The organism is Phycicoccus sp. CSK15P-2 (assembly GCF_016888005.1).
GTDB lineage: Bacteria > Actinomycetota > Actinomycetes > Actinomycetales > Dermatophilaceae > Phycicoccus.
In genome coordinates this window covers 1-55386 of record NZ_JAFDVE010000029.1, presented here as the reverse complement: position 1 = coordinate 55386, position 55386 = coordinate 1, and the positions used below count along the sequence as shown (strand labels likewise).

Annotated in this window: 57 protein-coding genes and 1 riboswitch (1 of these 58 only partly in view); of the genes, 34 read left to right on the top strand and 23 right to left on the bottom strand. The window is 72.3% G+C overall.

Annotation, left to right across the window (positions count from 1 at the left end):
- The 7 genes from JQN72_RS16270 to JQN72_RS16240 all read left to right on the top strand — a co-directional run.
- Positions 1-850 carry the 3' portion of a YafY family protein gene (locus tag JQN72_RS16270; RefSeq protein ID WP_204136184.1) on the top strand. It extends 137 nt beyond the left edge of the window, so 850 of the gene's 987 nt are visible here — the last part of the coding sequence; its start codon lies off the left edge, out of view; its stop codon occupies positions 848-850.
- Positions 851-853: 3 nt separating this feature from the next.
- Positions 854-1171 (top strand): hypothetical protein, encoded by a 318-nt coding sequence (locus JQN72_RS16265; protein WP_204136183.1) that lies wholly within the window; start codon positions 854-856, stop codon positions 1169-1171.
- 35 nt (positions 1172-1206) lie between these two features.
- Entirely contained in the window at positions 1207-1512 is a 306-nt protein-coding gene (gene tatA / locus JQN72_RS16260; RefSeq protein WP_204136182.1) for a Sec-independent protein translocase subunit TatA, read from the top strand.
- Between the two features lie 61 nt (positions 1513-1573).
- Positions 1574-2344, top strand: coding sequence for a twin-arginine translocase subunit TatC (tatC, locus tag JQN72_RS16255; RefSeq protein ID WP_204136181.1), 771 nt, complete (start codon positions 1574-1576; stop codon positions 2342-2344).
- Positions 2341-3228 (top strand): YegS/Rv2252/BmrU family lipid kinase, encoded by an 888-nt coding sequence (locus tag JQN72_RS16250; protein ID WP_204136180.1) that lies wholly within the window; start codon positions 2341-2343, stop codon positions 3226-3228. Before tatC ends, JQN72_RS16250 begins: the two co-directional genes overlap by 4 nt.
- Positions 3229-3249: 21 nt before the next feature.
- A complete protein-coding gene (locus tag JQN72_RS16245; protein ID WP_204136179.1) occupies positions 3250-6063 on the top strand; it encodes an RNA helicase in 2814 nt (937 codons plus the stop codon).
- A gap of 8 nt (positions 6064-6071) precedes the next feature.
- The gene (locus tag JQN72_RS16240) at positions 6072-6614 is read left to right on the top strand and encodes a hypothetical protein (protein WP_204136178.1); all 543 of its coding nucleotides are present in this window, start codon (positions 6072-6074) and stop codon (positions 6612-6614) included.
- A gap of 148 nt (positions 6615-6762) precedes the next feature.
- On the opposite strand, the gene JQN72_RS16235 is transcribed toward JQN72_RS16240, so the two are convergent.
- Complete coding sequence (locus JQN72_RS16235; RefSeq protein WP_204136177.1) at positions 6763-7707, bottom strand: 5'-3' exonuclease; 945 nt, start codon at positions 7705-7707, stop codon at positions 6763-6765.
- A 96-nt stretch (positions 7708-7803) separates the two neighbouring features.
- On the opposite strand from JQN72_RS16235, the gene JQN72_RS16230 reads away from it, so the two are divergent.
- The 3 genes from JQN72_RS16230 (at position 7804) to JQN72_RS16220 (ending at position 9667) form a co-directional block, all read left to right on the top strand.
- A complete protein-coding gene (locus JQN72_RS16230) occupies positions 7804-8559 on the top strand; it encodes a class I SAM-dependent methyltransferase (protein ID WP_204136176.1) in 756 nt (251 codons plus the stop codon).
- A 113-nt stretch (positions 8560-8672) separates the two neighbouring features.
- Positions 8673-9095 carry an Lrp/AsnC family transcriptional regulator gene (locus tag JQN72_RS16225; protein ID WP_204136175.1) on the top strand — a complete coding sequence of 141 codons (423 nt, stop codon included), beginning with the start codon at positions 8673-8675 and terminating at the stop codon, positions 9093-9095.
- Positions 9086-9667 (top strand): DinB family protein, encoded by a 582-nt coding sequence (locus tag JQN72_RS16220; RefSeq protein ID WP_307812766.1) that lies wholly within the window; start codon positions 9086-9088, stop codon positions 9665-9667. Before JQN72_RS16225 ends, JQN72_RS16220 begins: the two co-directional genes overlap by 10 nt.
- 4 nt (positions 9668-9671) lie before the next feature.
- On the opposite strand, the gene JQN72_RS16215 is transcribed toward JQN72_RS16220, so the two are convergent.
- Positions 9672-10637, bottom strand: a complete 966-nt coding sequence (locus JQN72_RS16215) for an NAD(P)/FAD-dependent oxidoreductase (RefSeq protein WP_204136174.1) — start codon at positions 10635-10637, stop codon at positions 9672-9674.
- A gap of 51 nt (positions 10638-10688) precedes the next feature.
- Between JQN72_RS16215 and JQN72_RS16210 the strand changes: the two genes are divergently transcribed.
- Positions 10689-11261, top strand: a complete 573-nt coding sequence (locus JQN72_RS16210) for a helix-turn-helix domain-containing protein (RefSeq protein WP_204136173.1) — start codon at positions 10689-10691, stop codon at positions 11259-11261.
- A 20-nt stretch (positions 11262-11281) separates the two neighbouring features.
- Here JQN72_RS16210 and ybaK read toward each other — a convergent pair whose 3' ends face one another.
- Both ybaK and JQN72_RS16200 read right to left on the bottom strand, forming a co-directional pair.
- Positions 11282-11767 (bottom strand): Cys-tRNA(Pro) deacylase, encoded by a 486-nt coding sequence (ybaK, locus tag JQN72_RS16205; RefSeq protein ID WP_204136172.1) that lies wholly within the window; start codon positions 11765-11767, stop codon positions 11282-11284.
- Positions 11768-11800: 33 nt separating this feature from the next.
- On the bottom strand, positions 11801-13246 hold the full coding sequence (locus JQN72_RS16200; protein WP_204136171.1) for a KamA family radical SAM protein: 1446 nt from the start codon (positions 13244-13246) through the stop codon (positions 11801-11803).
- An 87-nt stretch (positions 13247-13333) separates the two neighbouring features.
- On the opposite strand from JQN72_RS16200, the gene JQN72_RS16195 reads away from it, so the two are divergent.
- The 4 genes from JQN72_RS16195 (at position 13334) to JQN72_RS16180 (ending at position 17093) form a co-directional block, all read left to right on the top strand.
- Positions 13334-14389 carry an L-erythro-3,5-diaminohexanoate dehydrogenase gene (locus JQN72_RS16195; protein ID WP_307812764.1) on the top strand — a complete coding sequence of 352 codons (1056 nt, stop codon included), beginning with the start codon at positions 13334-13336 and terminating at the stop codon, positions 14387-14389.
- 26 nt (positions 14390-14415) lie between these two features.
- The gene (locus tag JQN72_RS16190; protein ID WP_204136170.1) at positions 14416-15966 is read left to right on the top strand and encodes an amidohydrolase; all 1551 of its coding nucleotides are present in this window, start codon (positions 14416-14418) and stop codon (positions 15964-15966) included.
- Positions 15863-16438: a GNAT family N-acetyltransferase gene (locus tag JQN72_RS19090; RefSeq protein WP_239100764.1), complete on the top strand. Its 576-nt coding sequence runs from the start codon at positions 15863-15865 to the stop codon at positions 16436-16438. Before JQN72_RS16190 ends, JQN72_RS19090 begins: the two co-directional genes overlap by 104 nt.
- A 109-nt stretch (positions 16439-16547) precedes the next feature.
- A complete protein-coding gene (locus tag JQN72_RS16180) occupies positions 16548-17093 on the top strand; it encodes a hypothetical protein (RefSeq protein WP_204136168.1) in 546 nt (181 codons plus the stop codon).
- Here the strand turns inward: JQN72_RS16180 and JQN72_RS16175 are convergent.
- Positions 17090-17656 carry a GNAT family protein gene (locus tag JQN72_RS16175; protein ID WP_307812762.1) on the bottom strand — a complete coding sequence of 189 codons (567 nt, stop codon included), beginning with the start codon at positions 17654-17656 and terminating at the stop codon, positions 17090-17092. The two genes, JQN72_RS16180 and JQN72_RS16175, sit on opposite strands and share 4 nt — an antisense overlap.
- Before the next feature lie 142 nt (positions 17657-17798).
- Here JQN72_RS16175 and JQN72_RS16170 point away from each other — a divergent pair, with 142 nt between their 5' ends.
- The 6 genes from JQN72_RS16170 to JQN72_RS16145 are packed head-to-tail and all read left to right on the top strand — an operon-like array spanning position 17799 to position 23444.
- The gene (locus JQN72_RS16170) at positions 17799-19397 is read left to right on the top strand and encodes a lysine 5,6-aminomutase subunit alpha (protein WP_204136167.1); all 1599 of its coding nucleotides are present in this window, start codon (positions 17799-17801) and stop codon (positions 19395-19397) included.
- On the top strand, positions 19394-20197 hold the full coding sequence (locus JQN72_RS16165; RefSeq protein WP_204136166.1) for an OAM dimerization domain-containing protein: 804 nt from the start codon (positions 19394-19396) through the stop codon (positions 20195-20197). The genes JQN72_RS16170 and JQN72_RS16165 overlap by 4 nt, the downstream gene beginning before the upstream one ends.
- Complete coding sequence (locus tag JQN72_RS16160; RefSeq protein WP_204136165.1) at positions 20194-20586, top strand: hotdog domain-containing protein; 393 nt, start codon at positions 20194-20196, stop codon at positions 20584-20586. The genes JQN72_RS16165 and JQN72_RS16160 overlap by 4 nt, the downstream gene beginning before the upstream one ends.
- Before the next feature lie 14 nt (positions 20587-20600).
- Positions 20601-22169 carry an apolipoprotein N-acyltransferase gene (lnt, locus tag JQN72_RS16155; protein WP_307812760.1) on the top strand — a complete coding sequence of 523 codons (1569 nt, stop codon included), beginning with the start codon at positions 20601-20603 and terminating at the stop codon, positions 22167-22169.
- On the top strand, positions 22162-22941 hold the full coding sequence (locus JQN72_RS16150) for a polyprenol monophosphomannose synthase (protein WP_204136163.1): 780 nt from the start codon (positions 22162-22164) through the stop codon (positions 22939-22941). The genes lnt and JQN72_RS16150 overlap by 8 nt, the downstream gene beginning before the upstream one ends.
- A gap of 47 nt (positions 22942-22988) precedes the next feature.
- Positions 22989-23444 carry an FxsA family protein gene (locus tag JQN72_RS16145; RefSeq protein ID WP_307812759.1) on the top strand — a complete coding sequence of 152 codons (456 nt, stop codon included), beginning with the start codon at positions 22989-22991 and terminating at the stop codon, positions 23442-23444.
- 98 nt (positions 23445-23542) lie between these two features.
- Here the strand turns inward: JQN72_RS16145 and JQN72_RS16140 are convergent, their stop codons facing one another.
- Positions 23543-23902 carry an RNA polymerase-binding protein RbpA gene (locus JQN72_RS16140; RefSeq protein ID WP_204136162.1) on the bottom strand — a complete coding sequence of 120 codons (360 nt, stop codon included), beginning with the start codon at positions 23900-23902 and terminating at the stop codon, positions 23543-23545.
- 221 nt (positions 23903-24123) lie between these two features.
- Here JQN72_RS16140 and JQN72_RS16135 point away from each other — a divergent pair, with 221 nt between their 5' ends.
- On the top strand, positions 24124-25479 hold the full coding sequence (locus JQN72_RS16135; RefSeq protein WP_307812758.1) for an MFS transporter: 1356 nt from the start codon (positions 24124-24126) through the stop codon (positions 25477-25479).
- A gap of 44 nt (positions 25480-25523) precedes the next feature.
- Here the strand turns inward: JQN72_RS16135 and JQN72_RS18985 are convergent, their stop codons facing one another.
- On the bottom strand, positions 25524-26948 hold the full coding sequence (locus JQN72_RS18985) for a M15 family metallopeptidase (RefSeq protein WP_204136161.1): 1425 nt from the start codon (positions 26946-26948) through the stop codon (positions 25524-25526).
- 295 nt (positions 26949-27243) lie between these two features.
- Between JQN72_RS18985 and JQN72_RS16125 the strand changes: the two genes are divergently transcribed.
- The gene (locus JQN72_RS16125; protein ID WP_204136160.1) at positions 27244-27585 is read left to right on the top strand and encodes a single-stranded DNA-binding protein; all 342 of its coding nucleotides are present in this window, start codon (positions 27244-27246) and stop codon (positions 27583-27585) included.
- Positions 27586-27775: 190 nt separating this feature from the next.
- On the opposite strand, the gene JQN72_RS16120 is transcribed toward JQN72_RS16125, so the two are convergent.
- Complete coding sequence (locus tag JQN72_RS16120) at positions 27776-28687, bottom strand: alpha/beta hydrolase (protein ID WP_204136159.1); 912 nt, start codon at positions 28685-28687, stop codon at positions 27776-27778.
- A gap of 109 nt (positions 28688-28796) precedes the next feature.
- Between JQN72_RS16120 and JQN72_RS16115 the strand changes: the two genes are divergently transcribed.
- The 8 genes from JQN72_RS16115 to JQN72_RS16080 all read left to right on the top strand — a co-directional run bounded on the left by JQN72_RS16115 (position 28797) and on the right by JQN72_RS16080 (position 36030).
- A complete protein-coding gene (locus tag JQN72_RS16115; protein WP_204136158.1) occupies positions 28797-30014 on the top strand; it encodes an FAD-dependent monooxygenase in 1218 nt (405 codons plus the stop codon).
- Positions 30015-30066: 52 nt separating this feature from the next.
- The gene (locus JQN72_RS16110; protein WP_204136157.1) at positions 30067-30540 is read left to right on the top strand and encodes a MarR family winged helix-turn-helix transcriptional regulator; all 474 of its coding nucleotides are present in this window, start codon (positions 30067-30069) and stop codon (positions 30538-30540) included.
- A 386-nt stretch (positions 30541-30926) separates the two neighbouring features.
- Complete coding sequence (locus JQN72_RS16105; RefSeq protein WP_204136156.1) at positions 30927-31457, top strand: HAD domain-containing protein; 531 nt, start codon at positions 30927-30929, stop codon at positions 31455-31457.
- Between the two features lie 183 nt (positions 31458-31640).
- Entirely contained in the window at positions 31641-32120 is a 480-nt protein-coding gene (locus tag JQN72_RS16100) for a hypothetical protein (protein WP_204136155.1), read from the top strand.
- A gap of 137 nt (positions 32121-32257) precedes the next feature.
- On the top strand, positions 32258-32440 hold the full coding sequence (locus tag JQN72_RS16095; RefSeq protein WP_204136154.1) for a hypothetical protein: 183 nt from the start codon (positions 32258-32260) through the stop codon (positions 32438-32440).
- A gap of 327 nt (positions 32441-32767) precedes the next feature.
- Entirely contained in the window at positions 32768-34039 is a 1272-nt protein-coding gene (locus JQN72_RS16090; protein WP_204136153.1) for a competence/damage-inducible protein A, read from the top strand.
- Between the two features lie 9 nt (positions 34040-34048).
- A complete protein-coding gene (locus JQN72_RS16085; protein WP_204136152.1) occupies positions 34049-34780 on the top strand; it encodes an SGNH/GDSL hydrolase family protein in 732 nt (243 codons plus the stop codon).
- Positions 34781-34908: 128 nt separating this feature from the next.
- A complete protein-coding gene (locus JQN72_RS16080; protein ID WP_204136151.1) occupies positions 34909-36030 on the top strand; it encodes a methyltransferase domain-containing protein in 1122 nt (373 codons plus the stop codon).
- 324 nt (positions 36031-36354) lie between these two features.
- On the opposite strand, the gene JQN72_RS16075 is transcribed toward JQN72_RS16080, so the two are convergent.
- The 4 genes from JQN72_RS16075 to JQN72_RS16060 are packed head-to-tail and all read right to left on the bottom strand — an operon-like array spanning position 36355 to position 39531.
- Entirely contained in the window at positions 36355-36975 is a 621-nt protein-coding gene (locus tag JQN72_RS16075) for an L-threonylcarbamoyladenylate synthase (protein ID WP_204136150.1), read from the bottom strand.
- A gap of 40 nt (positions 36976-37015) precedes the next feature.
- The gene (locus JQN72_RS16070) at positions 37016-37471 is read right to left on the bottom strand and encodes an OsmC family protein (protein WP_204136149.1); all 456 of its coding nucleotides are present in this window, start codon (positions 37469-37471) and stop codon (positions 37016-37018) included.
- Entirely contained in the window at positions 37468-38013 is a 546-nt protein-coding gene (locus JQN72_RS16065) for a DUF1697 domain-containing protein (RefSeq protein ID WP_204136148.1), read from the bottom strand. Before JQN72_RS16065 ends, JQN72_RS16070 begins: the two co-directional genes overlap by 4 nt.
- Before the next feature lie 36 nt (positions 38014-38049).
- Positions 38050-39531 carry a glutamate--cysteine ligase gene (locus JQN72_RS16060; protein ID WP_204136147.1) on the bottom strand — a complete coding sequence of 494 codons (1482 nt, stop codon included), beginning with the start codon at positions 39529-39531 and terminating at the stop codon, positions 38050-38052.
- Positions 39532-39624: 93 nt separating this feature from the next.
- Between JQN72_RS16060 and JQN72_RS16055 the strand changes: the two genes are divergently transcribed.
- Together JQN72_RS16055 and JQN72_RS18980 are read left to right on the top strand one after the other, a co-directional pair.
- Positions 39625-40803, top strand: a complete 1179-nt coding sequence (locus JQN72_RS16055; protein WP_204136146.1) for an exonuclease SbcCD subunit D — start codon at positions 39625-39627, stop codon at positions 40801-40803.
- Entirely contained in the window at positions 40800-43817 is a 3018-nt protein-coding gene (locus tag JQN72_RS18980) for an AAA family ATPase (RefSeq protein WP_204136145.1), read from the top strand. The genes JQN72_RS16055 and JQN72_RS18980 overlap by 4 nt, the downstream gene beginning before the upstream one ends.
- A gap of 7 nt (positions 43818-43824) precedes the next feature.
- Here JQN72_RS18980 and gcvP read toward each other — a convergent pair whose 3' ends face one another.
- From gcvP to JQN72_RS16000, 10 genes are all read right to left on the bottom strand, one after another.
- Positions 43825-46749: an aminomethyl-transferring glycine dehydrogenase gene (gcvP, locus tag JQN72_RS16045; RefSeq protein WP_204136144.1), complete on the bottom strand. Its 2925-nt coding sequence runs from the start codon at positions 46747-46749 to the stop codon at positions 43825-43827.
- A gap of 18 nt (positions 46750-46767) precedes the next feature.
- Positions 46768-46862, bottom strand: a riboswitch (glycine riboswitch).
- Positions 46863-46943: 81 nt separating this feature from the next.
- Complete coding sequence (locus JQN72_RS16040) at positions 46944-47549, bottom strand: MerR family transcriptional regulator (RefSeq protein WP_204136143.1); 606 nt, start codon at positions 47547-47549, stop codon at positions 46944-46946.
- Between the two features lie 140 nt (positions 47550-47689).
- Positions 47690-48181, bottom strand: a complete 492-nt coding sequence (locus JQN72_RS16035; protein ID WP_204136142.1) for a bifunctional nuclease family protein — start codon at positions 48179-48181, stop codon at positions 47690-47692.
- Positions 48182-48243: 62 nt separating this feature from the next.
- Entirely contained in the window at positions 48244-48930 is a 687-nt protein-coding gene (locus tag JQN72_RS16030; RefSeq protein WP_204136141.1) for a MerR family transcriptional regulator, read from the bottom strand.
- A 10-nt stretch (positions 48931-48940) separates the two neighbouring features.
- On the bottom strand, positions 48941-49396 hold the full coding sequence (locus JQN72_RS16025) for an FHA domain-containing protein (RefSeq protein WP_204136140.1): 456 nt from the start codon (positions 49394-49396) through the stop codon (positions 48941-48943).
- A gap of 100 nt (positions 49397-49496) precedes the next feature.
- On the bottom strand, positions 49497-49883 hold the full coding sequence (gcvH, locus tag JQN72_RS16020) for a glycine cleavage system protein GcvH (RefSeq protein WP_204136139.1): 387 nt from the start codon (positions 49881-49883) through the stop codon (positions 49497-49499).
- A gap of 30 nt (positions 49884-49913) precedes the next feature.
- Positions 49914-50675: a DUF881 domain-containing protein gene (locus tag JQN72_RS16015; RefSeq protein WP_204136138.1), complete on the bottom strand. Its 762-nt coding sequence runs from the start codon at positions 50673-50675 to the stop codon at positions 49914-49916.
- Entirely contained in the window at positions 50672-51004 is a 333-nt protein-coding gene (locus JQN72_RS16010) for a small basic family protein (RefSeq protein ID WP_204136137.1), read from the bottom strand. The genes JQN72_RS16015 and JQN72_RS16010 overlap by 4 nt, the downstream gene beginning before the upstream one ends.
- Positions 51001-51936, bottom strand: coding sequence for a DUF881 domain-containing protein (locus JQN72_RS16005; protein ID WP_204136136.1), 936 nt, complete (start codon positions 51934-51936; stop codon positions 51001-51003). The genes JQN72_RS16010 and JQN72_RS16005 overlap by 4 nt, the downstream gene beginning before the upstream one ends.
- The gene (locus tag JQN72_RS16000; RefSeq protein WP_204136135.1) at positions 51933-52529 is read right to left on the bottom strand and encodes a CDP-alcohol phosphatidyltransferase family protein; all 597 of its coding nucleotides are present in this window, start codon (positions 52527-52529) and stop codon (positions 51933-51935) included. Before JQN72_RS16000 ends, JQN72_RS16005 begins: the two co-directional genes overlap by 4 nt.
- 90 nt (positions 52530-52619) lie before the next feature.
- Between JQN72_RS16000 and JQN72_RS15995 the strand changes: the two genes are divergently transcribed.
- A complete protein-coding gene (locus tag JQN72_RS15995; protein ID WP_204136134.1) occupies positions 52620-53771 on the top strand; it encodes a MalY/PatB family protein in 1152 nt (383 codons plus the stop codon).
- A 91-nt stretch (positions 53772-53862) separates the two neighbouring features.
- Here JQN72_RS15995 and JQN72_RS15990 read toward each other — a convergent pair whose 3' ends face one another.
- Entirely contained in the window at positions 53863-54786 is a 924-nt protein-coding gene (locus JQN72_RS15990) for an NAD-dependent epimerase/dehydratase family protein (RefSeq protein WP_204136133.1), read from the bottom strand.
- Positions 54787-55386: the final 600 nt, after the last annotated feature.

Genomic DNA, 55386 nt, shown 5'->3' with positions numbered 1-55386 from the left:
GGCCGACCTTCGCCTGCTCTTCCTCTGCGGCTACGGGCAGATGCCCGACGAGCTCATCGAGGCCGACTGGGAGGGCGGGCGCGTCTTCGTCGGCAACGCCGACTCCATCGCGAGGCCGCTCCGTCTCGGGGTCGACGAGGCGGTCACCCTCGTCGTTGGGCTGCGGGCGCTGCGGGAGGTCCCCGGGCTCGACGAGCGCGACGCGGTCGACCGCGCGCTGGCCAAGCTCGAGGCCGCCGCCGGAGACGCCGCGGGACCGGCCGGTCGGGTCCGGGCCGAGGTGGCCCAGGGCGGTGACGCAGAGCTGCTGGCCCGGGCCCGACGGGCCGTCGCGGACCGTCGCCGGGTCCACCTGCGCTACGTGGTCCCGGCCCGTGACGAGGCGACCGAGCGCGACGTCGACCCGATGCGCGTCATCGGCATCGACGGCCAGTGGTACCTCGAGGGGTGGTGTCACCGCGCCGAGGACACCCGGCTGTTCCGCCTCGACCGGGTCGAGTCCCTGGACGTCCTCGACGTCGACGGCACCCCGCCGCCACAGGCCACCGAGCGTGACCTGGCCGAGGGCACCTTCCGGCCGGCCCCGGACGACGTCGTCGTCACGCTGCGCCTCCTTCCCGGTGCGACCTGGGTGTCGGACTACTACGCGGTCGACTCCATACGGGAGGTCACCGCCGCGGACGGTGGGGGAGAGGTCGTCACGCTCCGCACCGCCGACACCGCCTGGCTGCGCCGCCTGCTCTGGCGGCTGGGTGGTCGTGGGTGGGTGCTCGAGCCCGCCGACGTCGTCGCCGAGGTCCGCGAGGGCGCTGCCGACGCGCTGGCCGCCTATCCCGTCCCGGGGGACTGACCCGTGCTGCCGTGGTGGGTCTGGCTGCTGCTCTGGGCCGTTCTCCTCACCGGAGGCGCGGCCCTGGTGTGGTGGCGGTCACGCGCCCTGTGGGGCTCCGTGCGGTCCCTCGGCCGGGAGGTCGGCCGCGCCGAGCAAGCCCTCGCCGAGCTCTCCGCCGCCGTGGACCGGCAGGACACCACGGAGGACACCCCGCCCACAGCCGTCACGCAGGACCCGCACAGACTGAGGGCGGACCATGAACGGCGACGGGCGGCACAGCGCGCCGAACGCTCCGAGCGCAGGGCGCGCCGGATGCCCGCCTGGGCCCGCGTAGACTGACGACGACCGGACTTCTTCGAAGGGGATGGACCCACATGGGCAGGATCGGACCCACCGAGATCATCATCATCGCGGTGCTGATCATTCTCATCTTCGGCTGGAAGCGGCTGCCGGACGCCGCGCGCAGCCTCGGGCGCTCGGCCCGCGTGTTCAAGTCCGAGGTCGACGAGATGAAGAAGGAGCACGAGGCGGGCAAGTCCACGGCCTCCTCCGAGACCGTGAAGGGCGACACGATCAGCTCGGACCGCTCGGTCGACAACGTCGTGACCCCGGACGAGTCCGGCAACGCGGTCCGCGAGAAGTCACCGCGCACGGACAACCAGTCCGGCCCGGTGGCCTGACCGCTCGCTGACCGGCTGGATGGCTCGCGCTCGACGGAGCCCTCGGGACCCCGAGGGCCGGATGACGCTGACGGAACACCTCAAGGAGTTCCGTCGGCGTCTCTTCGTGTCGGCTGCGGCCGTCGTCACCGGCGCCATCGTCGCCGGGTTCTTCTACGACAGGATCTTCCAGTTCCTCAAGGCCCCCTTCCAGACCTACGCGGACCTGCATCCCGAGAACGACATCAGCCTGAACTTCGCGGAGGCGACGTCCGCACTCTCCAACTTGATCAGCCTGTCGATCTTCGTCGGCGTCATCGCGTCGAGCCCGGTCTGGCTGTACCAGGTGTGGGCGTTCGTCCTGCCGGGGCTCACCCGCAAGGAGAAGCGCATCTCCCTGGCCTTCTTCGTCGCGACCGTTCCGCTGTTCCTCACCGGCGTGCTGCTCGCGTACCTGATCCTCCCGCAGAGCCTGTCGATCCTCTACGGGCTCTCGCCGGAGGGGACCTCGAACATCCAGCAGGTCTCGATGTACCTGTCGTTCGTCACGCGGTTCATCCTCGTCTTCGGTCTGGGCTTCCTCTTCCCGGTCTTCCTCGTCGGGCTCAACGTCATCGGGGCGATGCCTGCGAGCCGGCTCATCAAGGGCTGGCGGGTGGCCGTCGTCCTGATCTTCGTGTTCGCGGCGGTCGCGACCCCCACCGCCGACCCCTTCACGATGTTCGTCTTCGCCCTCCCGCTGACGCTGCTCTACTTCGGCGCCTGGTTCGTGTGCCGGATCCTCGACAGGCGGCGGGCTGCGAACCGTCCCGACTGGCTCGACGTCGACGACACCGAGGCCTCCGAGCTGTGACCCGCCTCGGGGTGCTGGTCAACCCCACCTCGGGTCGCAACACCGGCAGGCGCGTCGGGCTCGAGGCCCTCACGCTTCTTCGGGCGGCGGGGGCCGACGTCGTCGACCTCTCGGCCGCGGACGCGCGGGGAGCGCTCGAGCACGGGCGGGCGGCCGTCGCCGACCGGTCGGTGGACGCCCTCGTCGTCGTGGGTGGCGACGGGATGGTCCATCTCGGTGCCAACCTCGTCGCGGGGACCGACGTCCCGCTGGGGATCGTCGCGGCCGGCACCGGCAACGACATCGCGCGCGAGCTCGGCCTGCCGGTGCAGGACGCCGCCGAGGCGGTCGAGCGAGTCCTCGAGGGGCGCACCCGCCGGGTCGATGCGGCTCGGCACGTCGCGCCCTCGGGGGAGCAGCGCTGGTTCGTCGGGGTTCTCGCCGGGGGGTTCGACGCTGTCGTCAACGAACGGGCCAACGGCTGGAGCTGGCCCAAGGGCGCCATGCGGTACAACCTCGCGATCCTGCGGGAGCTCCCGGTCTTCCGGCCGATCCCGTACGTCCTCGACCTCGACGGTGACCGGGTGGAGACCGACGCGATGCTCGTCGCGGTCGGGAACGGCCCGTCCTACGGCGGGGGGATGCGGGTGACTCCGGGCGCCCGCTTCGACGACGGGCTCCTCGACGTCCTCGTCCTGCACCGCATCCCGGTGCCGGAGTTCCTCCGGGTCTTCCCGTCGGTGTTCCGGGGGGAGCACGTGACCCATCCGGCCGTCGAGGTACGGCGGGCCGCGCGCGTCCGGCTCGAGGCCACGGGCATCGTGTCGTACGCCGACGGCGAGCGGTACGCGCCCCTCCCGGTCTCGCTCGAGGCCGTGCCGGGTGTGCTCACCGTCCTGGCCTGAGCGCTGACGTAGCCTGAGGCCATGCCCAGTCCCGCCGAGCGGTACGCCGCGGCCAAGGCCCGGAACCGCAGGGAGCACTCGGAGCTCGGCCGCTTCGTCGCGGGTCTCGACTTCCCGCTCGACGACTTCCAGGTGGACGCCTGCGAGGCGGTGGAGGCCGGGCAGGGTGTGCTCGTCGCCGCCCCCACCGGGGCGGGCAAGACGATCGTCGGCGAGTTCGCGGTGCACCTCGCCCTCGCAACCGGCCGCAAGGCGTTCTACACGACCCCCATCAAGGCGCTGTCGAACCAGAAGTACCACGACCTCGTGCGCCGCCACGGTGCCGAGAACGTCGGGCTGCTCACCGGCGACTCGTCGGTCAACGGCGAGGCGCCGGTCGTCGTCATGACGACCGAGGTGCTGCGCAACATGATGTACGCGGGCTCCTCGACCCTGACCGGGCTCGGGTTCGTCGTCATGGACGAGGTGCACTACCTCGCCGACCGGTTCCGCGGCGCGGTGTGGGAGGAGGTCATCATCCACCTGCCCGAGTCAGTGCAGGTCGTGTCGCTCTCGGCGACGGTGAGCAACGCCGAGGAGTTCGGCGACTGGCTGGCCGAGGTCCGGGGCAACCACGCGGTCGTGGTGTCCGAGCACCGGCCCGTCCCGCTGTTCCAGCACATGATGGTCGGCACGACGATGTTCGACCTCTTCGCCGGCAACCGGGTGAACCCCGACCTCCTGCACGCCATCCGCGGTGCCGAGCAGCGTGGCCGGTACGTCGAGGACGCGCGGCGCCTCGGCGGCCGGGACCGGATGGGCAAGCGTGCCGGCAAGGGCAAGCGCGACCACACCCCGCCGCGGGGCCCCGGGGGCGGCCCGGGTGGACGAGGTTTCGCCCGGGGCGGCCGTCCGGGCGGCGGCGCCACCCGTGCCGAGGTCGTGGAGGACCTCGACCGCGAGGGCCTGCTGCCCGCCATCACGTTCATCTTCAGCCGGGTGGGCTGCGAGGCCGCCGTGGGGCAGCTCCTCTCCGCCGGCACCCGGCTCGTGCCGGAGCGCGACGCCGACCGCATCCGCCGGTACGTCGAGGACCGCGTCGAGTCCCTCGCGGACGAGGACCTGGGCGTCCTGGGCTACTGGGACTTCGTCGAGGGCCTGACCCGCGGCTTCGCCGCGCACCACGCGGGGATGCTGCCGCTGTTCCGCGAGATCGTCGAGGCGCTCTTCACCGAGGGGCGGATCCGGGCCGTTTTCGCCACCGAGACGCTGGCACTGGGCATCAACATGCCGGCCCGCACGGTCGTCCTCGAGAAGCTCGTCAAGTACAACGGCGAGGCACACGTCGACATCACGCCCGCCGAGTACACCCAGCTGACCGGCCGCGCGGGGCGGCGGGGCATCGACGTCGAGGGGCACGCGGTGGTCCAGTGGACCCGCGGCATGGACCCCATGGCCGTCGGCGGTCTCGCCTCGACCCGTACCTACCCGCTGAGGTCCAGCTTCCGTCCGACCTACAACATGGCGGTCAACCTCGTGTCCCAGGTGGGACGCGAGGTCGCGCGCGAGGTGCTCGAGACCTCGTTCGCGCAGTTCCAGGCCGACCGCGCCGTCGTCGGCATCGCGACCCAGCTGCGCAAGAACGAGGAGGGTCTCGCCGGGTACGCCGAGGCGATGCACTGCGACCACGGCGACTTCCGCGAGTACGCCCGGATCCGCCGTGAGCTCGCCGACGCCGAGAAGGACGGCCGCAAGGCCCGCGCCGCGTCCCGTCGCGCCGAGGCCGCGGTCTCGATGGAGAGGCTGCGCGTCGGCGACGTCATCAAGATCCCCGCCGGCCGTCGCGCGGGGTGGGCCGTGGTCGTGCAGCCGGCCCGGACGGCCAAGGGAGCGCCGACGGGTCCCGGTGTCGTCACGGAGGACAAGCAGTTCCGGCGGCTGACCCTCGTCGACGTCCCGGAGCCGGTGGAGGCGATGGCGACCGTGAAGGTGCCCTCGCACTTCAACCCCAAGTCCCCGAAGGCACGGCGCGACCTCGCGACGTCGCTGCGGATCGCCACACCCCGGGGGATCGAGGACGCGCCGTCGCGCCGCCGTCGTGACGCCGGGTCCGGCGCCGACACCGACCTGGTGACGCACCTGCGCCATCAGCTGCGCGAGCATCCCTGCCACGAGTGTCCGGAGCGCGAGGACCACGCCCGCTGGGCTGAGCGCTGGTGGCGCCTGAAGCGCGAGACCACCGGCCTGCAGCGCCGTGTCGAGGGGCGCACGAACACCGTCGCCCGTACCTTCGACCGGATCTGCGACGCCCTCGAGTCGCTGGGCTACCTCGAGGATCGCGGCGCGGTCGTCACCGAACGGGGCGAGCGGCTCCGGCGGCTGTACACGGAGAAGGACCTGCTGGCCGCCGAGTGCCTGCGACACGACGTGTGGAAGCGCCTCGACGCACCGGGGCTCGCGGCGGCCGTCTCGGCCCTGGTGCACGAGCCGCGCCACGAGGAGGCGGACGTGTCGCCGCGGATGCCGACGGACGACGTCGCCGACGCGGTGCGGGAGATGGACCGGCTGTGGTCGCACATCGAGGACCTCGAGACCGAGCACGACCTCCCGACCACCTCGATGCCGGACGGCGGGATGGCCTGGATGGTGCACCGCTGGGCGTCCGGTGGCCGGCTCGACGACGTGCTGCGCGGCCAGGACATGGCGGCGGGCGACTTCGTCCGGCGGTGCAAACAGCTCGTCGACCTGCTGGACCAGGTGGGCGACGCCGCGAGCGACCCCGTGCTGCGACGGACGGCCCGGACGGCGGTCGACGCGGTCATGCGTGGTGTCGTCGCGGCCGACCGGCTGGACTGACTCGCGTCGTGGCCGGCCACGGTGCCCGGGGCCTGGCGGCGGCGGCCGTCGTGTGCGTCCTCCCCGGATGCACGGACCTCCCGGGCCCGGAGCGCCCGCAGCGGCCCGAGACCTGGCCACCGACTAACGCCACCGAGTGCCTCCGCACCAGACCTGCGCCGGACCCCGCCCTGGCCTGGGACGCCGCGCTGGCCGTCCGTGACCGGAAGCGGCTCGTGCACGACGGACGGGTCGAGGCCGTCCTGTGCGTCCGGGCCGTCCCGGACGTCCCTGCCGACGCCGAGCCGGTGCTCGTCAGCGTCACGGGCCGCGGCGGGGTGGAGGTGCCGCGCGGAACCGGCATCCGGTGGTGGCGAAGTACCGACCTCGTCGCGCCCGTCACCGCGCGGGCCACCACGGCCGGAAGCCTGGACGTCGTCCTCGCCAGCCCGGAGACCGACGCGTCAGGGCGCCCCGAGGCCCTGGGGACGCTGTCCGTCCAGGTCGTCGAGGGGCCGGACGGCCTGGTCGTCACCGAGTGCCCGGACCCGGCCGACTGCGACCGGGGCTGACGCACGCCGGGCGGGCGGTGGAGTCGACGGGCGGGATACATCGAGCCGAGCCCTGGCCTCCCTGACGTGCCTGGCCCGGGTGCCGGCTGTGGGCTCGGTGTCTCCCGCTCGTCACGGCTCTGCCGCCCTGCGCGGTCCGCCGGTCAGGTCACGCCAGACCGAGGGCCGTGAGCAGGCGACCGACGGGGTTCTCGACCCCGAGGCGCGCCGCGAGCTCGTCGAGTGCCAGCCGGTCGGCGACCTCCTCGGGGAGCGCGAGACCGACGTCCGCGACGGGCGCGTCCCGCACCACCCGGACCACCTGTGGCGCGACGTCGAGGTAGTCGGACGCCGCCTCGAGGTTGGTCCGCCGGGCGCCCTTGATGGCTGGGTCGCCGGCCGCCAGCGCCTCGCGCAGGCCTGTGAGCGAGCCGTACTCGGCGACCAGGGCCGCCGCCGTCTTGTCGCCGATGCCCTTGACGCCCGGCAGGCCGTCGCTCGTGTCGCCACGCAGGACGGACATGTCGAGGTAGGCGTCGCCGCTCGGCACGCCGTACCTCTCCCGGAGCGCCGCGGCGGTGAAGACGTCCGGCTCGCGCACCCCGCCCTTGCCCGTGTAGAGCACCCGGACGTGGTGGTCGTCGTCGACGAGCTGGAGGAGGTCGCGGTCGCCGGTCACGATATCGACGGGCATGACACCGTGGTGGCGCGTGGCGAGGGTGCCGATGACGTCGTCCGCCTCGCACTCCGGCACCCCGAGACGGGCGATGCCGACGGCGGCGAGGGCGTCGCGGATGAGCGGCACCTGGGGGGTGAGGTCGTCCGGGCTCTCCTCGGCGGTCTCGGAGCCCTGAGTGAGCCGGTGTGTCTTGTACGTCGGGACGAGCTCGACCCGCCACCGGGGCCGCCAGTCGTCGTCCCAGCAGGCCACGAGGTGGCTGGGGGAGTACCGGCCGACGAGCGTGGCGACCATGTCGAGGAAGCCACGCAGCGCGTTGGTCGGCGTCTCGGAGGTGTCCTTGCGCTGGTCCGGCACTCCGTAGAACGCCCGGAAGTACAGCGAGGCGGAGTCGAGGAGGAGCAGCTTCGGTGGTCGACCCGGGTCCAACGGCATGGGTCGAGCGTAGGCGTGAGGGAGCCCGCCGCTCACCGAAGTGGCGTCCAGCGCCGCAGGTGTGGTTGGCTCGTTCTTCGATCACCGGAGGGAACAGTGGACTTCGCGACCATCGACAAGGCCTTGGCCGGCACGCGCTTCATGACGACCGGCCAGGCGAAGGTCATGTACGACTTCGTCCTGCGCAAGCGGCTCTCCCGGGTGCTGGAGCTGGGCTTCGCCCACGGCAAGTCGTCCTGCTACCTCGCGGCAGCGGTAGAGGAGGTCGACCCGAAGAACGGCCACGTCCTGACGATCGACCGCACCGACGCCGAGCGCCGCGATCCCAATATCTGGGAGCTGGGACGCCGCACCGGGATGGGGGACCGGATCACGCCGGTCATGGCCCACACGAGCTTCACATGGGAGATGATGAAGCTCATCCGGGACGACCCCACACCGCGGTTCGACCTCGTGTACATCGACGGCGGCCACACGTGGGACACGACTGGGTTCGCCTTCCACCTCGCCGACCGCCTCCTCGTCCCCGGGGGCTGGGTGGTTTTCGACGACCTGGACTGGACCCTCGGGGGCAGCGCCTCGATGCGGGACAAGCCCTGGGTCAAGCGGCTGAGCCCGGAGGAGCGAGACACTGGGCAGGTACGTCTGGTCTTCCGGCTGCTCGCCGAGGGCGGCGGCTACGAGGAGTGCCACGAGGTGCGTACCTGGGGTTTCGCCCGCAAGCCGGTGTCGCCGAGTGGATCGGCTCCGGGTGCGATGCGCGGCCTCGTCCGGCGTACGGTGCCCGTCGGCGTACGGCGTTCGGTCCTCCGGGCCGCCCGGGGGGCCCGAGCCCGGAACGGCTCCCACTGACCACTGCTCGGGTCGTCGTGTGGGGCGACGGCAGGGTGGTCGGTCACACACCAGCGGCCCGCGTCGTGGGCCCGCCGCCCCTCGGTGTGGCCCCTGCGCACTAGGGTGACGGCGTGGAAGACCTCGACCGGCGCATCGTCGACCTCCTCGCCGAGGACGGGCGGATGAGCTACACCGACCTCGGCCGCACCCTCGGTATGTCGACCTCGGCCGTCCACCAGCGCGTCCGACGCCTCGAGGAGCGCGGGGTCGTCACGGGGTACACCGTCAAGGTGGACCATCGAGCCCTCGGCCAGGAGCTCACGGCCTTCATGTCGGTGACCCCGCTCGACCCGGCTGCTCCCGACGACGTGCCGCAGCGTCTCCGCGACATCCCGCAGATCGAGGAGTGCCACTCCGTCGCGGGGGACGAGCACTACATCCTCAAGATCAGGGTCTCGAACCCCACCGAGCTCGAGGAGCTCATCGCCCGGATCCGGGGCGCGGCCCACGTCTCCACCCGCACGACCGTCGTCCTGTCCACCCCGTGGGAGTGACCCCGCCCGCGGGCCTGACCGCTGACCTGCAGCGCTATCTCCAGGACGGCCGGGACGCGATGCTGCGCGCCCTCGACGGCCTCTCCGAGTACGACGCACGCCGCCCGATGACCCCTACGGGGACGAACGTGCTCGGGCTGGTCAAGCACCTCGCGGGAGTCGAGGTCGGGTACCTGTCCGCCGCGGTCGGGCGCCCCGCACCGACCCTGCCGTGGGACGAGGACGGCTCGATCTGGGAGGGCGGCGACATGTACGCGCGCGCCGACGAGTCCCGCGAGTGGGTCGTCGGCCTGTACCGCGAGGCCTGGTCGCTGTCCGACGCCAGCCTCGCCGAGCTGCCGCTCGACCATCCGGCCGAGCCGGTCTGGTGGCCCGAGGACCGGGGCAGGACGACCTTCGGGCACCTCGTGGTCCGTGTCACCTGCGAGACCGCGCAGCACGCGGGGCACGCCGAGATCCTGCGCGAGCTCGTCGACGGCCGGGCGGGTCGCGACCACGACGCCGTCGGCGACGCCGAGCACTGGCAGCGGTTCCACGCCGCGGTCCAGGCGGCGGCCGACGCCCACCGCTGAGACGTCACGCCGGGCGGGCGAGCCGTGCCTCCTCGTCCTCCGCCACGAGGTCGGCGTTGACCACCGCCCCGGTCATCGTCCCCGCGGCTGCCGCGGCGACGACCTGGGTCATCGCCTGTGCGACGTTGCCGGCCACCCACACCCGCGGCACGTCGGTGCGGCCCGTGGGGTCGGCCGGCACCTGTCGTGCGACCACCGTCCCGCCCGCCTCGACGTCCACCGGCTCCAGCCCGAGGTCCTCGAGGAGAGCGGACTGCGGCTCGACGAAGCTCTGCACCGCGACGGCGTCCGCCTGCACGACCCCCCGGGCGGTCTCGATGCCGCTGAGGACACCGTCACACTCGACGACACCGGTCGCCGGCCCGTCGACGACCTCGACACCCAACCGCTCCAGCCGGTCGCGCGCCGCTCCGTCGAGGAGGGCGGGGTCGTGGGCGAGGACCGTCAGCCGGTCGGTGAGGTTGCCGAAGAGGCTCGTCTGGTGCAGGGCCATCGGCGTCGTGGCGAGGACGACGACACGGGAGTCCCGCACCTCCCATCCGTGGCAGTAGGGGCAGTGGACGACCGTGCGCCCCCAGTGGCGGTGCAGGCCCGGGACGTCGGGCAGCCGGTCGACCGCACCTGACGCGAGGACCACGTGTCGGGCGGCCCACTCGGTCCCCGTCCCGTCGCGCACGACGACCCGGTCCTCGGTGCGTCGGGCGCCCCGAGCCGCACCGGGGACGACCCGCCCACCGTACGACTCCAGCTCTGCCCGGCCGCGTGCCAGGAGCTCCGTGGGCGGCACCCCGTCGTGGCCGAGGAACGCGTGTACCCCGTCGGCGGGGGCGTTGCGCGGGCTGCCGGAGTCGAGGACGACGACGTCGCGGCAGGACCGGGCGAGGAGCGTCGCGGCGGACAGACCTGCGGCGCCGCCGCCGACGACGAGGACGTCCACGGACGTGGGGGAGTGGGCTGTGTCTGGGCTCATGGCGAAGAGCGTGCCCCCGACCCGCTCGGGACGCCAAGGTAGATTGCCGACATGGCAAACCTCGACCCGGTGACGGTCGGCGCCCGGCTGCGGTCGGTGCGTACGAGCCGCCGGCTCACCCTGGCCGACGTCTCTTCGGACACCGGCGTCTCGGTGAGCACGCTGTCGCGGCTCGAGTCGGGGTCACGCCGGGCCACCCTCGAGCTCCTCGTGTCCCTCGCGCGCACCTACCGGGTCACCCTCGACGAGCTCGTCGACGCCCCGCCGACCGGAGACCCGCGCGTGCATCTGAAGCCGGTCGAGCACCCGCACGGGCCGGTCATCTCGTTGACGAACCGGGTCGGCGGCCCGCGCGCGTTCAAGATGGTGATGCGTCCCGACGGACGGGAGCCCGACCCGCGCTCCCACGAGGGCCACGACTGGATCTACGTGCTCGACGGCCGGCTCCGGCTCGTGCTCGGGGAGCACGACCTCGTCCTCGGCGTCGGGGAGGTCGCCGAGTTCGACACCCGGACCCCGCACTGGTTCGGCTGTGCGGACGACCGTCCGGTCGAGCTGCTCAGCATCATGGGTCCGCAGGGTGAGCGGATGCACGTCCGGGCACGGTCCAAGCCCCGGGGCTGAGCCTCGCGAGCGACGCCGGCTCAGCGGGCGATGTCGGCGATGGTCGCGCCGGTGAGCCGGACGAGGTCGGCCGGCGAGACGCCGAGGTCCAGGCCACGACGACCACCCGAGACGAAGACGACGTCGAAGAGCTCGGCGGACTCGTCGACGACCGTGGGGAGCGTGCGTTTCTGGCCGACCGGGGAGATCCCGCCCACGACGTAGCCGGTCACCCGCTCCGCGGCGGCGGGGTCCGCCATCGCCACCTTCTTCACCCCCAGTGCCGCGGCCGTGGCCTTGAGGTCGAGGGAGCCGGACACCGGGACGACCGCGACGGCGAGACCGGTGCCGGTGTCGACGAGGAGGGTCTTGAAAACCTGCTCGGGCGGTTGTCCGAGGACCTCGGCGGCCTCCAGACCGTAGGACGGCGCCGTCGGGTCGTGCTCGTACGGGTGCTGGGTGAACTCCACCCCGGCGCTCGTCAGCGCGATGGTCGCCGGTGTCCCGGACGGTGCACGACGAGCCATGCCGCCGACCCTATGCGGCGGGTGCCGGTGGTGTCAGACGAGGTCGGCGGCCGAGGCTGCGCGGCTGGCGCCCGCTCCCGCGAGGGCGGCCGTATGGGCGGACCCGACATCGGTGTTGCGCCGCCACCACGCCTGCCCCTCCTCGGAGAGGGTGTCGACCGGGTCGTAGTAGACGTACTCGCGCGAGAGTGCCTCGGCGTCGTCACCCTCGATCGAGGTCCGGTAGTTCTTCCGCCAGAACGACATCCCGGTCGTCGTGTCGTAGGTGTCGACCTGGTGCACCCACCGCTTGCCGACGTAGGGGACGTCGCAGACGATCCTCGGGGTGGCGAACCCCGGCAGGTACCCCATGATGTCGTGCTGCAGCTCCTGCGCCCGGCGCAGCGGCAGCCGCCAGTGCTCCGAGAACGGGACCATGTCGCACATGTAGAAGTAGTAGGGCGTGACACCGGCCTCGTCCTGCAGCGCGAAGCACAGGTCCAGGAGGCCCGCCGAGGAGTCGTTGACCCCGCGCATGAGAACACCCTGGTTGCGCACGTCCCGCACGCCGGCGTCGAGCAGCGTGCGCGCGGCGCGGGCGACGAGCGGGGTCACCGAGGACACGGTGTTCACGTGCGTGTGGACCGCGAGCGACACACCCCGGGACCGCGCCTTGGCCGCGACCCGCGCGACGCCCTCGACGACGTCGGGTTGCAGCCAGTGCTGCGGGAGCCCCATGAGCGCCTTGGTCGCGAGGCGGACGTCGCGCACGGACTCGACGTCGAGCAGGCGCTCCAGGAATGCCTCGAGGTTCTTCCACGGCATGTTCGCGACATCGCCACCGGAGACGACGACGTCCCGGACCCCGGGGGTCCGCTGCAGGTAGCCGAGCATCGCCTCGTACCGGTCCATCGGCTTGCCGGCGAGCCTGAGCTTGAGGACCTGCGGCGTCGAGGTGCCGACGAGGTCCATCCGGGTGCAGTGCCCGCAGTACTGCGGGCAGGTGGGGAGCAGCTCGGCCAGCACCTTCGTCGGGTACCGGTGGGTGAGCCCCTCGACGGCCCACATGGCGTGCTCGTGGAGGCTGTCACGCGTGGCGAACGGGTGGCTGGGCCAGTCGGCACGCCGGTCGCTGAACACCGGGAGCATGTAGCGGCGCACCGGGTCGGCGTAGAAGGCCTCCGTGTACGCGGGCCCCCGCGACGGCACGGTGCCGCTCGTCGAGGGGACCATGGTGTTGAGCATCTGGGGCGGGACGAGCATCGCCATCGTCGCCCGCTCGGCCTGGTCCCGCTCGAGGTCGACGTAGAAGCGCTCGTCGAGCAGGTCGCCCATGACGGCACGCAGCTGTGTCGTGTTCTTCACGCAGTGCGACCGCTGCCACTGGGCGCTCTCCCACTCCTCGCGCGTGACGTGGCGCCATCCGGGGAAACGGGTCCAGTCCGGCTCGACGAGCTCTGTGCGCCGGTAGGCGTACGGCTGCTCGATGATCGTCGTCATGCGTGGCACCATACGGGACAGATAGCGACATTTCGGCTATCTGACAGTCGTTCTTTCGGGCCCGCCCCGACGCGCAAGGAGATTCTCGTGCGAGAGACCGCCAGCTCCCCGGTCGGTATCCACCGTGTCCTCGACCCCGAGGGAGCCACGCTGCCGCAGGCGGCCCGGGTCCTGGACGCCTCGCCGGAGCTGTGGCCGGACGAGGTCCGGGTGGACGTCGAGACCCTGAACCTCGACGCCGCGTCCTTCCGCCAGCTGCGCGAGAAACATGGCGGTGACGGGCCGGCGGTCCGGGCGGAGGTGCTCGCGATCGTGGGCGAGCGGGGCAAGATGCAGAACCCGGTCACGGGGTCGGGGGGCATGCTCATCGGCACGGTCGCCGAGGTCGGCCCCGAGTCAGCGCTCGGCCTCTCGGTGGGGGACCGCGTGGCGACCCTCGTCTCGCTCTCCCTGACCCCGCTCGTCCTCACCGACGGCCTCGCGCGGTGGGACGGCTGCTCGGAGCGGGTCCCTGCCCGGGGTACGGCCGTCCTGTTCGGCCGCTCGGTCGCCGCACCGCTGCCGGAGGACCTCCCGGCCGAGCTCGCCCTCATGGTGATGGACGTCTGCGGCGCGCCCGCCCTGGTGGCACGGGTCGTCCGGGAACGCGTGCAGCGCGGCGAGGCGCCGAGCGTGGCCGTCCTCGGCGGGGCCGGCAAGTCCGGGTCCCTGGCCCTGGCCGCGGCCAGAGACGCGGGGGCCGGACACCGGATCGGTGTGGTGCCCACCGAGGCGGAGGCGGCAACCCTGCGCGGCACGGACCTCGCCGACGCGGTGGTCGTCGCGGACGCCCGCTCCCCGCTCGGGCTGTCCGAGGCGGTCGCCTCGGCAGGCGGTCCGGCGAACGTCACCGTGGTGTGCGTCGACGTCCCCGGCTGCGAGCAGCCCGCGGTCCTCGCCACCGCTCAGGGTGGGACGGTCGTGTACTTCTCGATGGCGACGAGCTTCACCGCGGCCGCGCTCGGCGCCGAGGGCCTCGCCGCAGACGTGACGATGCTCGTCGGCAACGGCTTCCTCCCCGGGCACGCCGACTACGCGCTCGGCCTGGTCCGCGCCGACCCCGACGTCCGGGCCCTCTTCGAGGCCCGCCTCTCGCCCGCCTGAGGGGACGGCGCCCGTAGGGTGGCGCCGTGCCGAGCACCCTCTATCGCCGCGGGCGGGTCCGTAGCCCCGAGCATCCCGCGGCGACGGCGCTCCTCGTGGTGGACGGCAGGGTCTCCTGGCTCGGCGCCGAGGACGCCGCCGCGAGGTTCCTCGAGGACGTCGACACGGTGGTCGACCTGGAGGGCGACCTCGTCCTCCCGGGGTTCGTCGACGCGCACGCCCACCTCTCGCACACGGGTCTCGGGATGCAGGGCGTCGACCTCGCGGGGACCCGCACGGTCACCGAGGCGCTCGATCTCGTGGCTGCCGGAGCACGGAGGAGCCCCGGCCGGCCGGTGTTCGCCCATGGCTGGCAGGAGCAGGACTGGACGCGTGAGCGCGCGATGACCTCCGCCGAGCTCGACCGGGCGGCCGGAGGAGCGCTCGTCTACGCCTCCCGGATCGACGGTCACTCCGCGGTCGTCTCCAGCGCCCTCGCGGCACTCTCGGGTGCGGACGGCCTCGACGGGTGGTCGCCCTCCGGCTTCGTCGTCCGGGACGCCAAGAACGCCGCTCGGGCGGCCTACGACGCCTCGCGCAGCGCGTCGGAGCGGCGGGCCGACATCGAGACCGCGCTGCGGGCCGCGGCGGCTCAGGGCGTCGTCGCGGTGCACGAGTGCGGCGGGCCGCTGCTCACGTCGGCCGAGGACTTCGCCGACGTCCTCGACCTCGGCCGACGTCCGGACCTTCCCGAGACCGTCGGGTACTGGGCCGAGGCGGTCACCGACCCCGAGCAGGCCCGAGCCCTCGTGGCGCTGCACGGTGCTCGCGGGCTCGGGGGCGATCTCAACATCGACGGCTCCATCGGTTCGCACACGGCGCTGCTGCGGGAGGACTACACCGACCGGGCGGGGTGTCGCGGAACCGCCTACCGCGACTCGACGGCCGTGCGCGACCACGTCGCGGCGTGCGCGGCGGCGGGGGTGCAGAGCGGCTTCCACGTCATCGGTGACGCGGCCATGGACCTCGTCCTCGAGGGGTACGTCCGCGCGGCCGAGATCGTGGGCGTCGACGCGGTGCACCGGTCCCGCCCGCGCCTCGAGCACGCCGAGATGGTCGATGCCGCGGGGATCGCCACGATGGCGCGGCTCGGGCTCGGCGCGAGCGTGCAGCCGGCGTTCGACGCCTACTGGGGCGGACGCGAGGGCCTCTACGCCGAGCGGCTCGGCGCCGAGCGGGGAGTCGCGACCAACCTCCTCGCGGCCTTCTCGGCGGCGGGAGTGCGCCTCGGGCTCGGCTCGGACTCACCCGTGACACCGTTCGCGCCGTGGGCCGCGGTCCGCGCCGCGGTCGAGCATCGCGAGCCGCCCCAGCGCATCGACGCCCGCACCGCGCTGCACGCCCACACGGTCGGCGGCCAGGAGCTTTCCGGTACCGGCGGCGGGGCCCTCGAGGTCGACTCCACGGCCACCTTCGCGGTGTGGCGGGTGGAGGATGTCGGGCCCGACGGCCTGCCTGTCCTCGGCGGGGGAGCGCCGCTGCCCGAGTGCCGGCTCACCGTGCGCGCGGGGGAGGTCCTCCATCGGCGCCCGGCCTGAGCGTCCTCGGCCGGCGTTCCGCCCTGCGGGCGCCGCGGACGTCGGGGCGCTCACCGACGTCGAACGTGCTGCGTCCATCGCCGCGCTCGGGCACGTCTTCCCGCCGTCCGAGTACCCGTATCCCACGGACACGGTGCGGCAGCGCTGGGTCGAGGCCCTCGCCGACCCGGAGGTCGCCGTCGAGGTCCTGGACGACGAGGAGCACCCGGGCCTGGTGGTGGCGTTCGTCGCTTTCGACGAGGCGGAGGTCCGCCACCTGGGTGTGCACCCCCGGTACTGGCGCCGCGGCCACGCGCGGAAGGCCCTCGGCGTGGCGACCTCGCGGATGGTCGACCCCCGACTCTGGGTGCTCGAGCGGAACCACCGCGCGCGGAGCATGTACGAGCACCTCGGGTGGGCGCCGACCGGCCGCTCACGACCTGCCGAGTTCCCCCCGTTCCCGGTCGAGGTCGAGCTGGCGTACCGCCGCTGAAGCGCCCGACCTTCCGGACCAACCGACCTCTCGTGCAGGGCGGTCGGAGACCCGGCGCAATGTCCTCAATGCTGCACGACGGGCCCGACCTCTGTGCCAGACTCGCGCCGTGACGCGGCAGGGGCGGTCCTCAGGGTGGTCGGGATGGCGGGGCTACGTCCGCCGGAAGGACTGGGGGCCCGAGCGCTGGAGACCGGAGCAGACAGCCCTGTACGTCGGGTACGCGAGCATCCAGATGGGGCTGGCCCTCCTGTACGTCGGCTACCTGCTCGGATCGCTGGTCCTCACCGGGGGCCAGGTCACGCCCGACGGCTCGCCGTTGTGGCAGGAGGTCTACGACTACCCCGTCTTCACCCCGGGGACGGCCCTGCTCGTCGTGCCCGCTGCCGCCGGTGCCGGGCTCGCGGTGCCCATCGCCCTGTCGGCTCAGGCGGAGGACACCGTGGCGCTCGGGGGACTCTGGGGCCCGACGGCGGCAGCGGCCTTCTGCTCGTTGACCTTCCTCGTCACGACCTCGCCCGACGACGGCGGACCGCACGCGGGGGTGTCGCTCGGCTTCACCCTCGCGGGTCTCGTCGTGCTCGTGGTCGCCACGCTGCGGCACCTGGGCGAGAACGGACGCCTGCGCCAGGACGGCCTGCTCCCGTTCGACTAGCGGGCGGCCCGCCACTCCGAGCGGAGCATGGCGTACGTGTACCCGTCGACCCAGCCGAGCTGCGCGTGCCAGGAGTCCTGGACGCCGTGCTGCTCGCGGCGCATCCCGGCCTTCTCCATGACGCGCCACGACGCGACGTTGTCGGCGAAGCACCCGGCCGTGACGCGGTGCAGGCGCAGCTCGCCGAACGCGACATCCAGCAGAGCCCGCGCGACGCGCGTGCCGATGCCGCGGCCCCAGTGGGAGGGGGAGACGTTCCAGCCCAGGAGCGCCTCGGCCCGGGCATGCTCCGTCTCGCCGTCCTGGCCCATGCCGTCCCTGACGTGGAGGTAGCCGGCCCCGACCACCGCGTCGCCAAGCAGCGCGACGAACGAGTGGTCGTCCGGGTCCGCCGGCCCGCGGAGCGACTCGCGCATCGCGTCCTCGTCGGCATGCGTCCGGAGGAGCCAGCGCGAGACCTCGGGGCGGTTGCGCCAGGCGAGCAAGGGCCCGACGTCGGCCTCCGTGGGCGGACGGTACGTGAGGTCCTGGTCGGTCTTCGGCCAGATGGGTCCTGCATCCACGTCGCAACCCAACCATCGGCGGTGGACCACGACCAGTGGATTTCCCCTCGCGGCTTCGGCCTTCATCGCACCCGGGCCAAGGATCTCCGGCTCACGGCTCATCATGCGGCAATACCTGCGGCAGCATTGCTAGGTTGACGCCGTGTCTTCACGCCCGCAGAAGCTCCTGGAGCTCGACCCCACCGTCGTCCGCCGGGCCCGTAGCCTCGCCCGCGCGGCGGGCAAGCCGGTCGTGGACCTCGCCCGGGCCCACACGACGGTGTCCGTCGAGCGCGCCACGCTGCGGCTGGCCGGCCTGACCGGCGCCGACCACGAGGGCACCCCGTGGGTCAACCACCTCGTCGACGCCGTCCGTGCCGAGGTCGGCCTCGAGCACGGCGTGACGACACCCGTCTGGGACGCCCTGCACCGGTCCGAGGCGCTCGACCTGCTCACCCTGGCGCAGAAGGCGAGCGCCGGGGGAGTGGGGTTCCGACTCCCCGACGGCCGCGACGCCGGCCCGGCCCGTCGCAGCGCCCGCTCCGCCGTCGCCGCCGGGGTCCGGGCGATGGACCGCCAGCGGACGGCCCGGGAGCGGATCATCGCGAAGGTCGGGGACGCGCCGCGCACCCCCTGGGTCTACCTCATCGTGGCCACGGGGGACATCCACGAGGACATCCCGCAGGCCCAGGCCGCCGCGCGGGCCGGCGCCGACGTCATCGCCGTCATCCGGTCCACGGGCCAGTCGCTGCTCGACTTCGTGCCCGAGGGCGCCACCCGGGAAGGCTACGCGGGGACCTACGCCACGCAGGAGAACTTCCGTCTCATGCGAGCCGCCCTCGACGCCACCAGCCGCGAGCTCGGCCGCTACGTACGGCTCACGAACTACGCCTCCGGGCTGTGCATGCCCGAGATCGCCGTCCTCGCCGGGCTCGAGCGGCTCGACATGATGCTCAACGACTCGATGTACGGGATCCTCTTCCGCGACATCAACCCCGTGCGCACCTTCGTGGACCAGCGGTTCAGCCGCCAGGTGCACGCGCGCGCCGGCATCATCATCAACACCGGCGAGGACAACTACCTCACGACCGCGGACGCCGTCGAGGCAGCCCACACCGTCACCGTCTCCCAGCTGCTCAACGAGTACTTCGCCAAGGAGGCCGGCCTCGAGGACTGGCAGCTGGGCCTCGGCCACGCCTTCGAGATCGACCCCGCGGTACCGGACAGCTTCCGGATGGAGCTCGCCCACGCACTCCTCGCCCGGCAGCTGTTCCCGAAGGCGCCCCTGAAGTGGATGCCGCCGACCAAGCACATGACCGGCGACGTCTTCCGCGGCTACCTCCTCGACGGCTTCTTCAACCTCGCGGGGGCGCTGACCGGCCAGGGCATCCTCCTCGTCGGGATGATGACCGAGGCGGTCGTCACCCCGTGGCTCTCCGACCGCGACCTGGCTCTCCAGAACGTCCGCTACGTCATGGACGCCGCGTCGGGGCTGACCGAGGACTTCCACCCGCCCCGCGACGGCTTCGTCCAGAACCGGGCACGTCAGGTGCTCTCGGAGGCGGTCGAGCTGCTCGAGCAGATCGTCGCCGACCGCGACGCCGGTGGACATCCGCCACTGCTCGCCGCCATCGCGGACGGCACCTTCGGGGCGATGCGCCGCCCGCCCGAGGCGGGGAAGGGGCGGGGCGGCGTCGTCGTCAAGGCCGACGGGTACGACAACCCCGCGACCGCCCTCCTCGAGGAAGGGACCGCCCGATGAGCACCCCACCCGACGTCGCGACGGGAAGGGGGACCCTCGGACCCCTGGTCCGCCCCTACGGCGACACGACCGGTGACGGGATGGTCCAGGTGTCCTTCACACTCCCGCTACCGCACGACAAGCGCGCCGAGGGCGCCGCGCTGCAGCTGGCGTCGAAGATGGGCCTGGCACCCGCCCTGCTGGTCCACGCCAAGGCGATGGGGCCGGACTTCACGTTCTTCGTCGTCTACGGCTCGGTCTCCCACCTCGTCGACCTCCGGGAGGTCCGCGTCGTCGAGCGCGAGTACCCGCTCCTCACGCCCGCCGAGGCCAACCAGGCGATCCGCCGGAGGCTGGGACGCAAGCTCGTCGTCGTCGGGGCGTGCATCGGCACCGACGCGCACACCGTCGGCATCGACGCGATCCTCGACATCAAGGGCTTCGCGGGGGAGAAGGGGCTGGAGTACTACCGGGAGATGAAAGTCGTGAACCTCGGCGCCCAGGTGCTCGTCCCCGAGCTCGTCGCGTCGGCGCGCGAGGTGGGTGCCGACGCCGTGCTCGTCTCCCAGGTCGTGACCCAGAAGGACGCCCACCTCCACAACACGACGACGATGTCCGCGGCGTTCCGCGAGGCGTTCCCGGCGGGACAGGTCCCGTTGCTCGTCGTCGGGGGCCCACGCTTCGAGGAAGGCACCGCGGCCGCGCTCGGGGTCGATCGCGTCTTCGGGCGCGGCACGACACCCGGCGAGGTCGCCTCCTACCTCGTCCACGAGCTCGTGACCTCCCGCACGACGCGCGACGCCCGAGGAGAGCAGCGATGACCCGCGCAGAGGTCGGTCTGACCGTCACCCACCGCCGGTACGTCCCGTACAGCCACGCGCACTACGCGGGGAACCTCGTCGACGGTGCCTACAGCCTGGCGGCGTTCGGGGACGTGGCGACCGAGATGTGCATCCGCACCGACGGCGACGAGGGCCTGTTCGCCTCGTACTCCGACGTCCAGTTCGTCGCGCCGGTCCGCGCGGGGGACGTCATCGAGGTGGAGGCCCGGATGGTGCGGGTCGGGACCCGGTCGCGTGAGATGGACTTCACCGTCCGGGTCGTCGGACGCGGGGCACGGGAGCGCGGGGAGTCGGCCGCCGACGCCCTCGACCCACCGCTCGTCGCGACGACGGCCCGAGGGGTCGTCGTCGTCCCTCCAGCGGGGTGACCTACCGTGAGCGCGTGCCTTCCGCGCTCCGGTTCCCGCTCCAGCTCGCCGCGGCGGCCCTCTCCGGAGTGCTGCTCTGGGCCGCGTTCCCCGACCAGGACCTCTGGTGGCTCGCCCCGGTGGCCGTCGCACTCCTCGGCGGCGTGACCCTGCGCTCCGGAGGCCCGCGGGGTCTCCTCCTCGGCCTCGTCTGCGGCCTCGCCTTCTTCGTCCCGACCCTGTCGTGGTCGGGCATCTACGTCGGCAGGCTCCCGTGGTTCGCCCTCGCGACGCTCCAGGCGCTGTACGTCGCCGCACAAGGGGCGGTCACCGGGTTCGCGGGGCGCCGGCTGACCTCGGCGGGACACGCCCGGGCGGCGTACGCCCTCGTGCCACTCGGCTGGGTGGCCCAGGAGTGGGCGCGCTCCACCACGCCGTACGGCGGCTTCCCGTGGGCACGGCTCGCGTTCAGCCAGGCCGACAGCCCCCTGGCCCACCTCGCCCGGTGGCTCGGCGCCCCCGGCGTCACCTTCGCCGTCGGTCTCGTCGGGACGCTGCTGCTCCTCGCGGCCACCGTCGTCGTGCGCGGCCCACGCCGGCTCGCCGTGGTCCCGGTCGCCCTCGCGGCCGTCGCGACGCTCGCTCCGCTCGCGATCCCGCTCCCGACGGACGGCCGCACCGCAGCCGTGGGGCTCGTCCAGGGCAACGTGCCGGAGCCGGGCCTGGAGTTCAACGCCGAGCGCCGTGCCGTCCTCGACAACCACGTGTCCGGTACCGAGACACTGGCCGAGACCGCTCCCGACGACCTCACGCTCGTCGTGTGGCCGGAGAACTCCTCGGACATCGACCCGCTGCGCAACGCCGACGCCGCGGAACAGGTGCAGCGCGCCCAACGGGCCGTCGGGGTGCCGCTCGTGGTCGGAGCCGTGCTCGCCGAGCCGGTGGACGCGTCGTCCAACGTCTCGCTGCTGTACACCGGTGGCACGGCTCCGGCCGACCGGTACACCAAGATCCACCCGGTGCCGTTCGCCGAGTACATCCCGCACCGGGAGTTCTTCCGGATGTTCACCTCGGCCGCCGACCTCGCCGGCAACTTCGTCGCCGGGCACGACATCGGCGTGTTCCGCGTCCCGGCCCCGGGTGGCGGGTACGCGGCACTGCCGACGATCTGCTTCGAGGTCGCGTACGACGGCCTGATGCGGGACAGCGTCGCCGCCGCCGGCTCCACCGACGCGCTCGTCCTCGTGCAGACCAACAACGCCACGTTCGGGTACAGCGCCGAGTCCGAGCAGCAGTTCGCGATCAGCCGCATCCGCGCCATCGAGCACGGCCGGAGCATCGTGCACGTCTCGACGGTCGGGGTCTCCGGCGTCGTCGCCCCGGACGGCTCGGTCACCGAAAAGACCACGCTGTTCACCCCTGCGCAGGCGGTGGCCCGGCCTGTGCTGCGCCACGAGCGGACCCCCGCCGACCTGCTCGGGGCAGCCCCCCAGGCTCTCGCGGTGGCCTGCCTCGTCCTTCTCGTGGTCGCCGCCGTCCGCGACGGCCGCCGCGTTAGGGTGGCGCGGACCGACCGCTCATCCGAGGACCACGCCGTTGCCTGACACCACCCGGCCGCCACTGGCGCGCGTCGCCGTGCTCATCCCCACCTACAACGAGCGCGAGAACCTGCCCGTCGCCGTGCATGGGGTGCGCGAGCACGTGCCGCAGGCCGACGTCGTCGTGCTGGACGACGCGTCCCCCGACGGCACCGGCGAGGTCGCGGACGCCCTCGCCGCGCAGGACCCGCAGGTCCACGTCATCCACCGCAAGGGCAAGGAGGGGCTCGGCGCCGCCTATCTCGCCGGCTTCGAGTGGGCGCTCGAGCGTGGCTACGACGCGATCGTCGAGATGGATGCCGACGGCTCGCACCGCCCCGAGCACCTGCCCGCCCTGCTCGAGGCGGCCGCCGGCGCCGACCTCGTCATCGGCTCGCGGTGGGTCAGCGGGGGCAAGGTCGTCAACTGGCCCGTCCACCGCAAGGCCCTCTCGGTCGGGGGCAACCTCTATGTCAAGGTGCTCCTCGGGATGCCGGTCAACGACGCGACGGCCGGCTTCCGCGTGTACCGCGCCGCGGCGCTGCGGGCGATGGGCCTGCAGGACGTCGCCTCGCACGGCTACTGCTTCCAGACCGACCTCACGTGGCGCGCCGTGCGCGCCGGACTGCTGGTGGTCGAGGTCCCCATCACGTTCGTCGAGCGCGAGATCGGGACCTCGAAGATGGACGGCGACGTCGTCACCGAGTCGCTGCGCCGGATCACCGGCTGGGGACTACGTCACCGGGCCCGCCAGGTCCGCGACCTGGCACGGCGACCGGAGCGGTGGCACGAGCTGTGACCCCCACCGGGTCGACCCCACACGTCTCCCGCTGGAGGCGCGGCCGGGTGCTGCGCTGGGTCTTCCTCGCGCTGCTCCTCGTCCCCATGCTCGAGATCGCGGTCGTCATCGCGGTCGGGCGGGCCATCGGTGGCTGGCCGACCTTCGTCCTGTTGCTTGCCGAGTCCCTCCTGGGCGCGGTGATCGTCCGGCGCGAGGGTGGCCGGGCCTGGACCGCGCTGCGCGAGGCGCTGCGTAGCGGGCGGATGCCCAGCCGGCAGCTGGCCGACGCCGCGCTGGTGCTCGTCGGCGGCACGCTGCTGCTGACCCCGGGCTTCATCACCGACGCCGTGGGCTTCTTCGTCATCCTCCCGATGACCCGGCCGGTCACGCGTCGGTGGCTGGAGGCACTCGTCGCCCGGCGGCTCCTCGGCCCGTTCGGCGACTGGCCAGGCCCGGGTGGGGGAGCGGGGCGTGGACCGGACGGCCCGCCGGACGTCATCCAGGGAGAGGTCGTCGACTGACCGGAGCCACCGCGGGTCCCGGCTGGTGCACACGGCTGGTGCACACAGCAACGCGCCGGCCACCCCTCGGGGTGACCGGCGCGCCGGTGAGCCTCTGGTCAGGCCGTCTTCTTCTTCGTCTTCTCACCGCGCATCTCGCGCAGCAGTGCCAGCCGCTCCTCGAGGAGCTCCTCGAGCTCCGGGATCGAGCGCCGCTCCAGGAGCATGTCCCAGTGGGTGCGCTGCGGCTTGGTGGGCTTGGCCTCCGGCTCGGGGCCCCCGCCCTGGAGCTTGGCCTCGGCGCCGCACCGGCACTCCCAGACCGGAGGCACCTCCGCCTCGACGGAGAAGGGAAGCTCGATGACGTGCCCGTTGGGACACAGGTAGGTGGTGATCTGACGCTCGGAGGGAACGACGTTCTCGTCGGTCTCCATGCTCGAGGCGCCGAGTCGGCTGCCGCGCAGGCTGCGTTCTGCCATGGGTGTCTCCCGAAGTCGTGGCTGTCCCGGACCGGGGTCCTCGCGGTCGGGTCACTGGAAGGGGAACGTGCGTCCGTGGTTCGTTGTTCCACGGGTTACCGATTGGTACGGTTTGGTGTGATCCATCTCACATCGGCCGCTTTCGGCCCCCGGACGGAACGGCCTCGGCGCATCAGCGCGTTGCCCTTCGCGGACCCCATGGTATCGCTACCGTCGGCCCTGTGAGCACACCCTCTGCGGTTCCGGCCGACATCAGCGGGCCGTCGGCCCTGGACACGGCGCCTCCGACCGCCAAGCGCCGCGTTCTCGCGTGGGGGATGTGGGACTGGGGGACCCAGCCCTTCAACACGGTCATCACGACGTTCGTCTTCTCGGTGTACCTCGTCAGCGAGTCCTTCGGGACGACGAACCAGACGTCGACGGCGCTGTCGGTGTCCACCGCGCTCGCGGGGCTCAGCGTCGCGCTGCTCGCACCCGTCCTCGGGCAGAACTCGGACCGTTCGGGGCGCACGGTGCACCACCTCCGGACCCAGACGTGGCTGCTCGCGGCCCTGTCGGCGTCGCTGTTCGTCGTGCGTCCGGAACCGGGGTTCCTCTGGGTGGGGCTCGGCCTGCTCGCGGTCGGCTCGGTGGTCTCCGAGATCGCCGGGGTCAACTACAACTCGACGATCGACCAGGTCGCCACCCAGCGGACGGTCGGTCGGGTGTCCGGCTTCGGGTGGGGGATGGGCTACCTGGGCGGCATCATCGTCCTCCTCCTCATCTACTTCCTGTTCATCCAGCCCGACGTCGGCCTGTTCGGGGTGACGGGGGAGGACGGGCTGGACATCCGGGTCTCGATGGTCGTGTGCGGGCTGTGGACGCTCGTGTTCACCGTCCCGACCTTCCTGGTCCTGAAGGACCGGCCGCGCGAACGCGCGCCGCGGGTCGGGGTCGTGCAGTCCTACCGGCTCGTGTGGCGCTCCATCCACGGCCTGTGGGTCGTGTCGAGGCACACGGTGTACTTCCTGCTCGCCTCGGCCCTGTTCCGGGACGGCCTCGCGGGGGTGTTCGCGTTCGGCGCGGTCCTCGCGGCCGGGACGTTCGGCCTCTCGGCAGGGGACGTCATCGTCTTCGGCGCCGCCGCGAACGTCATCGCGGGGGTCGCGACGATGCTCTTCGGCATGCTCGACGACCGCCTCGGGCCGAAGCGGGTCATCCTCGTCTCGCTCGGGGCGCTGGTCGTCCTCGGGATCCTCATCTTCGTGCTGCACGACGCCGGCACGGGGACGTTCTGGGTGCTCGGGCTGCTCATGACGGTGTTCGTGGGCCCCGCCCAGGCGGCGAGCCGCAGCTTCCTCGCCCGTCTCGTGCCCGAGGGCAAGGGCGGCGAGATCTTCGGGCTCTACGCCACGACGGGACGGGTGGTGTCGTTCCTGTCCCCGATGTTCTTCGGCGCCTTCATCTGGATCGGGGCCGCGGTGACGGGCGCCGACAACACCCAGTACTGGGGGATCCTCGGGATCGTGCTGGTCCTCGTCGCAGGGCTGGCGGTCATGCTGCCGGTCAAGGAGCACACCGAGCACACGGTGTCCTGAGCGCGCCGACAGGCGCGTCATCCGGTCGCGGTGCGGCGCAGGGGTCAGCCGGCGTACTCGAAGTGCCAGGGCTCGGGGAGCGCCCCGCCGGCCCCCGCCCACGCCGGGTGGAACCATCCGTAGAGCGGGGCGTTCTGGCGCATCCAGAGGTGGGCCGGGGAGCCGAAGCTCTCGACGCCCCCGCACAGGTCGACCGCGCGGCCCAGACCGTGCCGTGACGTACCCGGCGTGGCCGCGAGGCGCCCGTGGCTCTCCTTGACGGCGAACTGCTCGACGAGCGGCCGGTATGAGTCCGTGACGCAGAGCGGCTCGCCGGTCTGCGCCGCGTAGGCCTTGCTCAGCGCGCTGAAAGCCGCAGCGGCGCCCGGGGCGAGACGCTCACCCGGTGCACCCCACACCGGGCAGAGGGCACTCTCGGGGAAGAGGCCGTTCCCGTGGTCCCCGCTGTCGTCGCTGCACGGCTCGCCGATGTCCGCGACCTCCGCCGCCGCGCTGCTCAGCGCGGCCCGGAGGCGCTCGGCCGCGGCCTTCGCCTCGGGGCTGCGAGCACCGACGAGCGCACTCGCGACCGGCCCGGCCTTCTCGACCTCGGCCATCTGCAGGGTGCGCAGCGCGCCGACCTTCTCGCGCTGGGCGTTCATCAGGGTGTCGAGCTCGTCGCGGTCCTTCTCGATCTGCCGGCGGGCCTTCTCGGCCGAGGCCTCGGCCTGCTCGGCGGTCTCGGTGAGCCGCGACTGACGAGCCGTGAGCATCCGGACCTCGCGGAGCGCACGCGTTCGTTGGTCGGTGAGGTAGACCAGGTCGCCGAGCGGGTTGCCGGCGGACCCGTCATCGGCGAGGAGGGCGTCGAGCATCCCCGCCACGTCGGCGTCGCTGCCACCTCCGCTGTAGACGTCGAAGACCCACTCGCGGACGAGGGCGCGGGCCGTCGCGAGCCGGCTCTCGAGCCGGTTGAGGTCGCTTCGTGCCGTGGCCGCCTCGCTGCGTGCGCTGCGCTCGGTGTCCTGGGCGTCCGCGAGCGACTCCAGGACGGCGTTCGAGCGGTCCGAGAGCTCGTCCATCCGGCGCATCGCGACCGCGACCTCGGACGACGAGCCCTCCAGCAGCGCCGCGAGCTCCTCGGCAGCCGCGATCTGGGCCTCGAGGTCGGCAGCCGAGAGCGGAGGGACGTGGTCGGGCTCGGCGTGGCCGGTGTCGGGCTTCGGCAGGGCGGGGCGGCCGGTGGACGGGGACTGGGACGGGGTGCCCGTGGGGCTCGGTGACCGCGTGACGCTGGGAGACGGCGACGCGCTCGGCGATGCACCGGCGCTCGGCTCGGTGGTCCGCACCGAGTGCAGGTCCTTGGTGACGTCCGGCTCGGGGTCGGCCGCCGCAGCGGGTGCGACGAGGAACGTCACGGCCCCCGCGATCGCGAGGACAACACCGACCGCCCCACGGGCCGCCGCTCCAGCACCGAGCGAACGCACCACGACTCGCTTCCCATCGACGACGGGCCCGAGGGCCCCCTAGGCACGCCCTGCCCCGTGCCACAGGCACCACCATAGGCACACGTCGAGCATTGGGCATCCGGAGACACCCGTGACTTCCGTCCCGCTGGTTCCACCTGTCACATGAGTCGCACCTATCCCATCGGCCGCACCCGTGCACGTGTGTCCCCAGGTCTGACACCCCGCGGCGTCATCCACAGGGAGCCGCCGGCGTCTCGTGTGGGTGGCACCAGGGCAGGTGCGATGGGAGGCACTTACTCCGACGAGAGGCAGACCGATGGACACCGAGGACGAGAACGTCGTGCAGCTCACCGGCCGGGTGACGGGGGAGGGGGAGCCGGTGACGCTCCCGAGCGGGGACATCGTGCACACCGTGCGGGTCACGGTTCGCCGTCCCGCACGGCGCGCCGCCCGCCGGGTCACCGTGGACGCCGTCGACGTGGCGTGCTGGACGAGCGCGACCCGTCGCGTGGCCGGACGCCTGCGGACGGGCGACCGGGTCGAGGTCGAGGGTTCGCTGCGCCGCCGCTTCTTCCGGTCCGGGTCCGGTGCACCCGCGAGCCGCTACGAGGTGGAGGCGACTGCCGTCCGCAAGGTCACGCAGGCCACGGAGGTGTAGGGGCGCGGCGCACGCACGTCGGCACCGTTGCCCTCGCGTCTCATCGATGATGCCGAAGCCCGTCGAGGACGGGACGGGCCTGCGCCTCGGAACGGATCGGGTGTGCGGACCATCCGAGGGGCCGAAGGGGTCGTGCCAGAGCCGACTGTTCCCGCGCGCAGCGTTGTGTCCGGGGTGCCGAGGCGAGTGGTCAGGGCTGACCGTCGCGGACTCGACTGCTGAAGAAGTCGACGACGTCGTCGAGCATCGTCCGGACCCGGTCTGCTGGTTTGCTGCTGTAGTACCCGTGGTCGGAGTCGGGACGCTCGGTGAAGGCGGTGGTGACTCCGGCCGCGCTGAGCGTCTCTGCGAGTTCGCGTCCTTCGGGTGCGAGTGTGTCGAGAGCGGCGGTCTGGATGATGGTGGGGGGCATGGCGGCGGCGAGGTGGGTGTCGTTCCTCGGCGCAGCCAGGGGTTCGGCACGCCGTTCTTCGTCGGGGAAGTACGCCCAGGCGACGAGTCGTTGCACGAAAGGGTTGATGGCGGGCCGCGCCGCTGGAGACGTGCGGTCGGTGCGGGTCATGTGTGTCACCGGGACGATGAGTGAGGCCGCCGTCGGCGGTCGGCCGCCGTGGTCGCGGATCTGTTGGCAGATGTTGATGGCGAGCTTGGCCCCGGCGCTGATTCCTGAGAGGAACAGCCGCGTGCCGCCCCAGCCGTGCTCCACACCGGAGTCCTGGACCCAGGTCGCCGCGTCGTACATCTGCTCCTCCGCCAGCGGATAGCGCACGGCGGGTGCGGTGGAGTAGTCGGGCAGCACCATGACCGCGCGCAGCTGCGCACAGAGGTACCGAGCGAGGTGGATGTCCTGTTCCGGATAGCGGTTGAGGAACCCTCCGCCGTGGAGGTGCACCACGACCGGTGGGGCAGCTCGGACGGGGTCGATGCGTGGAGGGCGCACCACGACCGCCCGCACGTGCCCGCGCCGCGTCGGGATCTGGATCACCGACTCGTCGAACAGCTCGCCCTGGGTCAGGCGCCTGGCGATCGGTGGGGTGTAGCGGATCCGCGAACCCAGCTGTGCCAGTGCCCAGTAGTGAGGCCTGAAGGTCCGTCTACTCATGTCGCCCTTTCCACGATCGTGGATTGGAGAGATTACGCTACTGTGAAGTTACTTCACAGCAGCGCATCATGGCCTCGGGTCGATCGGGGCCGGACCGAAAGGGGTCACCATGGCCGTACCGTCGAACAGGTCTCGTCGAGCGCTCGTCACGGGCGCGAGCGTCGCCGGGCCCGCGCTGGCCTGGGGGCTGGCGCGCACCGGTTGGCAGGTGACGCTGCTGGAGCGCTCGGACCGACCGCGCAGCGCCGGGCAGAACATCGACGTCCGCGGGATCGGTCGAGAGGTCCTCCGGCGGATGGGTGTCCACGATCGCGTGATGGAGAATCTGACCGGCGAGGAAGGCACCAGGTATGTCGATGAGCGCGGGGCCGCCTACGCGACCTTTCCGCGTCGAGAGGGCCAGGACGGCCCCACCGCGGAGGTGGAGATCCTTCGTGGACGTTTCGCAGAGATCCTGGCGGAGGCCCTTCCTTCCGATGTCGAGCAACGCTTCGGTGACTTCGTGCGCGACGTCGACCAGGACGAGGACGGGATCGACGTGCGCTTCGAGACCGGCGATCAGGAGAGATTCGACCTGCTCTTCGTGGCCGAGGGCCGTTCCTCCCGCACGCGCCGCCTGCTCATGGCCGCGGAGACCCAGCTTCGCGACTTCGGAGTGAGTATCGCCTACGGCACGATCGAGCGAGGGCCGGAGGACGTCGACACGTGGGACTGGTACACCGCGCGACGTGGCCGGGTCGCCTCGATCCGACCCGACAACCAGGGCACGATGCGGGCGAGCCTGTCGTTCGAGTCGGAGCCATCGGGTTTCGAGAGCCTCGACGTCGAGGCCCAGCTGCATGTCCTGCGTGCGCGCTTCGCGGGGGCAGGGTGGCAGACCGAACGCGTCCTCGCCGGCTTCACGTCGCGGCCCGAAGAGTTCTACACCCAACGGATGGAGCAGGTCGTCGTGTCGTCGTGGAGCAAGGGCCGCGTCGTGCTGGTCGGTGATGCGGCGTGGGGATCGGGTCCCACCGGAATGGGTACCACGCTGGCTCTCGTCGGTGCCCATGTCGTCGCCGGCGAGCTCGCCGCCACGCCCGAGGACCATCAGCGCGCCTTCGCACGCTACGAAGAGCTGATGCGCGGGTACGCCGACTCCGCCCAAAGACTCCCACGCGGCGGCGCTCGGCTGCTCCACCCCACCACCGCGAGTGGACTGCGAGCCCTTCGCGCGGCCCACCGTCTTGCGGCGTCCAGACCGTTCCGCAGCCTGTACGTGTCCCGCCTGCTCACCAGCGAGAGACACGTCCCGGACCTGCCCGACTATCCTCGGCTCCGAACCTGAGCCACACCTCGCCGTGCGCCCACGAGCCACAGCTTTCGCGAAGGGTCGATCCGTGACACCGGCAGACTGGGCCGCACTCGAAGCGCTACGCCGATTCGTGGGCGCTTACCACGACTCCACCCTCGACTTGGCGAGGTGGATGGACCTGCCCCGCACCGACGGAACGGCACTGGGGGAGATCGTCTGGGCCGAGCGCGAGCACACGCCTCTCTCGCCCGCGCGGCTGTCCGAGCGTCTGGGGCTCACCTCGGGCGCAACCAACGCCGTGGTGAACCGCCTCGAAGGCCTCGGCCTCGTGTGCCGCAGCCGAGAGAGTGACGACCGCCGCATCGTCACCCTCCGAGCCACACCCACGGCCCAGCGGCGCCTCGAGCCCTTCCTCGAACAGGCCAGGGACCGGCTACCTCGGGTCCTCGCCGCATACACCCCCGAAGAAGCGGAACTCCTCGCGCGATTCCTGACCGACCTCGTCACCGCGTTGCCAAGCATCGATGACGCGAGCACGAGCCGGTCGTCACGGAGCTGAACATCAGCTCGCCGACCGCTTGAGCTCAGCCGCTCGACGATGCGCGCTGACGCGCAGATGAACATAACGCCGATAATCCACATTATGTCATTTCCAGGCCTGCATACTGCATTAGATGAATCGAGGTCGCCGCCGCCGCATCTACGTCGTCGACGGATGAGCCCTGCTGAGGTACGTGCCCGGCGTCTCTCCGGTGGCGCGGCGGAATGCGGCGATGAAGGCGCTGGGTCTCCTGTAACCGACTGCACAAGGGACTCGACTGACGCGAACCAGAAGGGTCACAGGATCGCCCTCCTGCACACAGAACAGAAGCGGCCGAGCCATTGGCCAGGTATGCCGGACGTCGGCAGTCGCGACCCTGCCTCCGTCCGCCTACCGTCTTGCCCGTGTACGGACGTCCAGGACGCCCACTGCTCTTTCTCGATGTGGACGGGACCCTGATCCCGACCGCCGGCGTCCGAATGCCGTCACGTCTCGGCGACTGGAACACGAGCTGGCAGACCCCGTCGAATCCTCACCTCACAGGGATCGCGGCTTCCCATGGCGCACGGCTGCTCCAGATGGACTGCGAGATCGTGTGGGCAAGCGCTTGGATGCACGATGCGGACAAGGTCATCGCTCCGATCCTCGGGCTCCCCCAGCTTCCCGTCGCAGAACTCGGCGACCTTCCCCCAGCCGACGGCCCAACCTGGACCGAGGAGGACCCTTCCGCCGGGCTGAACTGGAAGACGAGGGCCCTCGTCCGTCTTGCCGCGGACCGTCCCTTTGCCTGGGTCGACGACGAGCTGACCGACGTCGATCGCGCATGGGTGTCGGCGAACCACTCGGCACCTGCACTGCTGCGCCGTGTTGACTCACGCTGCGGGCTCACGGCGACTGACATGGCCGCGCTCGAGGATTGGCTGAGCTCTCTCTGACGCGACTGCCCGGTCTCCTCACCCCGACCCGTGGAGAAGACCCCTTGCCGGTTCATCGACCTCGGGTGAGGCAGCGAGCGGCAGGGTTGACCTCAACTGCGCTTGAGGTCCTACGGTGCTGAAGCAACGCCGCCCACTTGTGTCGGGCTCCCTTGACAGCGCACCAGGAGACGATGACCGACGATGACCATCGACAACCAACGGCTGGCCACCGAGCCCCCTGCGTACTGGACCCGGCTGGCCTACGAGGCGGTCATCGGCTTCATTCGTCGAGAACAGGAGCGGCGTGGGTTCAGTCAGCCCCAGTTCTGGATCCTCAGGCACCTCTCCCCCGACGACCTCTCCAGCGACGGGCGAGCAATGACACCCGCGGAGCTGCGGTCTGCGATGGCCGAGTACATCCGGCCCGAGGACGATCTGGAGGCCGAAGCGAGCACCTTGGCCTCTCGCGGGCTGCTCGCTCGCGATGACTCCGGTGCGTTCGCCCTCACCGAGGAAGGCGAGGCGACGCGCCTGTGCTGGAAGGACTTCGGCCCCGAGATCCGAGCGATGATCCACGCGGGCATTGACGACGCCGACTACATCACGACCGTCAAGGTCCTTCAGCGACTCATCTCCAACACCAGCTCGGGCAGCGGGTTGAGCCGGCCCGACGGTGGGTGAAGAGCGCGAGCGCAGCCAGTGGCGCAGGCGTCGGCGGGAGCGTTGGACACCAGTGGCGGGCGGAGCACGTGCCCGTCGTCGGGGATCCCGTGCGAACCTGGAACGGCGAATGTCGGTCGTGGATATGTGGAGGTCGAATGGGACACGAGCATGCCGCCGACCCGCACATCCACGTGGAGCGGCAGGTGGTGACACGCGCCGAGGGTGAGTACCGCAACGTGCTCGCCTCGATGTTGGGCCTCGCCGCCGATGCGCCGACCGTTGTGGTGACCGGATGCGGAGTCCGCGTGCCCTACGGCCATGACATCCACGACGCCTGAAAAGGTGACGTGCTTGTCGTGCCGGGAGTTCGCGCGGCGGCAACATCTGGACTTCGCCGACCAGTTCGAGCGCCTGAGCCGGATGCCGGGCTCCACGATCACCCCCCAACAAGGAGTAGCGGCTGCCAATCGGCTCCGTCTGCTTGCTGGTCGGTTCGCCGACTGACCACGAGCGATCATGGCGCTCCCCGCTGGTACCCGCGCGGACCACGGCCGCCGTTGCGACCGCACCCGGTCCTCCTGACGCGCCCACCGGGCGGCGTCCTGCCAGCGCCTGCGTCACGTCAGTCGTACACACCCTCTCGCCCGGCTCCTAGGATCGACCTCGTGGGAGCGCGTGCGTCCGTCGTCGTCACCGGCACCGAGGTCCTCACCGGCCGGGTGCTCGACCGCAACGGCCCGTGGCTGGCCGAGGCGCTGCGCCGGCACGGTGTCGACATCGGCGAGGTCGTCGTCGTGGGCGACCGTCCCGACGACCTCACCACCGCGTTGCACCACCTCCTCGACGCAACCAACGACCTCGTCATCACGACCGGCGGGCTCGGTCCCACAGCCGACGACCTCACCGCCCAGGTCGTCGCCGACGTCCAGCGACGGACCATGCACCTCGACCAAGACCTGGAGCAGCGCATCGCCGCCGTCATCGCCCGGCTCGTCGCCGCCCACGGGTGGAGCGTCGACGCCGCCGACCTGGCCGCCGCGACCCGCAAGCAGGCCATGGTGCCCGAGGGCGCCGCCGTCCTCGAGCCGGTCGGCACCGCACCCGGGCTCGTCGTCACGGCGCCGGACGGCGCGACCACTCCCCCGGTGCTCGTGCTCCCCGGGCCCCCGCGCGAGCTGCAGGGGATGTGGGACGCTGCCCTCGCCACCGAGCCGGTCCGTCATGCCCTGGCCGGCCGCACCGAGCTGCACGAGCACACGATGCGACTCTGGGGCACTGCGGAGTCCGAGCTCGCGGCGTCGCTGCGGAGGCATGCCGCGGTCGCCGACCTGCTCGAGGTCACCACCTGCCTGCGCGACGGCGAGCTCGAGGTCGTCGTCCGATCCTCCCCTGCCGAGTCCCCCACGGTCGACGCCCTGCGCGACGCCCTGATCACCGACTTCGGCGCCGCGATGTACTCACCGCACGGCGCGACCATCGACGCTGTCGTCGCCGAGCTCCTTCTCTCGCAGGGGTCAACGATCGCCACCGCCGAGTCGTGCACCGCCGGGCTCGTCGCCGGACGGCTCGCCGACCGGCCCGGATCGTCCGGGTATCTCCTCGGTGGCTGCGTCACCTACTCCAACGAGGCGAAGGCGAGCCTCCTGGGGGTGTCTGCCGGGCTCGTCGAGCGGATGGGTGCCGTGAGCGAGGAGGTCGCGCGGGCGATGGCGGACGGCGTCCGTGCCCGGACGGGGGCCGATATCGGCGTCTCGGTGACCGGTGTGGCCGGGCCCACCGGCGGGACGCCCGAGAAGCCGGTGGGCCTCGTCCACCTCTGTGCCACAGGGCCTGCCGGCTCGAAGCACCGGCGGGTCGTCATCGGCGGCGGCCGCAACACCGTTCGCCGCCGGTCCGTCGTCGAGGCGCTGCACCTCGTCCGTGCGCTGCTCGGCTGAGACCCGCCGATGACCCCCGCCGCGGCCGTCGCCGCCCTGCGCGACTACGGGAACCGGACCGGGCGGCCGGCGGGTCGCACCCTGCGCGCGCTCGGCGTGCTCCTGCCGGGCGTCCGCCGTGTCCAGGCGCAGGCCGACCCCTACGCCGACGCGTGGACCCGCCACAACGCCGAGTCGGTCGCGGCCCCGGGGCGCCGCTGGGTCGTGCTCGGGGACTCGATGTCGCAGTCCCTCGGTGCGTCGGCGTGGGACACCGGCTGGGTCGGCCGGCTCGCGCGCGACCTCCACGATGCCGGACATCCGCTGACCGTCGTCAACCTCAGCGCCACCGGTGCGCGTGTCCGCGACGTCCTCGACCGGCAGCTCCCCCTCGCGCTGGATCTGCCGGCCACGGGCAGCGCTCCCGACCTGGTCACCGTGCTCATCGGGTCCAACGACCTCTTCGCCGGTGGTGCGGCCCGCAGGGGGCTGCCGGACGCCTTCGGCGAGCTCGTCGCCGCACTCCCCCGCCGCGCAGTCATGGCCACCCTCCCCCAGCCGCGGACCGCCGCCCGTCGCGCCAACGTTCACCTCGTGCGCGCCGGGGAACAAGGGCACCTTGAGGTCGTCGACATGGCACGGGACGGGCCCCGCTCCTGGCACGGCCGCCTCGCCGCGGACCGCTTCCACCCGAACGACCGCGGGTACGCGGCCATCGCCGGCGCCTTCCAGCCGGCCGTCCTCGGGGCCCTCGAGGGCTGACCCAGAACCCGGCGCAGGCTGCTCCCGGCCGGTCGGCACGGCCGACCGCCACCGCCCGCCGGACGGGCGCGGACTCCTCGTAGGAGACGCACGCGAGCAGCATGGCACCGGCCGTACGCTGAGCGGCGATGCAGTGCGACGACTACGACCTCGGCCGGTGCCGCTCGTGCACCCTCATGGGGACGTCGTACTCCACCCAGCTCGCGAACAAGGAGCGCGCGGTCGCCGCAGCCCTGGGGACGCATGCTGCGGGCGCCCGCTGGCTGCCCGCCATCACCTCCCCCGAGTCGCACTTCCGGAACAAGGCCAAGCTCGTCGTCGGCGGTCGCGCGGGGGCGCCGACGCTCGGCATCCTCGACGCGCAGGGCCGCGGCGTCGACCTCCGTGGCTGCGGCCTCTACGAACCTGGGCTGTCCGCAGCCTTCGACCCTCTCCACCGCGTTCTCGTGAACATTGGCATCGAGCCGTACGACGTCCCCGCCCGGCGCGGTGAGCTCAAGTACGTGATCGTCACCCACTCCCCCGACGGCGAGCACCTCCTCCGCTTCGTCGTCCGCTCCCGGGACGGGCTGCACCGCATCCGGAGCGCGCTCCCCCGCCTCCAGGACGCCATCCCCTCGGCCCGAGTGGTGACGGTGAACCTGCACCCGGAGCACAAGGCCGTCCTGGAGGGCGACACCGAGGTGCCGCTGACCGCACGACGACGACTGCCGATGCGGCTTCCCGGCGCCACGCTCCTGCTCGGACCACGCGCGTTCTTCCAGACCAACACGGGAGTCGCGACGGCCCTGTACGCGCAGGCCGCCCGGTGGGCCGACCACCTCTCCCCCGCCGTCGTCCACGACCTGTACTGCGGCGTCGGTGGGTTCGCTCTCCACCTGGCGGCTCCCGGACGCCGGACGGTCGGTGTGGAGACCTCCACGGAGGCCGTCTCGGCTGCCACGGAGTCGGCGCGGCTCGTTGAGGCCGAGGTCGTCGTCGTCGAGGGCGACGCCACGAGCGACGCCCCACCCGGCCCGCCGGCCGACCTCGTCGTCGTCAACCCACCGCGTCGGGGCATCGGCCCCGGCCTGGCCTCTACCTTGGAGGCGTCGGGTGCCGGTCACGTCGTCTACTCCAGCTGCAACGTCGACACGCTCTCGCGGGACCTCACCGCCATGCCGTCGCTGCGCGTCTCCGAGGTCCGTGTGGCGGACATGTTCCCGCAGACCCGGCACGTGGAGACCATCGTTCTCCTGGAACGACACTGACCCCTCCGGCGCCGCGTGACCGGGCCGTCCTCCGCGCTCTTCAGCGGAGCCCGCGAACCACTGACCGAACCCTTACCGAGTCCTGACGTCCCACAGGTAACGTGCGTACACAGAGGCCCCTAGCGTTGGATGCAGTAGCCCCCGGCCCACCGCCGGCCCGTGGCCGACACCCTGACACCGGTGTCGCCTGTCCTCCCCCTCCGGCGCCGAGCGTGGCAACGCGGGCTACCGGAGGTGCCTCGGCGGTGGTCGGCTCACCGGCGCCGGGGCACCTCTTCAGGTCGGTCCCCGGTCTGCCTTCTGCAGAGGCGGGAGGTCGAGCCGTCAGCGCGCCGACCAGCGCCCCGCGCCGTCCCGCACGACCTCGCCGGCCGGGTCGGCGGTGAAGTCGACGACGGTGGTCGGGTCGGTGCCGCACTCCCCCGAGTCGAGCACGATGTCGACGACGTGGTCGAGCGCCTCCTTGACCACCCACCCGTCGGTCATCGGCTCGGTCTCGTCCGGGAGGATGAGGGTCGAGGAGAGCAGCGGCTCCCCCAGAGCGGCGAGCAGCTCACGGACCACGGGATGCTCGGGGATCCGGACGCCGACGGTGCGCTTCTTCGGGTGGAGCAGTCTGCGGGGCACGTCCGAGGTGGCCGGGAGGATGAACGTGTACGGCCCGGGTGTCGCGGCCTTGACCGCGCGGAAGACGTGGTTGTCGACGTGGACGAGCTGCCCCAGCTGCGCGAAGTCCCGGCACACCAGTGTGTAGTGGTGCTTGTCGTCGAGGCGGCGGATCGTGCGGATGCGGTCCTTGGCCTCCTGGTCCCCCATGAGTGCGCCGAGCGCGTACCCGGAGTCGGTGGGATACGCGGCGAGCCCGCCGTCCCGCAGGACGGCGACCGTCTGCGCGATCGCCCGGGGCTGGGGGTCGACGGGGTGCACGTCGAGGTAGCGGGCCACGTGACCCAGCCTAGGCCGCAGGCGGGACACCGCGCGTCGGTCAGCCCTCGCGCATGGAGACGGGTGCGCCGCGCTGGACCGTCCGCGAGACCGTGCAGAGCCGGTCGTGGCTCTGGGCCATCGCCCGCGGCAGCCGGTCGCGCGCCCGGTCACCGTCGGGGCCGTCCGGGAAGCGCACCCGGAACGTGACCTCGATCTCGTCGAGGTGGTTCCCGGCGTCGTCCTTCGCCTTCAGGCCCGAGGCCTGGACCTCGTAGGTCTCCGGCTCGGCGATCCGGCTCGTGATGAAGTCGACGTCGGTGGCGCTGCACCCGGCCATCGCCGCGAGGAAGATCTCGACCGGTGTGAAGTCGGGCGTGTCCCCTCCACCGCCGAGCCGCATCGTGCCGCCGCGGTCGTTGCGCACCTCGTACAGCCCCTTCTCGAGCCGCGTCATCGTGATGCTGCGGCGGCCGAGCCCGGTGCCTCCGGTGTCGGGACGGGTCTGGTCGGTCATCGCTCACTCCACTTCTCGGCGACGGTACGCACGACCTCCAAGGCGCGCCACGTCGTCGTCAGGCCGGTGATCTTCTCGATCCGGGCGTTGGTCAGGGTGCTCTCGTGGAAGTCCCTGCCGAGCTCCGCGAGCACGGCGTCCGTGAGGGCGACGGCACGCTCGCCACTGGTGGTCCAGGCGGCGAAGGTGGCAGCAGCCTGCTGCGGCACCGGCCCGTCGGCGACCGCCAGGTAGCGCTTCACCGGCCCCGGGAACATCGGTGCCACGGCGTCCGCCTCCCTCACCAGCTCGCCGAGTGCGGCAGGCGTCCGGACGATGCACGGGATGTCGAACCCCGCCCAGGCCGAGAGCGTGGAGGTCAGGTGCCCTGCCACGCTCTCCGCCGTCCGGCGGCGGCTGGTGACCGCGACGTTCCCCGACTGGATGTGGGTCTCGACCTGCGTGTACCCGGCATCCTCGAGAGCCGCTCGGAGCCCGGCCATCCGCACGGACCGTCGTCCCCCGACGTTCACAGCGCGCAGGAAGGCGATGTAGCCGGGCATGGCGCCCATCCTCTCAGGAGCCTGCGACGGCCTCCGTCACGGCACGGGCCAGGTGTGCACCGGGTCGTTGGCGTCCATGTGGGCGATGTAGCGCTCGACCATCGCGCGCAGCGCCTCGCGGCGTTGCAGCCCCTGCTCCTCGAAGTGGCGCACCGTGCGCGTCTGCCACTCCGCGCCGTTGACGCCGGTCGTGGCCCGGCCCTCGATGATCCCCAGGTAGTGCTCCCGCACCGCGTCCGAGACGCCCCACGCCCGGAGCCCCTCGTGGGCGATCGGGAGCAGGTGCCGCAGGACGAGCTCGTCCGCCGACACCTCGCCGAAGCCCGGCCAGTACACACGGGCCTCCATCCCGTCGCGGGCCGCACGCCGGAAGTTCTCCTCGCACGCCGCGAAGCTCATCTTCGTCCACACCGGGCGGTCGGCCGCGGCCAGCACCCGCACCGCCCCGTAGTAGAACGCAGCGTTCGCGAGGACATCCGCGATCGTCGGCCCGGCCGGCAGCACCCGGTTCTCGACCCGGAGGTGCGGGACGCCGTCGACGATGTCGTAGATCGGGCGGTTCCAGCGGTACACCGTGCCGTTGTGCAGCCGGAGCTCGGCGAGCTCAGGGGCGACGCCCGCCTCGAGCTTGGCCATCGGGTCCTCGTCGGTGACCTCGGCGAGGAGGGTCGGGAAGTAGCGGACGTTCTCCTCGAAGAGGTCGAAGATCGACGTGATCCACCGCTCGCCGAAGAACACCCGGGGCCGCACGCCCTGGTTCTTCAGCTCGACGGGACGGGTGTCGGTGGCCTGGCTGAAGAGCTCGATGCGGGTCTCGGCGTGCAACCGCTTCCCGAAGAAGTACGGGCTGTTCGCGGCGAGCCCGAGCTGGACCGGCGACAGGGACTGCGCGGCGTTCCAGTGCGAGGCGAAATCGTGCGGCGCGACCTGGAGGTGCAGCTGGACGGAGGTGCACGCCGACTCGGGGGCGATCGACGTGCAATAGGTGGCGACGCGCTCTCCCGTGGGCCCCTCGATGTCGAGGTAGACGTCCTCGCCGCGGGCCAGGACGATCGAGTCGTTGAGCGCGGTATAGCGGTTGTTCTCGCTGATCCAGTCCCCCTCGTAGTGCTCGGGCATGATCGTCGGGAGGATCCCGATCGCGACCATCTTCGAGCCGACCTCGCGGGCTGCCTCGTCGGCGGCGTTCAGGCTGTCGCGCAGGTCGCGCTCGAGCTCGAAGGCCGAGTCTCCGGGCAGCGGCCGGGGCGGCACGTTGAGCTCGACGTTGTACCGGGCCAGCTCGGTCTGGAAGCCCGGGTCGGCGATCGCCTCGAGGACCTCCGCGTTGTGGAAGTGCGGCTGCTGGCGGTCGTCGACGAGGTTGAGCTCGATCTCCAAGCCGGTCATCGGGCGGTCGAAGTCGAAGCTGCTCGTCGTGAGCATCCGCTCGAAGACGTCGAGGTTCTGGCGGACCTTCTCGCGGTACCGCTGACGTTGCTCACGCGTGTAGCTCTGCGCGCTGACCTCGGATCCCATGGACGACAACCAACCACATCGGCCGGGGCGGCGGAAGCAGCACCAGCGTTTCGGTCCCCGGGGATGTCGGTGCCCCGCCCTAGCGTTGTCGGCATGCGGTTGCTGCACACCTCCGACTGGCACCTGGGACGCTCGTTCCACGGCGTCGGGCTGCTCGGTGCTCAGGCCCGCTACGTCGACCACCTCGTCGAGGTCGTGCGGGCCGAGTCGGTCGACGCCGTCCTCGTCAGCGGCGACGTCTACGACCGCGCGCTGCCCTCCCCCGACACCATGGCGCTCCTCTCCCAGACGCTCGAGCGGGTCGTCGACACCGGGGCCCAGGTCGTGCTCTCCAGCGGCAACCACGACTCCGCGGTGCGCCTGGGCTTCGCGTCCGGTCTCCTCGAACGTGCCGGGGTGCACGTGCGCACCTCGGTGGCCGACGTCGGCCGGCCGGTGCTTCTCGGCGACGTCGCCGTCCACCCCCTCCCCTACCTCGAGCCCCTGCTCGTCGCCGATGCCCTGGGCGTCGAGGAGCGCAGCCACCGGGCCGTGCTCGGGGCGGCGATGGACCGGGTCCGGGCCGACGCCTACCGGCGTGGCGGCCGCACGGTCGTCATGGCGCACGCGTTCGTCAGCGGCGCCGAGAGCAGCGAGTCCGAGCGCGACATCTCGGTCGGCGGCGTCGCGGTCGTCCCGGCGGACGTCTTCGCCGGGGTCGACTACGCGGCGCTGGGTCACCTGCACGGTCGCCAGCAGGTGGCCGAGCGGGTCCGGTACAGCGGGTCCCCCCTCGCGATGTCCTTCGGGGAGCACCGTCAGCGCAAGGGTGGCCTGCTCGTCGACCTCTCGGGCGGCTCGGCGGACGTCACGCCTGTCGACGCGCCGGTCGAGCGGCCGCTGGCCGTCCTGCGCGGAACACTGGAGTCGCTGCTCATCGACCCGCGTCACGTGGCGGCGGAGCGCGCCTGGGTCCAGGTCACGCTCACCGACCCCGTCCGCCCGCTCGGTGCGATGGAGCGGCTCCGGCGGCGCTTCCCGCACACCCTCGAGCTGCGCTTCGAGCCCGAGGGGGCGTCGGTGCCGCTCCGTCCGTACTCGACGCGGGTGTCGGCGCTGTCCGAGGTCGACGTCTGCTGCGACTTCCTCGGCCACGTCCGCTCGGGCAGGGTGGCGGACGACGACGAGCGTGCCCTCCTCCGCGAGGCGGTCGAGAGCGCCCGCGTGGCCCGGGGTCTGTCGGACGACGAGGGCGTGGCGCGTGACCGCTCCGGCGTCTCGGGGGCGGCGTGAGGATCCACCGGCTCGAGGTCGAGGCCTTCGGGCCGTTCGCGGAGCGGGTCGTCCTCGACCTCGACGACGTCTCCGCGTCCGGGCTCTTCCTCGTGCACGGGCCCACGGGGTCCGGCAAGACGAGCCTCCTCGACGCCGTGTGCTTCGGGCTGTACGGCGACGTCCCCGGCGCGCGTCGCAAACAAGGCCTGCGCAGCGACCACGCCGCCCCCGACGCGGTGCCCCAGGTAGTTGTCGAGCTCACCGTCGCCCGGCGGAGGTTGCGGCTGACCCGTTCCCCCGAGTGGCAGCGCCCGAAGAAGCGGGGCAGCGGCACGGTGCGGCAGCAGGCGTCGGTGTTTCTCGAAGAGCTCGTCGGAGGTGCCTGGCAGCCGTTGAGCACCGGTCACCCGGAGGTCGCCGAGATCGTCACGGACGTCCTCGGAATGGGGCTCAAGCAGTTCGCCAGCGTCGTCCTGCTGCCCCAGGGCGAGTTCGCGACGTTCTTGCGGGCCGAGCCCGAAGAACGTCGGCTCCTCCTCGAGCGCCTCTTCGACATCGGGGTCTTCGCCGACGTCGAGGAGTGGCTGGCCGAAGCCCGGCGCTCCGGTGGTACCGCCCTGGAGAGCGCCGAACATCGTCTGGTCGCCGACCTGCAGCGCCTCGAGGACGCCCTCACCGAGGTCCCCGGGCTCCTCCCCACCGACGGCGAGGACCCACAGCACCCGCCGCTCGTCGACACCTCCGTCGACGCCCTCCCCACCCGCCTGGGCGAGGTGGCAGCCAGGCTCGACGAGCTGCTCACGGAGGCACTCACCGAGGCCGACGGCGCGGAGCTCGCCGAGGCCGCCGCCCAGTCGGCCCTCGACGACGCCCGCGCGCTCGACGCGCTGCGGACGCGCGGACTCGCCGCCCGTGCCCGGCTCGAGTCCCTCGACGCCCAGGTGGACACCCATCGAGCCCGACGCGCCGAGCTCGACGCCGCCGACCGCGCCGCGCAGGTCACCGGCCAGCTCCGGGCCGCCGACCGCGCCGCCGCCGACCTCGAGACCGCTCGCGAGGCCGTGGCGTCGGCGCGCCAGGGTGTCACGTCGCTCGGGCCGGCACTGCAGGACGACCCCGCGGCGGCCCTCGCCACCCTCCGGGGGCTCGATCCCGCCGCCGAGGCCCTGTCGCGCGAGGCCGGTACCGCGCGGCGCCTCGCCGGGGCGCTCGAGACCGAGGCCGCGCGGTCAGCGTCCGTCCGTGCGGCGATGTCCGACGTCGAGGCCCAGCTGCCGGACGCCCTGGCCGCGGTCGAGAGCGCCCAGGCCGAAGCCGAACGGGTCGAGGGCGACGCCGCGAGGGTCGACGCCCTGTGCGCCACCCTGGCAGCAGCCCGAGCCCGGCGCCGCACCCTCGACGAGCTCGACGACGACCGGGCCGCCCTCGAGGCGCTCGCACCCGGTCGCGCGCAGGCCGGCGAGGCCCTGCTGACGGCCCAGTCCACGCTCATCTCGCTGCGCTCCCGGCGGCTCGACGGCATGGCCGCCGAGCTCGCCCGCGACCTCTCCTCGGGCGAACCGTGTCCGGTCTGCGGTGGCGCGGAGCATCCGGCACCGGCCGTGGCCGCCGACGCCGTCGACCCCGAGGACGTCGCGGCCGCCGAGGCTCGTCTCGAGGCCGCCCGTGCCCATCGGGACGCCCTCGAACGCGATGCGGCCGGCCTCGACGCGGCCGTCACCGCCCGCCTCGCCACCCTCGACGGCGCCACCCCTGCCGACGTCGACCGTGAGGTCGAGGAGGTCACGGCGTCCCACCTGGCGGCGCAGCAGGCTGCCGCCTCCCGGGCGGCGGTCGCACGCCGGCTCACCCAAGCCCGGCACGAGACGGAACGCCTGACCACCGAACGCGCTCGCCTCGCATCGGCCGCCAGTGAGGCCGACCGCCGCGTGCAGGATCTCACCGCCGAGGCGGCCGACACCCGGGAACGCTTCGAGGCGGCCGTCACGGCCCACGACGACTGCCCGTGCGGCGCGCCCGACCCTGCGCGGCACGCTGCGGCGGCCGAGGCGCTCACCGCTCTCGTCCGTGCCCTCGAGGACGAGAACGCCGCCGCCCGGCGTGCGTCCGTCGCCGCGGCCGACCTCGAGGCGGCGCTCACGGCCGGCGGGTTCGGCGCCGCCGACGAGGCGCGCGCCGCCGTCCGCGGCCCGGCCGACCTCGACCGCCTGCGAGACGCGGTCCTCACGCACGACCGCGCCCGCGACGCCGCGGGCAGCATCCTGGGGGAGCCCGAGGTGGCCGCGGCGCTCTCGGCCGAGCCCCCCGCCCTCGACGACCTGGGCGACGACGTCCGCGCGGCGCGGCACCTGGTGCTGGCCGCGCGGGGAAGCCACGACGCGGTCGGCCGTGCCCGCCGCATCTGCGAGACGCTCCGCCCCGCGCTGGTCGAGGCCTGCACCCGGATCGCCGGCCTGGCGGAGCGCCAGGCCCGAGTCCGTGAGCTCGCCGACGCGGTCTGCGGGACGGGTGGCGACAACACCCTGCGGATGCGACTCACCTCCTTCGTCCTCGCGGCGCGGCTCGAGAAGGTGGCGGAGCTCGCCAACGAGCGGCTCGCCGTCATGGGTGGCGGACGCTACGTCCTCGAGCACAGCGACGAGCGAGCGGCCCGCGGCGCCCGCTCGGGCCTGGGCCTGCGTGTCCTCGACCAGTGGACGGGCAAGGTCCGTGACACCGCCTCGCTCTCCGGGGGCGAGTCCTTCATGGCGTCACTGGCCTTGGCGCTCGGTCTCGCGGACGCGGTGCGGGAGGAGTCCGGCGGGCTCGACCTCGGCACCCTCTTCATCGACGAGGGCTTCGGCAGCCTCGACGACGACAGCCTCGAACAGGTGCTGACCGTGCTCGACGGGCTCCGCGAGGGCGGGCGGGCCGTCGGCGTCATCAGCCACGTCGCCGACCTGCGCTCTCGGGTCCCCGACCAGGTCGTGGTGAGCAAGGGCGCGAGCGGCAGCTCGGTCACCGTCCGCGGTGCCGCCGAACCGGCAGCCTGACCGCGCCTCAGTCCTCGAACGCCTCCGGGGCCGGGCACGAGCACACGAGGTGCCGGTCGCCGTACGCACCGTCGATGCGGCGCACCGGCGGCCAGTACTTCGCCGCGGCGTCCACCCCGGGGGGGTACGCAGCGGCCCGGCGGTCGTACGGGTGCGGCCACTCGCCCGCCAGCGACTCCGCCGTGTGCGGGGCCTGGCGCAGCACGCTCTCCCCGACGGCCACGGTGCCCGAGCCGACCTCGTCGATCTCGCGACGGATCGCCACCATCGCGTCGCAGAACCGGTCCAGCTCGTGCAGGTCCTCGCTCTCGGTCGGCTCCACCATGAGCGTGCCGGCCACGGGGAACGACATCGTCGGGGCATGGAAGCCGTAGTCGACGAGGCGCTTCGCGACATCATCGACCGTCACCCCCGTCTCCTTGGTGATACCCCGCAGGTCGAGGATGCACTCGTGCGCCACGAGGCCGTCCGTGCCCGCGTAGAGCACGGGGTAATGGTCGCGCAGCCGGGCCGCGACGTAGTTCGCGTTGAGGACGGCGACCTCCGTGGCCCGGGTGAGACCGGCACCTCCCATGAGCCGCACATAGGCCCACGAGATCGGCAGGATGCTCGCCGACCCGTACGGCGCGGCCGACACCGGCCCGACCCCCGTCTCCGGGCCTGCCGCGGCGTCGAGCGGGTGGTTGGGCAGGTACGGGGCCAGGTGCTCACGGCACGCCACCGGTCCCACGCCGGGACCACCGCCGCCGTGCGGGATGCAGAACGTCTTGTGCAGGTTCAGGTGCGACACGTCCGCCCCGAACCGTCCGGGACGGGCGATGCCCACGAGGGCGTTGAGGTTGGCACCGTCGACGTACACCTGTCCGCCGGCGTCGTGCACCATCGCGCAGAGATCGGTGATCGTGTCCTCGAAGACGCCGTGTGTAGACGGGTAGGTGACCATGATCGCCGCGAGCGTGTCCCGGTGCTCCTCGACCTTCGCGGCGAGGTCGTCCATGTCGACGTTCCCGCTCGTCGGAGCGGTCTTGACGACGACGACCTTCATGCCGGCCATCACCGCGCTCGCCGCGTTGGTCCCGTGCGCGCTGCTCGGGATGAGACACACCCGGCGCTCGTCGTCGCCGTTGGCGCGGTGGTAGGCCGCGATCGCCAGAAGGCCCGACAGCTCGCCCTGCGACCCCGCGTTCGGCTGCAGCGAGACCGCGTCGTAGCCGGTGAGCTCGCAGAGCCACGTCGAGAGCTCGTCGACGAGATCACGGAGACCCCGGGTCTGCTCGTGCGGTGCGAACGGGTGCAGGTCCGCGAACTCGGGCCAGGTCACCGCGACCATCTCGGTCGTCGCGTTGAGCTTCATCGTGCACGAGCCGAGGGGGATCATCCCGCGGTCGAGGGCGAAGTCGCGGTCGGCGAGCCGGCGCAGGTAACGCAGCATCGCGGTCTCCGACCGGTGGGCGGAGAAGACCGGGTGGGTGAGGTACTCGGAGGTGCGGGTCAGCGCGTCGGGCCAGGACGTCGGCTCGACGCGGACCGTCCCGGGCGTGGTGGCGCCGAACGCCCGACACACCTTCCCCAGCACGGTCGTGTCAGTGGTCTCGTCGACGCTGAGGAGCACCGTGTCGTCGTCGGCCTCCCAGACGTTGACACCCTCGGCCAGCGCGGCCGCGACGAGCTCGGCCGCCCGCCCGGGCACGCGCACGGCCAGCGTGTCGAAGAACGGAGTGTCCCCGACGTCGAGCCCGGCGGCCCGGAGGGCATCGGCCAGGTCGCGGGCGTGGGCGTGCACACGCAACGCGATCGCCCGCAGCCCGTCCGGCCCGTGGTAGACGGCGTACATGCTCGCCATGACCGCGAGCAGCACCTGGGCGGTGCAGATGTTAGAGGTCGCCTTCTCGCGGCGGATGTGCTGCTCGCGCGTCTGCAGCGCCAGCCGGTAGGCAGGGTCGCCGTCGGCGTCGACCGACACCCCGACGAGCCGGCCGGGCAGGGTGCGCTCGAGGCCCTTCCGGACGCTCATGAAGCCGGCATGCGGGCCACCGAAGCCCACCGGCACCCCGAAGCGCTGGGTCGTGCCGACCGCGATGTCGGCCCCCCACTCCCCCGGCGGTACCGCCAGCGTGAGGGCGAGCAGGTCGGCGGCGGCCGCGACGAGCGCGCCGACCTCGTGCGCGGCCTCGGCGAGACCGCGGTGGTCGCGGAGCCGGCCGTCCATCGCCGGGTACTGGAGGAGGACGCCGAAGACGTCCGTGCCCCCGGCCGCGGCCCGCAGCTCCTCGGCGGACTCCACGCCGTCGAGGTCGGCCACCACGACCGGGATGCCGAGCGGCACGGCTCGGGTCCGCACGACGGCCAGCGTCTGCGGGAAGACCTGTGCGTCGACGACGAGCACCGCGTCGGCGGCTGCCTTCGACGCGCGCCGCATGAGGGTCATCGCCTCGGCCGCGGCGGTGCCCTCGTCGAGCAGCGAGGCGCCGGCGACGGGCAGCGCGGTGAGGTCGGAGACGACCGTCTGGAAGTTGAGGAGAGCCTCGAGACGGCCCTGCGAGATCTCGGGCTGATAGGGCGTGTAGGCCGTGTACCACGCGGGGTTCTCGAGGACGTTGCGCTGGATCACGGCCGGGGTGACGGTCCCGTAGTACCCCAGTCCGATGAGGGTCCTGACGACCCGGTTGCGCGCGGCGACCTGGCGCAGCTCTGCCACGACCGCGGCCTCCGACGCGGAGGGCTCGACCTCGAGCCGGCCCTCGAACCGGATGCCGGAGGGGACCGCCGTGGCCACGAGGTCCTCCAGGGACTCCCGGCCGACGACCTTCAGCATGCCCTCGAGGTCGGACTCGCGCGGACCGATGTGCCGACCGGCGAACTCGGGAAGGACGGTGCTCACGGGGACCTCACAGGGGCAGACGACGGTGACGTCTCCCCCTCTGTCGGGCATCGCGCCCTCCGGAGGTGCCTGGTCCGCGCGGTCCCTGGCGCCTGAGAGGTTCTGGGGAGGGTTGCCCCTTCGGCGCCCCGGTCACGTGCCGGGGACTCTCCCGCACGGTGTGAACGGCAGGACCAAACCTAGCATCGTCGCGGTGGGTGCCCGACGAGGCACGCCCCGCCCCCGCGAGGGGGACACCAGGGTCGTCAGGCGAGACGAGCGGCGCGGCGCGCCGAGAGCTCGTCTCCCGGATGGGTTGACGGCTCGTCGTGCTCGGCCCGTTCGCTGGGCAGCTCCGCGAGCTCGCCCTCGACCTCGCGCCAGACGCGCCCGACGGCGATGCCGAAGACGCCCTGGCCGCCTTGGAGGAGGTCGATGACCTCGTCGGTGGAGGTGCACTCGTAGACCGAGGCGCCGTCGCTCATCAGCGTGATCTCGGCGAGGTCGTCGACGCCGCGGTCGCGCAGCACGGTGATGGCGCCGCGGATCTGCTGCAGCGAGACCCCGGTGTCGAGGAGCCGCTTGACGACCTTGAGGGCCAGGATGTCGCGGAACCCGTAGAGGCGCTGCGTGCCCGACCCACCGGCCGCCCGGACCGAGGGCTCGACGAGACCGGTCCGGGCCCAGTAGTCGAGCTGGCGGTAGGTGATGCCGGCCGCCTTGCACGCCGTGGGGCCGCGATAGCCGACCTCGTCGTCGAGCTCCGGCAGGTCGTCGGAGAACAGCATGCCCTGCGCGGCGACCGGGACCGTGCCCGTCGTGTGCGCCTCTCCTGTGGAGCCCACGCCTACCTCCTGATGTGCCGCCCTCATCGACGACTGTACGCCGAGGAATGACATCGGCGTCACTCACTCGGCCACTTTGTGTGACGGGTGTGACCGTAGAGGCGGATGTGACACCGGTCAACGACCACGGCAACGACACGCCCACCGGCGTGTCGTCCGTTCTCGGGTCAGACGCCGCCCTCGGTGTCGAAGTCGTCGGCCGAGACGTGGTCGAGGAACTCCTTGAACCGCTCGACCTCGTCGTCCTCCTGCTCGGCCATCTCGACGCCCGCTTCGGCGAGCAGGGACTCGTCGGTGACGATCTCGGCCCCCGCCCGCAGCGCGAGGGCGATCGCGTCCGAGGAGCGCGAGTCGATGACGGTCCCCCCGGCGGCGTCCCCACCGTCGATGTCGAGGACGGCGTGGAACACCCCTTCCTCGAGCGAGGTGATCCGCACCCGCGTCAAGGTGTGCCCGGTCTCGTCGATCACCGACCGGAGGAGGTCGTGGGTCAGCGGCCGGGGCGGCACGACGCCCTGCTGGGCGTACGCGATGGCCGTGGCCTCGGCAGCCCCGATCCAGATGGGCAGGTAGCGGTCGCCGTCCCGCTCCCGGAGGAGGACGAGAGGCTGGTTGTTCGGCATCTCGACCCGCACGCCGAGGACGTCCAGCACCTTCACGCATCCACCGTACCTCTCCGGTGGGACGCCCGACCCGGAGTACGAGGGACGGGGCGCCGGGCTCAGGAGGTCTCGGAGAGCCCACCCCGCAGGAGCGCGGCGTGCAGGGCCAGGCAGAGCCGCGCGACCTCGTCGCGGGCCGCGTGGGCGTCCGCCCCGCGCCGGCCTCCGACGACCTGCTCGACGAGACCGACCTCACGGTCGGCCGCGGCCCGAACGCCCCGGAGGTGCCGTGGTTCGACACCGAAGGCCCCGAGACCCGCCACGGCCCGGGCGACATCGAGATCGGCGGCGCCGTGCATCCCCTCCACCGGACGGAGCAGGCCGTGCCCGACGAGGGCGTCGACGTCCGTCGCCGAGAGGCCCGAGGCCTCGGCGAGCTCGTCGGCCGAGAGCCGCAGGGTGCCCGCGGCCCGCACGGCGGACGCGTCGGGCGGAGCCGCGGCCGCCACGGGCTCCGGCAGCGCCGGACGCTCCCCCGGAGCGGTGAAGCCCAGCCCGCGGTCGGCCGCGGCCAGCGCCTCCTTGATGACCTTGAGGGGCCAGAAGAGATCGCGCTGGGCCCGCAGGACGTAGCGGAGCCGTTCGAGATCTTCCGGGGAGTACCGCCGGTAGCCCGCGCCGGACCGCTCGGGCGCGACCAGCCCCTCCGCCTCGAGGAAGCGGACCTTGGAGACCGTGACGTCGGGGAACTCGTCGACCAGGGCCGAGACGACCGCCCCTATCGTCAGGGGCCTGCCAGGGGCCACGGGTGGACGGTCAGGCCTGGGCCGAGGCGTAGAAGACGAGCCGGAACTTGCCGATCTGGACCTCGTCGCCCGTCGTGAGCAGCGCCTCGTCCACGAGGTCGCGGTTGACGTAGGTGCCGTTGAGCGAGCCGACGTCGTGGACCATGAACGACCCGGACGAGCGGCGGAAGACCGCGTGCTTGCGCGAGACGGTGACGTCGTCGAGGAAGATGTCGCTGTCCGGGTGCCGCCCCGAGAGGACCTCGTCGTCGTCGAGCAGGAAGCGCGCACCGGTGTTCGGGCCCCTGAGGACGACCAGCAGCGCAGTGCCGGGACGCAGCGCCTCGACCGTCGCGAGGTCGGCCTTGGTGAGGACGTGCTCGCTCTCACCCTGCGGCTCGGCGCGGGTCGCGCCCTCGACGGCCTGCAGGCGCATCGTGGTCGGGTCGGGTGCCGTCCCCGACCGGTCGTCGCGCTCGTCAGTCATGCGGTGGTCACCCTCCTCGAATGTGGCTCGCGGACTGTCACCCTAGATCACGGGCGGGCGGATGTCCCACCCTTCCCTCCAACCTCTGGGACCGCGGCGGTCAGGACAGCTGCGCGGTGTAGGCCTCGGCATCCATCAGGCCGTCGACGTCCGCGGCGTCGGCCGGTGTCATCTCGTACATCCAGCCCTCGCCGTAGGGGTCGGTGTTGACGAGCTCCGGGGTGGAGTCCAGGGCCGGGTTCACCGCCGTCACCTCGCCGGCGATGGGGGCGTAGAGGTCGCTGACCGACTTCGTGGACTCGACCTCGCCACAGGTGTCTCCCGCCGCCACGGTGTCCCCCACCGCGGGCAGCGTGACGTAGACGACGTCGCCGAGCGCCTCCTGGGCGAACGCGGTGATCCCGACCCGTACCGCGTCACCCTCCGTCCGCACCCACTCGTGCTCGGCGGTGTAGCGCAGGCCAGCGGGGTACTCGAGGTCGCTCATGGCGCTCCTGTCTCGGGCCGGTCGGCCACGTCAGGGGTTGGTGGGGACGGGCCGAGCGTACTGAGGCGCCTTCACGGTCAGCAACGCGTCGACGACGACGCGGGTCCGGATCTGGACCTCCGCCTCCGCTCCGACGCGCCGGACGGACGCCGTGACCCCGCCGGGGATCTGCATCGCGCCGGCGAGGGTGTTGGCGTCGCCGATGGCCGTGATGACGTACGGAGGCCGGACCTCCGCGCCGGAGACGGTGAGGGCGCCGTCGCTGCCGCCGAACCACGTCGTCGCGACGACCCGCACGTCACCGACCTGGATGGCCTCGGCCCCCGCCCCGCGCAGCTCCTCGACGGCGTCCAGCAGCGCGGTGCCGTCGAGCTGCTTCTGGGGGTCGTCGATGCGCAGGATGATGCCGGGGCCGGCGGCGGGCGCCGTCCCCGCGAGGATGCTCAGAGCCTCCAGGCGGTCCCGGGCGGCACGCTGGGCCTCCTCCTCGCCGGTCGTGCGGCTCTCGAGGAGCTCGAGGGAGGTCTGGAGATCGCGGATCTCGCTCGACAGCCGGTCACCGTCCTGGTCGACGTCCGCGAAGATGCGGACCAGCTCGTCCTCACGGAGGTTCTCGAGGCCCTCGACCGAGGTCTGTCGTACCTGGGCGATGATCGCGAAGCCGAGGACGACGCCGAGGACCATCGCGAGGAGGTTGGACCGGCTGGGCCGGGGCGCGCCGGCCCGCCGCAGCCGCGCCCACGCGTGACGGGCGTCCCTCGGGGGCCGCGGCCGGGTGTCGGCGCCGCTCATGCGTCGAACAGGTGCCGACGGATCGACGCGACGTTGGAGAAGATCCGCACCCCGAGGACGACGACGACCCCGGTGGAGAGCTGGGAGCCGACCCCGAGCTTGTCCCCGAGGAAGACGATGAACGCGGCCACGACGACGTTGGAGAGGAACGAGACGACGAAGACCTTGTCGCTGAAGATCCCGTCGAGGATGGCCCGCACCGCTCCGAACACGGCGTCGAGCGCGGCGATGACCGCGATCGGCAGGTACGGCTGCAGCCACACGGGAACCGCGGGCTGGAGCAGCAGCCCCAGCATGATGCCGAGGGCCAGGCCGATGGCGGGGATCACGGTCGGCCCTCCTCGTCGTCGCGGTCTCGCACGGCCCCGGACGTCGGGGCGCCTTCAGTATCCACGGTGTCCGCGTACCGGGTGGTGAGGCCCACTGCCGCGGGCACCGAGAGGTCGCGCGAGACGTCCGTGTCGGCCCGCAGGCCGAAGGACCCGTGCAGCGTCGCGAGGTAGCTCCCGCCGGCCCCGTCGGCGAAGGCGGTGGGCATGCTCTGCGGGTCACCGATGGCCGTGATGACGTAGGGCCTGGTCAGCGGCCGGAAGTCGACGATGATCGCCGACCCCGCGAACCGGATGGCACTGACCGACGTCAGCCGGTTGCCGTTGATGCTCACGGCCTCCGCCCCGGACGCCCACAGGGCGTTCACGACGAACTGGATGTCGCTGGAGATGACCCGCTCCTCGTCGGAGGGGTCGCCGTTGCCGCTGTCGTCCGCGTCGTCGGGGTCGTCCAGGGTCACGACGACCCCGGGCCCCTGCATCGGCAGCGCTCCGACCACCTCCGCGAGCTCCCGGCTCCGGGCCGCGTCCCCGCTCGGGCCGTCCAGCTGGCTGGCCTCGAGGGCGGTGACCTGCGCCTGGAGGTCCCGGGCCCTGGTGGCCAGGTCGTCGACCTGCGTGCGGCGGTCCTCGATCTGCTGCACGAGGTCCTTCCGGGCGGCGGACCGAGGGCTGTCGGCCGCGGTCAGGTTGGACGCCGACACCCCGACGACCAGGCCCATCGCCAGCGTGGCCACGACGAGGACCGGGGAGCGCAGCGACGTGGAGCGGGGCAGCCCGGCCGCCTCGCGGCGCTCGGCCGCTGCGGCGTACCCGGGGTCGAGCGGGCGCTCCATCATCGTGCGGATGAGGGTCATCGACGCGTCCGGGCGTCGTGTGGCGGCCGGTGGGCCGGGAGCGCCACCGTCGCCGGGGTCGTCCCGCTCGCTCATGCCGCCACCGCCCGGGGTGCGGCGAGGAGCCTGCGCAGCTGCACCGCGTAGAGGATCCCGGCGACCCAGTACAAAGTGATGCCCCACCACGCGAAGCCCCAGCCGACTGGCTCGGCGACCTGCGCCGCCACCCCGTCGCCGTCGGCGAGGAGCAGCAGCGGGAAGGCGTAGAGCAGGTTGAACGTGGCGGCCTTGCCGGCGAAGTGCACGGGGAGGCCCAGCCAGCCGTGCCGCTTCGCGATGAGCACGACGACCCCCATGAAGGCCTCCCGAGCGAAGAGCACGCCGACCACCCACCAGGGCAGGATGTCCCGCCACGCCAGACCGAAGAGCGTCGACGCGATGTAGAGCCGGTCGGCGACCGGGTCGAGCAGCTGGCCGAGCCGGGACTCCAGGCCGTAGGCGCGGGCGATCTTGCCGTCCAGGTAGTCCGTGACCCCGGATACCACGAGCAGCACGATGGCCAGGGCGTCGTGCTCCGAGAGGATCGCCCAGAGGAACACCGGCACCCCGACCAGGCGCAGCGCCGACAGCACGTTGGGCACCGTGAACACGTCGGTACTCACCCGCCGTTCGGGCCCCGCGTCGGTCATGCACGCAACTGTAGGTGGTCGTGTGGTGGCCCCGGGCCTCCGCCCGGACCGCTCCCCGGCCCGGCGCCGGGCCGGACCTAGGGTGGCCGCATGAGCACCGCCATCCTCGGCGCCCACGAGGCCGAGCTCCGACGCACCCGCACGAGCGTCAAGTGGCTCACCTACCCCTCCGACGTGCTGCCCCTGTGGGTGGCCGAGATGGACGCCCTACCCTGCCCCGCCGTGGTCGAGGCCGTCTCGACGGCGATGGCCCGCGGAGACACGGGCTACGGGTGGGCGCCCGGGTATGCGGCCGCGATGTCCGACTACACCGAGGACGCTCTCGGGTGGTCCTTCCGGCCCTCCGCCGCGATGGTCGTCACCGACGTCATGATCGGCGTGAGCGAGATGCTCCGCCTCCTCACCGACGAGGGCGGTCCGGTGGTCATCTCCCCACCCGTGTACGACGCGTTCTACGGCTTCGTCGAAGCCATCGGACGACGCCGTGTCGACGCCCCGCTCACCCCCGAGGGCCGGCTCGACCCGCAGGCGCTGCGTACGGCCTTCCGGGCCGCGACACAGGGCGGGGCGAGGGCCGCTTACCTCCTGTGCAACCCGCAGAACCCCACCGGTACGGTCCACGCCGCCGACGAGCTCGCGGCGCTCGCCGCACTCGCCGCGGAGCTCGGCGTGCGCGTCGTGAGCGACGAGATCCACGCGCCGCTCGTCCTGGACGGCTCCCCCGCCCACACGCCGTACCTCACCGTCCCCGGTGCCGAGCGGGGGCTCGCCGCGTTCTCGCCGTCCAAGGGCTGGAACCTCGCCGGCCTGAAGGCCGCGGTCGTCGTCGCCGGGTCGCAGGCGGGAGCAGACCTGGCCAGGCTGCACGAGGTGCACACCCACGGTTCCTCCCACCTCGGGGAGATCGCGCACGTCGCGGCCGTCCGAGAGGGCCGGGACTGGCAGCGCCGGCTGGTCACCGAGCTCACCGCCAACCGGGACCTGCTCGGTGATCTGCTCGCCGAGCACCTGCCCGGGGTCCGGTGGACACCGTCCCGGGCGACCTACCTGGCCTGGCTCGACTGCCGTGCGCTCGGCCTCGGCGACGACCCCGCCGCGGTGTTCCGCGAGCGGGGACGGGTGGCCCTGGGGTCGGGGCCGCGGTACGACCCGGAGCGCGGTCAGGGCTTCGTCCGGCTCAACTTCGCCACGACGCCGGACATCGTCGAGGAGGCCGTGCGACGGATGGCCTCGGTGGTCTGAGACCCGAGCCGACCTGCACCGCGGAACCCGGGCAGAAGCCCGGGCTCAGCACACCCGCCACACCCACGCTCGACGACCCGTCACGTGGGAGTCAGGTCTCACCACGGATCATCGTGACTCCCGCGTGGTACCTCGTCACGGGGAAGTCGGGGAAGCGCGTCGTGAACTTGGTCGCGTCGAACAGGTTGTCCTGCGCATACCGCGGGAGCAGCTCCCGGATCTCCCTCGCCGCCGGGGACACGACGCCCGCAGCAGTGAGGGCCCACGTCGGCACGATGCTGTACCTCTCATCGCGGCCGAACTCGGCGGAGGCCATCGTGACGAACTGCCGGTATGTGAGGCGGTGCTCGTCAACCGGAAGGTGCCACGTCTGCCCATACGCATCAGGAGCATTGGCGAGAGCAGCGATGGCCCTGCTGGCGTCCGGTGTCCAGATGAGTGTGCGCAGCGTGTCGTCACGCACAGGAACGAAGGGCCGTCTCCCGGCTTTCAGCCGGTTGAAGACCAGCGCATTCGTGAACCCCTGGGTACGGCCCGGGCCGTAGAACTCCGGGGCGCGGCCGATGAGAACGGCGATGTCACCGCGCTGCATCTCCTCGAGCACCATCTCCGCCATCTCCGCGCGGACACGTCCCTTTCTGCCGAGCGGAGCGAAGCTCGTCCCTTCGGTTTGGAGTCGGCCGTCCTGGGGGTACATGTAGGTGTTGTCGAAGTACGCGAACTTCGCGTTGGCCGCCTTGCTGGCATCGAGCGCATTCCGCAGCATCCTCGAGAACTGCGTCTCCCACAGCTCGGTCCTCGGAGGCAGTCCAGCCGTGAAGTAGACGATCTCACTGCCGGCCACCGCCGCCCTCGTCTGGTCCGCGTCCAGAAGGTCGGCGCTCACAGGTTCGCCTGCGCCGTCGACCGTGCGCGGGCTTCTGCTGACGAGCCTCACGTCGGCGGCGTACGCGCGAGTCAGCTCGCGTGCCAGCTCGGTCCCGATCTGCCCGCTCGCCCCCAAGATGGTCTGCATTCCCGATCCTTCCTCTCCACGCATCCGACCCCACAGCCCCCGTCGACCCTTCTCCGACCGGCGTGCCCTGGACTCCGCCCTGGGACTGCTGCAGGTCTGGTCGACAGTTCCGGTGTCGTGTTTCAGGCCGCGTGAACGGCACGGTTTGCTGGTCTCAGGCTCGATCGAGGTGAGCCTATCGAGGGAGCGCCGGTGGCACCGGCGGTGGTGGTTGCGCTCGATACCCACACCCGAGACCGCCGCGACCGCGTCAGCAACCGAAAGGTCAGCCTGCGCCACGGCGACGCCCCGTGCTCCCGTCACCCTCGTCCGCGGCCTGGACATCACCATCCTGGACGCCACCACCGGCGAGAACCTGCGAGAACTCACCCTCGACACCACCCGCAAGTACCAACCCCAGACACCACGAAACCCCCGAACCTGACGGTTCGGGGGTTTCCGATGTCCTGAGACATCACACGGTCGGGCTGACAGTGTTGAGTCTCAGGACATAGGAAACGCATGTCTCAAGACATAGGAAACCCTGGTGGGGGTGCGATGCGGGGGTGTCGAAAGCCAGGCTGGTCATCACCGCGGTCACTGTGCAGGGTCTCTCCCAGG

Excerpts from the sequence above, each read along its gene's own strand:
- JQN72_RS16120 (WP_204136159.1), bottom strand. The coding sequence starts at position 28,687 with ATGAGTAGACGGACCTTCAGGCCTCACTACTGGGCACTGGCACAGCTG.
- JQN72_RS16060 (WP_204136147.1), bottom strand. The coding sequence starts at position 39,531 with ATGGGATCCGAGGTCAGCGCGCAGAGCTACACGCGTGAGCAACGTCAG.
- JQN72_RS16005 (WP_204136136.1), bottom strand. The coding sequence starts at position 51,936 with ATGAGCGAGCGGGACGACCCCGGCGACGGTGGCGCTCCCGGCCCACCG.
- gcvH (WP_204136139.1), bottom strand. The coding sequence starts at position 49,883 with ATGAGCGACCTCGAGTACCCCGCTGGCCTGCGCTACACCGCCGAGCAC.
- JQN72_RS16100 (WP_204136155.1), top strand. The coding sequence starts at position 31,641 with ATGACCATCGACAACCAACGGCTGGCCACCGAGCCCCCTGCGTACTGG.
- JQN72_RS16025 (WP_204136140.1), bottom strand. The coding sequence starts at position 49,396 with ATGACTGACGAGCGCGACGACCGGTCGGGGACGGCACCCGACCCGACC.
- JQN72_RS16125 (WP_204136160.1), top strand. The coding sequence starts at position 27,244 with ATGGACACCGAGGACGAGAACGTCGTGCAGCTCACCGGCCGGGTGACG.
- JQN72_RS16095 (WP_204136154.1), top strand. The coding sequence starts at position 32,258 with ATGGGACACGAGCATGCCGCCGACCCGCACATCCACGTGGAGCGGCAG.
- JQN72_RS16040 (WP_204136143.1), bottom strand. The coding sequence starts at position 47,549 with ATGAGGGCGGCACATCAGGAGGTAGGCGTGGGCTCCACAGGAGAGGCG.
- JQN72_RS16200 (WP_204136171.1), bottom strand. The coding sequence starts at position 13,246 with ATGACGACGATCATCGAGCAGCCGTACGCCTACCGGCGCACAGAGCTC.
- JQN72_RS19090 (WP_239100764.1), top strand. The coding sequence starts at position 15,863 with ATGTCGGGCCCGACGGCCTGCCTGTCCTCGGCGGGGGAGCGCCGCTGC.
- JQN72_RS16070 (WP_204136149.1), bottom strand. The coding sequence starts at position 37,471 with ATGACCGACCAGACCCGTCCCGACACCGGAGGCACCGGGCTCGGCCGC.
- JQN72_RS16160 (WP_204136165.1), top strand. The coding sequence starts at position 20,194 with ATGACCCGCGCAGAGGTCGGTCTGACCGTCACCCACCGCCGGTACGTC.
- JQN72_RS16115 (WP_204136158.1), top strand. The coding sequence starts at position 28,797 with ATGGCCGTACCGTCGAACAGGTCTCGTCGAGCGCTCGTCACGGGCGCG.
- JQN72_RS16235 (WP_204136177.1), bottom strand. The coding sequence starts at position 7,707 with ATGCCGTTGGACCCGGGTCGACCACCGAAGCTGCTCCTCCTCGACTCC.
- JQN72_RS16165 (WP_204136166.1), top strand. The coding sequence starts at position 19,394 with ATGAGCACCCCACCCGACGTCGCGACGGGAAGGGGGACCCTCGGACCC.
- JQN72_RS16215 (WP_204136174.1), bottom strand. The coding sequence starts at position 10,637 with ATGAGCCCAGACACAGCCCACTCCCCCACGTCCGTGGACGTCCTCGTC.
- JQN72_RS16015 (WP_204136138.1), bottom strand. The coding sequence starts at position 50,675 with ATGAGCGGCGCCGACACCCGGCCGCGGCCCCCGAGGGACGCCCGTCAC.
- JQN72_RS15990 (WP_204136133.1), bottom strand. The coding sequence starts at position 54,786 with ATGCAGACCATCTTGGGGGCGAGCGGGCAGATCGGGACCGAGCTGGCA.
- JQN72_RS16085 (WP_204136152.1), top strand. The coding sequence starts at position 34,049 with ATGACCCCCGCCGCGGCCGTCGCCGCCCTGCGCGACTACGGGAACCGG.
- tatA (WP_204136182.1), top strand. The coding sequence starts at position 1,207 with ATGGGCAGGATCGGACCCACCGAGATCATCATCATCGCGGTGCTGATC.
- gcvP (WP_204136144.1), bottom strand. The coding sequence starts at position 46,749 with ATGCCCGACAGAGGGGGAGACGTCACCGTCGTCTGCCCCTGTGAGGTC.
- JQN72_RS16140 (WP_204136162.1), bottom strand. The coding sequence starts at position 23,902 with ATGGCAGAACGCAGCCTGCGCGGCAGCCGACTCGGCGCCTCGAGCATG.
- JQN72_RS16080 (WP_204136151.1), top strand. The coding sequence starts at position 34,909 with ATGCAGTGCGACGACTACGACCTCGGCCGGTGCCGCTCGTGCACCCTC.
- JQN72_RS16065 (WP_204136148.1), bottom strand. The coding sequence starts at position 38,013 with ATGCCCGGCTACATCGCCTTCCTGCGCGCTGTGAACGTCGGGGGACGA.
- JQN72_RS15995 (WP_204136134.1), top strand. The coding sequence starts at position 52,620 with ATGAGCACCGCCATCCTCGGCGCCCACGAGGCCGAGCTCCGACGCACC.
- JQN72_RS16055 (WP_204136146.1), top strand. The coding sequence starts at position 39,625 with ATGCGGTTGCTGCACACCTCCGACTGGCACCTGGGACGCTCGTTCCAC.
- ybaK (WP_204136172.1), bottom strand. The coding sequence starts at position 11,767 with ATGGCTCGTCGTGCACCGTCCGGGACACCGGCGACCATCGCGCTGACG.
- JQN72_RS16000 (WP_204136135.1), bottom strand. The coding sequence starts at position 52,529 with ATGACCGACGCGGGGCCCGAACGGCGGGTGAGTACCGACGTGTTCACG.
- tatC (WP_204136181.1), top strand. The coding sequence starts at position 1,574 with ATGACGCTGACGGAACACCTCAAGGAGTTCCGTCGGCGTCTCTTCGTG.
- JQN72_RS16210 (WP_204136173.1), top strand. The coding sequence starts at position 10,689 with ATGGCAAACCTCGACCCGGTGACGGTCGGCGCCCGGCTGCGGTCGGTG.
- JQN72_RS16245 (WP_204136179.1), top strand. The coding sequence starts at position 3,250 with ATGCCCAGTCCCGCCGAGCGGTACGCCGCGGCCAAGGCCCGGAACCGC.